The organism is Brevibacterium sanguinis (assembly GCF_039528855.1).
In the GTDB taxonomy this organism is placed as follows: domain Bacteria; phylum Actinomycetota; class Actinomycetes; order Actinomycetales; family Brevibacteriaceae; genus Brevibacterium; species Brevibacterium sanguinis.
This window is the reverse complement of record NZ_BAAAMB010000008.1, coordinates 199,937-243,098: the sequence shown is the minus strand read 5'-3', so window position 1 is coordinate 243,098 and position 43,162 is coordinate 199,937. Positions and strand designations below refer to the sequence as shown.

Here is a 43,162-nt window from a genome sequence, read left to right as displayed (position 1 = left end):
ATCCGAACGGCGGTTCTTCGCATTGGCGACCGGCGGGCCGTCAGCGGTGCGCCTCCTCGTGGAGCTCCATCGCCTCGGCGACCGCGTCGGGGTCACCGGATTCGATCGCCGTCAGCAGCGCACGATGACCCTCGACACGGGTCCGCTTCTGTGCCGGAGTCTTCGGCAGGATCGCCTCGGCGTGGCCGGCGATGTGGTCGAGCAGGCCACGGCAGATCGAGGCGAGGACCTCGTTGTCCGCGGCGGCATAGACCGCCCGGTGGAAATCCCAGATCGCGTGCGCGAGACCGAGGTCCTCATCGACCTTCGCCTCGATGACCCGCATGCGCTCGCGGAGGCGCGCAAGGTCCTCCTCGGTCCGGTTGAGTGCGGCATCGAGCACGACCTCCGGCTCGAGCGCATTCCTCACCACGGCGGACTGGGCCACCGACCGCGCATCGTCGCGGACGCGGATCATCGCCTGGCCGATGTGGACGAACGGATCGGGCTCAGCGGAGAACACTCCGCCGCCCGGGCCGGTGCGCATCGTGATGAGACCCTGCGCCTCGAGCATGCGCAGCGACTCGTTGAGGGTGCCCGGTGCCACCCCGATCTCCTTGCACAGGCTCTGCTTCGTCCCCAGATGCGTATTGGGGTCGGCCTTCTGGGACCGCTGCGCAAGGAGGTCAGCCACCTCGACGGCCCGTGACCGTCCGCTGCCCGCACTCACCTGCACATTCATCTCCCGCGCCATGCGCCCTCCATCATCGTCTCCGCACGCACCGCCATGGCACGTGCCGCCCTTGCATTGTACGGAAGCGGGGACGCGGTCGCCGCCGACAGCGACGCCGCGGCCCCGCCCCCGACCTCAGGAGTGCTCGACGATCTCGTTGCGCAGCTTCCCGATCGATTCGACCTCGACTTCGACGACGTCACCGGGTCCGAGGTACCTCGGCGGGGTGAGGCCGAGCCCCACTCCCCCGGGCGTGCCGGTCGCCACGACATCGCCGGGCAGCATCGTCACGGTATCGGTGATGTAGGCGATGAGATCCTCGATCTTGAAGATGAGGTCGCGTGTATTGCCGTTCTGCATCACCTCGCCGTTGACGGTCGTCGTCACGGTGAGATTGTCGACGTCGCCGATCTCGTCGGGCCGGTAGAGCTCGGGACCGATCGGACCCGAGCGGTCGGCATTCTTGCCGAGTGTGAACTGCGTCGTCGCGAGCTGCTTCTGTCGCGCACTGATGTCGTTGAACGCGGTGTAGCCGAGCACGTGGCTGCGGGCGGTCTCCTTGTCGGCCATCCACACCGTGTCCTTCATGACGAAGGCGAGTTCGACCTCCCAGTCGAGCCCCTCGTTCGCCGGGACCGGCACCGTCGTGCCGTCGGTGACGAGCGTCGACTCCCACCGGCCGAAGATCATCGGGAACTTCGGCAGATCCTGGCCGGCGCCGCGCTTCGATTCCTCGGCATGGCTATGATAGTTGATGCCCACGCAGAAGACCCGTGAGGTCTCCGGCACGAACGGGGCTTCGGTGAGTTCGGCACGCGCGATCGGTGCGGCATCCTCGGCGGGGGCATCGACCTCCCCCGCGTAGAACGCCTCGACGGTGCCGATGGGGTAGACGTCGTCCCCGCGGACCTCGCCGATGTGGCGGACCCCGTTGTCGAGATATCCGATGAGTGGCATTGTCAGTCTCCTTCGTGTCTTCGGTGCTGCTGCTTGTTGGTTCGTGTCTGTGCCGGCCCCACTGTGAGGACCGCCGATCTGCTGTCGTCTATGACTCGGCCCCCGCCTCGGCGTCGCGGACCGCACGTCTCGTGCGGATGACCATGGGAATCGCACCGAGGATGCCGACGACGATCGCCCCCGGCAGAACGACCGGGTAGAGGGCAGCGATCTGCGGCATGAGCACCGCGTCAAGCGAAAGGGCGCCCTGTCCTGTGATCCCGAGCATAGCGACGACCGCGGCGATGAAGAAGGGGTATTCGCCCCCGCCCAGCGCATTCCAGAATTTGCCGCTCACTGCGCTGAGCGCGGATCCGGCGACGATCATCGTCGCGACCGCCAGTCCCAGCCCGATCGGAGTGAGCAGGCCGAGCAGCAGGCTGACCGCGGCGATGAGCTCGAACACCGAGGCGACCCGGACCATGACGTGGCCCGGCCGCTGCCCGAGCTTCTCGAAGAGTCCCGCTGTCGCGACGGGTCCCGATCCCGAGAACCATCCGCACAGCTTCTGCGTCGAGTGGGCGAAGAGGATGGCGGCGAGGATCACCCGCAGTCCGGCGATGCCCCAGTCCATGCTCGTCAGTTCCATGTCGATCACGGTCCTTCCGGGTTCAGGCGGGGAAACTCGATTCGGGGGCGAGCGCGGTGTTCTGTTCGACCCACTCGATCGGCGGCCGTGATCCCCAGAGGTCGACGAGCTTCCAGTTCGAGAGGTTCTCGCCGGGGTCGACGACCCGCGGCTCCGCGTAGATGTCGTCGATGACCTCCATCTCCGCGATGCATTCGATGAGGAAGTCCGAGGAGTTCGTGAAGTACATGAAGAGGTTGTCGCCGGCCCCGTGACGACCCGGACCCCACGTCAGGCGCCGTTCGTCGGGAATGAGCGAATCGGCGATCCCGCGGAAGTCCTGGAAGCTGTTGAACTCCCAGCTCGTGTGATGGAGGCCGCCGACATCGCTGGCGACGATCGCCACCGTGTGGTGCCGTCCGTCGGCCCCGCGCAGCCACGCGATCTCATGCCCGGTGCTGCGCTCACTGAGGAGGAAGCCGCACGAGACGTTCATCTCGTGCGTCCAGCGCTCGGGGTCGGCGGCGGTGAAGTTGACGTGGTCGAGGCCCTTGGGGCGCATGCCCGGTCCCTTGTACCGCAGCGCCCGATCATGGCGCATCGGCGTGTGGACTTCGAAGACGTGGCTCTCGGAGGTCACGAAGGTCACCGACTTCTCGATCGCCTCCGATGACGGCGTCGTCGTCAGCACCTCGAGCCCGCCTTCCTCGCAGCGGCGCCTGACCTCGTCGATCGCATCGGCGCTGACGGCCTCGAGACCGCACTGCGCGTGCCGGTTCCCGTCGGCCTGCTTGATGATGTACTCGGCATGGCGCTGGTTGGAGGACATGAGGATCGTTCCGTCCTCGGCCCTCTCGACGACGCGCGCGCCGATCTTGTCGGCGGTGTCCTGCGCGAGCCCCTCGGGGTCCGCTGACTCCACCGTGACGTATCCCAGTCGCTGCACCAATGGTCTCATCGGGCCGCTCCTCTCTTCGGTCGGCGCCCGGGTTCAGCTGCGAACCACGGGGCCGATCACTTCGCTGTGATCCCTGACACGTCAATTAATAGTATTCAATATATTCAATGTCAAGGGGTGGGGGCGGCGACAGGGATGTCGGGAGCGCCTGTGCGCGGCCGCGAGGTGGCGGCGAAAGGTGGTGGCGACTGCAAAAGGTGGCGGCGCGTGCGAAAAGTGGTGGTGTCGGCAAATGCGAGGTGTTCGCGGAAAGTGCGGGCGTCGGCGAAAGGTGGTGGTGCCGGCGAGAAGTACATGAGCGCCCGACACCGCAGGCGAAAAATCGAAATGCCGGCGACTGGTCGAACGCATATCGACTTCTGGCCGACAGGGAGCCGGGCGCGTCGCGCACGCCGCCTCAGCCGCATCCCACCACTGCCCGCACCGCTCACCCCAAGAGCCGCGGCTCACCCCAGCAGGGGCACGTCACCCACGCCGCCTCAGCTTCGACTCACCCCTGGCCGGCGCGGGCGTAGGCGCCGAGGACCTGCCGCTCGGAATCGCCGAGGTAGGTGCCGAGCAGCGCAGCCGCCTGGGCCGGGCTGTCGTTGACGTAGGCATCGTAGACCTCCTCGTTGCGCTCGACGAACGGCGCGTGGAGGAAGTCGAGGAGTTCGACCTTGAGGAAGGCCAGCCGCAGCTCGGCGAGGACATTGCCGAACGAGCGCATGAGCCGCACGCTGTCCGAGAGCGCGACGACGCCGTTGTGGAACTCCATGTTCGACGTTCCCACCTGCAGCCAGTCGCCGGCCTCGGCCGCGGCCTTCGCCTCCTCGATCGCCCGGAGCATGCGCGCACCGGCCGGGTGTGCGCGGGGCGCATGGGCGAGCACGGTGCACTCGACCGCGCGGCGGACGCGGTAGATGTCGATGACATCGGCGGTGCTCGGCGACGCGACGGAGACCCCGCGGTTGGGGACGTGGTCGATGAGCCCCTGTTCGCCGAGGACCCGGAACGCCTCGCGCAGCGTGTTGCGCGAGACGTCGAACTCCTTGGCCAGCGCCGCTTCGGACAGGCGCGTCCCGGGTCGGAGCGAGCCTGCGATGAGGCGATCGGTGAGGCGATTGACCAGGGACGATTCGTGATTCACACCACCATCGTAGTCACTCACCTCACCGCACAGCCACACAGGCGCGGCCGAGTGCACGACAACCTCGGCGCCCGAATTGTGACGCACGTCTATTCTTGTTGAACAATCGGTGCTACATTGTTTACCAATATTCGGTGAACCTGTGGGGCACGACACAGCAGTCGGCTTCTGCGCGCGATCCGGAACCGCCTTCGAACTCACCGTGGAGAACGCATGTCACAGTCATCAGGGTCCCCGTCGCCGGATCCCGGTCCAGGTCCCGATCCCCGGCCAGCGCAGCAGAGCACCGAATCGGCCCACCTGCTCACGACCGCACAGACGGACTCGGCCGCGGCGGCGACGAAGTCCGCGATCAGCCGCAGCGCGATCGTCGGGGCGATCTTCCTCATGGCCACCTCGGCGATCGGACCGGGCTTCATCACCCAGACCGCGACGTTCACCGCGCAGATGGGGGCGGCGTTCGCATTCGCGATCCTCGTCTCGATCCTCATCGACATCGCCATCCAGCTCAACATCTGGCGGATGATCACCTCGTCGGGCAAGCGCGCCGCGCAGCTCGCCTCCTCCGCGGTGCCCGGCTCCGGCATCGTCCTCTCGATCCTCATCGTCGTCGGCGGACTCGCCTTCAACATCGGCAACATCGCCGGCGGCGGGCTCGGCCTCAACGCGCTGCTCGGGATCGACCCGAAGCTCGGCGGGCTGCTCACCGGCGTGCTCGCGATCGGCATCTTCCTCTTCAAACGCGCCGGCAAGGTCGTCGACGCCGTCGTCCTCGTCCTCGGCGTCGGGATGATCGTCCTCACCGTCATCGTCGCCATCGTCTCCCAGCCGCCCGTCGGCGAGGCCCTGCGCCAGAGCGTCCTGCCCGACTCGATCAACTTCGCGACCGTGACGACGATCGTCGGCGGCACCGTCGGCGGCTACATCACGTACTCCGGGGCCCACCGCTACCTCGACTCGGGCAAGACCGGACCGGAGAACGCGCCGTCGGTGATGCGCTCGGCGCTCTCGGGCATCGTCGTCACCGGCATCATGCGCTACGTCCTCTTCCTCGCGATCCTCGGCGTCGTCGCCTCCGGGGTCGTCCTCGACATCGAGAGCCAGGTCGCCAACCCCGCCGGTCAGGCCTTCGCCGCGGTCCTCGGCGATGCGGGCATCCGGATCTTCGGGGCGATCTTCTGGGCCGCGGCACTGAGCTCGGTCATCGGGGCGGCCTACACCTCGGCGACGTTCCTCTCCGCGTTCTCGAAGCGCCTCGGCGGCGGCTGGCCGCTGCAGCTGGCGACCGTGGCCTTCATCGTCGTCTCCCTCGTCGTCTACCTCATCGTCGGCACGGCACCGGCGACCCTGCTCGTCTTCGTCGGCGGCTTCAACGGCCTCATCCTCCCGATCGGTCTGACGATCTTCATGTACATCGGCTGGTTCCGCCCGCAGCTGCTGCGCACGGATTCCTACCCCAAGTGGCTGCTCGTCATCGGCACGGCGGCGACCCTGCTCACCTGGTACATGGCCGTTCAGTCGATCGGCCCCATCTTCGCCATGATCGGAATAGGAGCCTGATATGACGACCATCGACCTCAACTCCGACCTCGGGGAGAACGTCCCCGACCGGATCGTCAGCGACGACGATGCGATGCTCGGCATCGTCACCAGCGCGAACGTCTCGTGCGGGTTCCATGCGGGCAGTCCCGAAGGGATCAAGCACACCGTCGCCGAGGCGACCGACCGCGGCGTCATCATCGGCGCCCATCCCGGCTACGACGACTACGAGGGTTTCGGCAGGCGCCCCATGGACGTGCCCGCAGCGACCCTGCAGGCCCAGGTCGAGTACCAGATCGGCGCCCTCATCGGACTGGCCACGGCCGTCGGCGGCCGTGTCCGCTACGTCAAACCCCACGGCGGTCTCTACAACACGATCGTCCACGACGAAGCCCAGGCCCGTGTCGTCGCCGCCGCCGTCAGGGCCGTCGATCCGAGCCTCGTCCTCCTCGGCCTCGCCGGCAGCGTCGCCAACCGGATCGCCGCCGAGGCGGGACTGACCGTGGCCGCCGAGGCCTTCGCCGACCGCGCCTACAATCCCGACGGCTCGCTCGTCTCCCGCACCGAGTCAGGGGCCGTCCTCGACGATCCGGCGCTCGTCGCCGCCCGCGTGCTGCGCCTCGTCGAGACCGGGGAGATCGAAGCGATCGACGGGTCGACGATCACCGTCGACGCGCAGTCGATCTGCTTCCACGGGGATTCCCGCGGCTCGATCGAGATGGCCCAGGCCTCCCGCGACATCCTCACCGACGCCGGGGTGAGCATCGCCCCGTTCGTCGGAGCACAGCCGTGACACCGGCAGGGGCGGCGGCCGGGGCACCTCCCTCGACACCGGCGGAGACGTCGGCCGGGGCGGCGGCCGGGGTCGCGGCCCGCGCCCGCATCCGTGCCGGTTTCACCGGCCCCACCTCGGGGATGGCATCCGGGCTCGTCCAGGCCAACCTCATCGCCGTGCCCGCCGACTGGGCCTTCGACGTCCTCCTCTTCGCCCAGCGCAACCCGAAGCCGTGCCCGGTCATCGACGTCCTCGAGCCCGGCCGAGTCGAATCGGCGCTGGCTGCCGGCAGCGATCTGCGCACCGACCTTCCCCGCTACCGGGTGTGGGAGGACGGGCAACTGACCGCCGAGGTCGACGACGCCTCGTCCGTCTTCGCCGACCACCCGGACCTCGTGTCGTTCCTCATCGGCTGCAGCTTCACATTCGAGGCCGACCTCGCACGGACCGACATCCCCATCCGCCACCAGGAGGCCGGGCGCAACGTGCCGATGTACCGCACGTCGACCGCGTGCCGGCCCGCCGGGCGGATCTCCGGGGACATGGTCGTCTCGCTCCGGCCGATCCCCGCCGCACAGGTCGCCGAGGCGGTCCGCATTACCGACCGCTTCCCCGCCGTCCATGGGGCTCCCGTCCACATCGGCGACCCGGCGGCCCTCGGGATCCGCGATCTCGACGCCCCCGACTTCGGCGACCCGCCCGTCATCGAGGACGGCGACGTCCCCGTGTTCTGGGCGTGCGGGGTGACCCCGCAGGTCGCGATCGCCGAATCCGCCCCGCCGTTCGCCCTCACCCACTCCCCCGGGCGGATGTTCATCACCGACGCCCCCGAAAGCGACTACCGCCAGTGACCGTCTTCCGCACCGCCTCCCGCCGGCATCTCCTCGTCGAATCCGCCGACCTCGCCGCATCGATGCAGCTCAACCATGCCCTCGAGACGGCGGCGCTGCCCGGCGTCGTCGAACTCGTGCCCGCCGCGCGGACCGTGCTCATCCGCTTCGACCCGGCCCGCACCTCGGCGCCGGCCCTCGAGGAGGCCATCTCCGGACTCGACGTCACCGACTCCGCGACCGGGTCCGGGCGCACCGTGACCATCGACGTCCGCTACGACGGTGAGGACCTCGCCGAGGTGGCTGACCTCCTCGGCGTCTCCCCCGCCGAGGTGGTCGCCCGCCACCAGCGCGCCCGCTGGGAGGTCGCGTTCTCCGGGTTCGCCCCCGGGTTCGGGTACCTCGCCGGCGACGACCCGCTCTTCGACGTGCCCCGCCGGTCGTCTCCGCGCACCCGCGTGCCCGTCGGGGCGGTCGGCCTCGCCGGGGAGTTCACCGGGGTCTACCCCCGGGCCTCCCCCGGCGGATGGCAGCTCATCGGCCACACCGATGCCATCCTCTGGGACCTCGACCGGCAGCCCCCGGCGCTCTTCGTGCCCGGGACCATCGTGACGTTCGTCGACGCCGGGAGAGCGAGCGCGCGAGCGGCGGAGGCGCCTGCGTCGGCGGAGGCGCCGTCCTCGGAGGAGACGTCCGCGGCGGAGTCCTCAGCGTCCCACTTCCTCACCGTCATCGAGCCGGGCCTCCAGCTCCTCATCGAAGACCTCGGGCGCCCCGGGTTCGCATCGATGGGCGCATCGAGCGCGGGAGCCGCCGACCGTTCCGCCCTCGTCGATGCCAACCGCCTCGTCGGCAACGCCGAGTCCGCCGCGGTCCTCGAGAGCTTCGGCGGCAGGGTCAGCCTGCGCGTCACCGGTGACGGGGTCGCCGCGGTCACCGGCGCCGGCGGCCCGATCACCGTGACCGCCGCTGACACAACGGTGTTCCGCCACCGCCTCGGCGAGGCGTTCTCCCTCGTCGACGGGGACATACTCGAGCTCGGGCCGACCGAGACGGGTGCGCGTCGCTACCTGGCCGTCCGCGGCGGGATCATCGCGGACACGGCGCTCGGCAGCGCCTCGGCGGACACGCTCGCCCACCTCGGGCCCGCCGCACTCACGGCCGGGGACACGATCGACCTGGGCGATCCGGTCACGGCCCCGCATCTCGTCGATCCCGGGCCCCGCCTCGGCGCGGATCGGGTTCTGCCGGCACCGGGTGACCTCGTCGAGCTCACGGTCGCCCTCGGTCCGCGGGACGACTGGTTCACGTCTGCCGGCATCGACACCCTGCTCACGCAGGAGTGGACGGTCACGCACGAATCGGATCGGGTCGGTCTGCGGCTGGCCGGGGAGGTGCCGCTCGAGCGGGCGCGGACCGGTGAGCTGCCGAGCGAAGGCGCGGTGACCGGTGCCCTGCAGGTCCCGCCGAACGGCCAACCGGTGCTCTTCGGGCCCGACCATCCGCTCACCGGGGGCTATCCGATCATCGCCAGCGTCGACGACACCGACCTCGCCGCGCAGCTGCCCCCGGGGGTGCGCATCCGCTTCCGTACGGCCGCAGCCGCCGATTCCACCTCCTCTGACCCCTCCGACGAAAGCTGAGCCATGTCGACCATCCTCATCGCCAACCGCGGCGAGATCGCCGTCCGCATCATCCGCGCGTGTGCCGAGAACGGGCACACCTCCGTCGCCGTCTATGCCGATCAGGACGCCACGGCCCTGCACGCACAGCTCGCCGATGTCGCCATCGGACTGCCCGGCACGACCGCCGCGGAGACCTACCTCAACATCACGGCCCTCATCTCCGCGGCCCAGGCCTCCGGGGCCGAGGCCGTCCACCCCGGCTACGGGTTCCTCTCCGAGAACGCCGAGTTCGCCGCCGCTGTCGAAGACGCGGGGCTGATCTGGATCGGGCCGAGTCCGGAGGCGATCACCGCGCTCGGGGACAAGGTCACCGCTCGGCAGCTCGCGCAGAAGGTCGGGGCACCGCTGGCCCCGGGCATCGACCGGCCGCTGACCGGCGCCGCCGAGGTCGAGGACTTCGCCCGCGAGGCCGGTCTGCCGATCATCATCAAGGCCGCACACGGCGGGGGCGGGCGCGGGATGAAGATCGTCCGCGATTTCGCCGAGGTGGCCGGGGCCTTCGAATCGGCGACCCGTGAGGCCGTCGAGGCGTTCGGTCGTCCCGAGTGCTTCGTCGAGAAGTTCCTCGAGCATCCGCGCCATGTCGAGGTCCAGGTCGTCGGCGACGGGCGGGGCACCGTCGTCGCCGTCGGTGACCGCGACTGCTCGGCGCAGCGGCGCAACCAGAAGCTCGTCGAGGAGGCCCCTGCGCCGAATCTCACCGCCGAGCAGCGGGACCGCCTGCAGCGCTCGGCGGAGGCGATCTGCGCCGAGGTCGACTATCGGGGCGCGGGCACCGTCGAGTTCCTCCTCGCCGCCGACGGCACGATGACGTTCCTCGAGGTCAACACCCGTCTCCAGGTCGAACATCCCGTCACCGAGGCGGTCACCGGGGTCGATCTCGTCACCGAGCAGTTCCGCATCGCCTTCGGTCAGGGGCTGTCGCTGACTGAGACGCCGGAGGTGCGGGGGCATGCGATCGAGCTGCGTCTCAACGCCGAGGATCCCGGTCGCGGGTTCCTTCCCACACCGGGGCGCATCGAGGCGCTCACCGTGCCCGGCGGGCCGGGAGTGCGCTGGGATACGGGAGTACGCGGCGGTGACACCGTGCAGCCGGCCTTCGATTCGCTCTTCGCCAAGCTCATCGTCCACGGCCCGGACCGGGCGACGGCGATCGCCCGGACGATCACTGCCGCGCGCGAGCTCACCGTCACCGGGCCCGCGACGGTGCTGCCGGCATCGCTCGCGATCCTCCGCCATCCTGCGTTCGCCGGCGATGTCATCGGCATCGACACGCAGTGGATCGAAGCGGAGCTGCTGCCCGAGTTCGGCCCGCAGGACCGGCCGGCGCCGGTCGCAGCCGAGGGCCTGACGCGGATGGACATCGAGATCGACGGGCGGATGACGACGATCGGTCTGCCCGAGTCACTGCTTGCGGCCCTCGGGTCGGTCGGAGGATCTGCGTCGGCGGGTGCGGACGCCGGATCTTCGCCTGATTCCGCGGGGAATGCGGACTCCAATGACGGGTCGGCTCCGGTCACGGCGCCGGTGCCGGGCAGCCTCGTCGACTTCCTCGTCGCCGATGGCGCCGAGGTGGCCGAAGGCGACGAGGTCGCCGTGCTCTCGGCGATGAAGATGGAGACCCGCGTGACCGCTCCGGCAGCGGGGACGCTGTCGCATATCGCGTCGGTCGGTGACACCGTCGCCGTCGGGGAGGCGATCGCCAGGGTCCGGTGACGGGCTGTCGATAGGGCCGGAACGGTGGGCTGGGGCGGTGCACCGCCTCGGCGATGGTCGTGTCCTGCCGCGTGAGGGTCGTGTCCGGCGTCGCGGCTAGAGTGGAGGGGCAGCAACGATCGGATGCAACAGAGGAGATTCCATGCCACGTCTGTCAGTCGGCGACACCGCCCCGGACTTCACGCTCGTCGATCAGAACGGGAAGTCGGTGAGCCTGTCCGACTTCAGGGGTCAGCGGGTCGTCGTCTACTTCTACCCCGCAGCGATGACGCCCGGCTGCACGACCGAGGCGTGTGACTTCCGGGATTCGCTCTCGGCGCTCAAGTCTGCCGGTCTCGTCGTCCTCGGCGTCTCCCCCGATTCGCCGGAGAAGCTCAAGAAGTTCGAGGAGAAGGAAGGGCTCACCTATGAGCTGCTCTCCGACCCGGACAAGGCGATGATGGACGAGTGGGGTGCCTTCGGCGAGAAGAAGAACTACGGCAAGGTCGTCCAGGGCGTCATCCGCTCGACTGTCGTCGTCGATGCCGAGGGCAAGGTCGAACTCGCACAGTACAACGTCAAGGCGACCGGGCACGTCGCGCGGCTGCGCAAGGCGCTCGGCATCGACGCCGCCGCCTGATTCCCGTTCCGCCGCGTGCCCGTGCCCTGCTAGGCTTGGTGCGGCCTGCGCGCGAGTGGCGGAATTGGCAGACGCGCTGGATTTAGGTTCCAGTGTCTTCGGACGTAGGGGTTCAAGTCCCCTCTCGCGCACGTGAGGTGAACGGCTCCCGACCACGGTCGGGGGCCGTTCGGCGTCTCGACCCGCCTGGCGAGTCCGAGTTTGCGCCAGTTGGAACCGAGATGGCCAGTTCCTGCACTGTCCATCTCAGACGCGACTGGCGCAAATCCGATCGTCGCGTGCGGGATTCCCGCCCGGCGGCCGCCCGGTCAGCTCTCGCCGGCCACTGCCCGGGCCGTCGGCGGCGGAGCTCCGACCGCGGCGACGGGGATGTCGGTCGCCGCTTCTGCTGTGAGGTGCGCAGTGACGATCTGGTCGAGGACGAACCACCGGATGGCCTCACGCTCCCGACAGTGCGCGACGAGAAACCACCGCCTCGGCGCATCCCCTTCCCCCTGCTCTGCCCCGCCTTGCCGGCGGCTCTCCGCTCCACCCAATTCACTCATATCCATAAGTACAAATGAATATTTGTGTTATGGTGAGGGTGTCAGCGCATCCGATCACCGAGGACGGACATGAGTGCCGAAGCCGAACCCGAGCTCGACCGGGCGCTGCGTGCGCTCGCCGACGGGAACCGCCGGGCGATCCTGCGCGCGGTCCGCTCGGCACCGAAGCCGGTGGGAACGATCGCCGAGGAGGTCGGACTCTCCCAGCAGACGACGTCGCATCACCTCGGTGTGCTGGCGAAAGCGGGACTGACCACCGGGACCCGGGAGGGCACGCGCCACCTCTTCGCCGTCGACACCGACGGACTGGCGGCGGTGCGGTCGTATCTCGACGATTTCTGGCCGACGAAGCTCGCCGCCCTCAAGACCGCCGTCGAGAGTCGGGAGAGGGGCGGCAATGGCTGAGTTCACGGACTCCGTCGACATCGCCGCCGCGCCGGAGACGGTGTTCTCCTACCTGACGACGAACGAGGGCATGACGGCGTGGATGGGCGAGTTCGCCGACCTCGACCCTCGCCGAGGCGGTCGGTTCGCTGTCGACATCGCCGGCCATCCGGTGCGCGGCGAGTTCATTGATCTCGATCCGCCCCACCGTGTCGTCGTCTCCTGGGGTTTCCCCGGGAGTGCGGATCTGCCGGTCGGTGCCTCGACCGTCGAGTTCCGGCTCACGGCAACCGACTCGGGCACCCGCGTCGACCTCATCCATTCGGACCTGCCCGAAGCCGAGGTGCCCGGCCACGCCCACGGCTGGGCGCACTTCCTGCCGCGGCTCGTCGTCGCCGGCGCCGGTGCCGTCAACGACCCCGACGATTGGCGGCCGCTGCCGGGTTGATGATCGCACGGTTCGCTCGCCGAGTCACTCACGTTCCACCGCACAGGATCCACCACTCAGGTTCCACCACTCGAAGAGGAGAGAACAATGGCAGAGAACACCGCAGCGGACGTCGTGCAGCAGTACCACGATGCATGGACGAACAACCGGATCGACGAGGCGATGGCCCTCGTCGCCGACGACATCGTCTGTCGGGCACCAGGTCAGGACATCACCGGCATCGAGGCCTACACCGAGTTCATCGGCGGTTTCGCTCCGATGCTCACCGGCGTCGAGGAGATCGGCGAATTCTCCGACGGGGACCGCATCGTTCGTCTCTACTATCCGCAGACCGCTGAGACCGGCACGACTCCGGCGGCCGAGCTCTTCACCGTGCGCGACGGCAAGATCACGGAGACCGTGCTCATGTTCGACCGCCTCTCCTACGGCCCTCCCCCTCAGTGATGCTGCGCCGGAGATCGTCGTTGCCGTCATCGCCGGGTGTGAGCCGATGATGACCCCGGAGCAGACGCGCCTCGTCGACCGTGTGCGCACCGCGCTCGCCGAGGAATCCGTCGTGCGCGAGGTCTCGATGTTCGGCGGTCGCTCGTTCATGGTCCGCGAGAAGCTCGCCGTGTGTGCGCTGAAGTCAGGTGCCCTGCTCGTCCGCGTCGATGCCGATCGGCACGCCGAGCTGCTTGACCGCCCCGGAGCCGCGCAGGCCGAGATGGGTGCCGGACGAACAATGGGGCCGGGCTGGATCGAGGTCGCGGCGGCGGCACTCGACAGCGAGGCCGACCTCACCTGCTGGGTCGACGTGGCGCTCGAGCACAATCGGGCGGTCACCGGAACACGCGGCTGATTCCGGCGCGGAGCTGGCCCGACTCTTCCTCATCGGGCAGGTTCGGTCCTACAGTGACCTCATGAGTGCGAATGCAGAGGTGACCGTCCGCCCGGTCGAATCAGCCGATGAGGCCCGCTGGCGCGAGCTCTTCCGCGACTACCGCGAGTTCTACCACCTCCCCGAATCCGAGGACGTCGTCGCTCGGGTCTGGGGCTGGGTGAGCGATCCGTCCCACGAGAGCGAGAGTCTTGTCGCCGAGGCGGACGGTCAGATCGTCGCGATCGCCGACTACCGTCGCTTCTCCCGGCCCTCGACCGGCACGATCGGGATCTGGCTCGACGATCTCTTCACTGCACCCGAGGCCCGCGGCACGGGGGCCGGGCGCGCTCTCATCGCCCGACTCCAGGACATCGCCGCTGCCGAAGGACGGTCCGTCGTCCGCTGGATCACCGCCGATGACAACACACAGGCCCAGGCCCTCTACGACAAGGTCGCAACGAAGACGCACTGGCTCACCTACGACGCAGCTCCCACCGCATCATGACCGGCGCTGCCTCGGCAGAGATCCTGCTCTGCTGCCTGATCTGGGCACGTGAGGGCCTGGCCGATGACATGCATGCCTACGAATCCGACGTCCTGACGCTCATCCCCGAGAACGGCGGCGAGATCCTCTCCCGAGCACTCTGCGACGGTGCGGACGGCCACCCCGACGAGGTGCAGTTCTACCGATTCGCCTCGCAGGACGCCCTCGACTCCTACCTCGCCGATCCCCGCCGCGGCGGGCAGGCAGCTGAACGTGAACGCGTCGTCGCCCGAACGGAGCTCTTTCCCGTCCGGTTCGCAACCAGCGCGTGAGGCTCGCCTAGTCAGCGGCGAACACGAGCCGAAACCGTTCGCACACGACCGGCATGTCGGGCCGAAACCCGGCCGGATGGGCAGCTTGGGCACGCCAGAAATCCTCGTGCACGGCTCTCCAGTGAGCCAACGAACGATCACCCTCGCCTTCGGCCCACGCATGCTCCGCGGTCACCTCGGCGAAGGGAAGGATCTCCACCGCCGAGGTGACGATGACAGCCCGCGGTCGGTCCCGGCCATCGAGGACGATGCTCGCATCTCCAGCTCGGGGAACGGGCTCTCCGTCGACATCGTAGTCATCGAGGGCCGAGGCGGTCGCCGTCTTGACGCCGGCGAGGACGAGCGCGAGCAGGTCGTCGGCCTGCGCGGGACCCGCACCGAAGGCCCACGCCGCGGGAACGGCCGGGGGCAGGGACGGCTCGGCTGCCCGCGCCGTGGCCCAGAAATCGGCAAGCCTCGTGTCGTCCATGGAGCGACCCTACCCCGGTAATGTTGCTCCCATGCTTGAGACAGACCTCCTGCGATTCGTCGGCGCCGCCGTCAGCCTCATCGGGCTCGGCCTCGTCATGGGCATCAGCCCGACGACGATCGCCGAGTCCCTGCGCGTCCTCACCGACGTCCCGCGGGCGAAGCGTGCGATGGGCTTCATGCTCCTCGGTCTCGTCATCGGCGCCACCGTCATCCTCCTCGCCCTCCAGGTCATCGACCCGCACACGCTCGAGACCCTCGTCAGCCGCGACGTCGAGAAGGTGCTCGTGCGCCGCGGCGTCGACCTCGCCGCGGGCGTCCTCTTCCTCATCGCCGGCATCATCATGGCCCTCCGACTGCGCCGTCCGCCGAAGCCGAAGAAGCCGCACAAGAAGCCCACCGGCAAACCGTGGGCGATGATCGTCATCGGCGTCTCGAACACCGTCATCAGCTTCAGCGACTTCGCGACGATGTACATCGTCGCCCGCATCGTCCGTGCCGTCAGCGAGGACATCGCCGTCCGCGGCGTCACCTTCCTCGTCTTCATCGCCGCGATGATCGCACCGTACGTGCTCCTCACCTGGGCGTGGAACCGCTTCCCCCGGATCTCCGACCGCATCTCCGGGTTCTTCGCCCGCCTCGCCGAGGCGGACCTGCGACCGTGGGCAACCGGCTTCACGCTGCTGGCCGGTCTCGTCTTCCTCGCCATGGGCATCTGGGGCGAGCCGAAGCTCTGAGCGGCCGTTCGTGGTCGCAGAACCGAGCCCGCGTCACCGATTCGGCTGTTCCGCCTCGGTGTCGTGACCGCAAACCGTGCGTGGAGAGAGCCAGACGGCGTCCCACTCAGGCAGCTGCCGCCAACCGCGAGCGCAGGCCGTCACGTCGTGCCGCTTCCGGCGGCCGCCACCGCTCAGTCGAAGATCGTCAGGTCACCGCGCCAGCGCGGGTAGTCGGCGGGCAGACCGGAGCCGGAGAACTCGATGCTCAGGGCGGTCTCGATGTCGGTCTCGCTGAGCACGTTGATCGTCGGCAGGTCGAGGAGGAATGCGGCGTTCGCGGCCTCGAGCGCGGTCGCCGCCTCGGCGGTGTCGAAGGCCGAGCGGAAGGCCTCGTCGTCGAGGTCCTCCTCGATCGCCCGGACGACGAGGTCGAGGTGCTCGCGCGCGCCGATGAGCTTGAGTCCCTGCAGCGCGAGCTCCCTGGCGGTGCGGGGCACGCGGTCGCGGTACCAGGCCCACCCGCGTTCGGTCACCGCGGCCCGGTAGAGGTCGACGTAGCTGCTGCGGACGGAGTCACGGGAGAGATCCTCGATCGTCCCCGCACGGTCGAGCGAGCGGGCGACGAGTTCGCGATTGCAGTCGACGACCTCGGCCGGCGTTCCGTCCAGCGCCGCCTTCGTCAGCAGCACGGGATGCGAGGTGTCGGTCGTGCACTCGAGGATGTCGTCGACCTCGGTGTATTCGATGCGGTCGTAGGCCACGCTGTCGTCATTCATGCCCCGACGGTAGGCCTGCCACGTGAACAGCAGGTGACATGGACCACAATGCCGCTTGAGAGGACCGGTCAGTCGGCCGCCCGGCTGATGACGACCGTGAACTTCGCGGTGCGCGCCAGCTGCTCGCTCGGACCGATGAGCGACTCGAGCCGGTCTCGGTAGCGCAGATGCGAGTTGAAGACCGTGACCACCCGTCCTCCGGGCCGCAGGTGCGCGGCTGCGGTGCGGATGAGCTCGCCCGCCGTGTCCGTCTCGATCGTCGTGCCGTGGTGGAACGGCGGATTGAGGAGGATGAGGTCGAACTCCCCGGTGAGAGCATCGACGTCGGTGGCATCGGCGAGGATCGTCGCGACGTCGGATCCGTTGGCCGCTGCCGTCTCCTGCGCCGAGGCGACCGCCGCCCGGGAGATGTCGACGCCGACTCCCGTACCCGCCCCCGTCACGCGCAGTGCGGCGGTGAGCAGCCACCCGTTGCCGACGCCGAGGTCGAGAACGGAGGCCGGACGCGTCAGGGCGGCAGGCCCATCCGGGGCAGCGACCGCCTCGGCGAGGGCGGTGAGCAGCAGCGTCGACCCCTCATCGGCCTTCGTCCCGGAGAAGCACGCCCCGTGGGCGCTGACCTCGAGCGGGCCGGTCTCGGTCGTCTCGATCGTGCCGCGGCGCGGGAAGGCCGTCAGCGACGGCGTCGACAGCGGACGGCTGCCGATGATGAGGCGGTGCTTCCCGATGCCCGGGGAGACGTCGACCCGCCCGAACCCGCGCGCGAGCTCCTTGTTCACCGCCCGGCTCATGACGTCGCTGCGGCCGATGACGATGAGCGTCGACACGAGCGGCTGGAGCACGGCGACGACCTCGGCGAGCGCGCTCGTCGCCTTCGGCGCGTTGACGACCGCCCACACCTCAGGCTCCTCGTCGGCCTCGGACGAGTGTGCGGCGTCCACCTCGGCGAGCCGCGCGGACACGTATTCTCCCAGGTCAGCGACCGCCTCGGCGCTGGGAGCCGCAGCCGCCACGGCTCCCGCCTCATCGAGACGGTCGTTGAAGGTCGCGACGGGAGCGAACTCGGTGAGCACGCGCGCCTGCAGGCCGTGCGGATCGTCGACGACGATGATCCGGGCAGGGGCGTCGGCGGGCGAGACGTGCGTGCCGTCGGTCGTCCGACCGGAGACGTCGAGGGACCCGCCGCGGCGACCGATAACGTAGTCGGCGAGCAGCCTGGCCTGCGGCAGACCGGGGGTCTGCGCGGTCAGCGGCAGACGGGCGAGGATCTCGTCGCGGGTGCGCAGAGCCTGGGAATCGGGGGCGAGGAGGGAGCCGGGCATCCGCTCAGTCTAGTGCGGCGAGGTCACGGCCGCGCTGACGCCGCCGCTGCCAGGGTGAGATGTGCTACTAATTGAGGGAGCTCGAGTCCCCACACGCATCCAGGAGTGAACATGACCATCCTCGTCGGCTATTCCCCCTCGCCCGAAGGCAAGGCTGCGGTCGCATTCGGCATCGAACAGGCCCGCGCGTTCGACGACACCGTCATCGTGCTCAACGCCGGCATCGGTGAGACTCCCGACGAGCGGGGCGTGGCGACGAACGCCGACATGGATGAGCTCAAGACGACCCTGCGCGACTCGGAGGTCTCCCATGAGATCCTCCAGTTCCTCCGCGGCAACGACCCCGTCGAAGAGCTCCTGGCGCTGGCCGAGGCGACCGACGACACCCGCATGATCGTCATCGGCTCCCGCCGCCGCTCGCCTGTCGGCAAGCTCATCATGGGCTCGACGGCGCAGCGGATCATCCTCGAGGCCGAGGTGCCCGTCGTCTCCGTCAAGGCGCAGAGCTCCCGGTGACAGCCATGGACACGACTCCTGCAGTCGTGTATGGTCGGACTTCTGCGCCGCCTCGGTGCAGATGACACCCACCGCCGCGCCACCTCGGCGCGGCGGAGACACGAAGGATGACACTGATGGCCACTCTCGCCCTCAAGCGTGAGCAGAAGGGATCGACGCACGTCGAATCCCGCCGTCAGCCGACCCTTCGGTCGCGCGACATCTGACTCCGACGTCAGACTGCCCCGCACCGATCACCGGTCCGGGGCTTTCCTCTTCTCGCAGCTGTGTCCTCCTTGGCCTCTGCGGTGGTGATCGTCCCGGACATCACCACTGAAAATGCAAGGAAGGAACAATGGAGAAACTCGACAGACGGCTCATCTCCTGGGCCTCTCTCCTCGATGAGAGGACCCGGGAGCAGGCGCACCAGACGGCGCGCATGCCGTTCATCTACCCGCACCTCGCACTCATGCCCGATGCCCACCTGGGCAAGGGCGCGACCGTGGGGTCGGTCATCCCGACGCTCGGCGCGATCATCCCGGCCGCCGTCGGCGTCGACATCGGCTGCGGCATGATCGCGGTGCGCACCCAGTTCACCCGGTCAGAGCTCGCGGCACGCGACCTCACAGCGCTGCGGGAGGCGATCGAGCGCGCCGTGCCGACCTCTGCCGGTGCCTACAACCGGAAGATCGTCGCCACCGCGGCCCCGCGCATCACCGAACTCGAGGAGCTCGCGGAGAAAGCGGACTTCGACCCCGCCTCCTACGCCGGGCACTGGCGCCACCAGCTGGGGTCCCTGGGATCGGGCAATCACTTCATCGAGGTCTCCGTCGACGAGACCGACCGGGTGTGGATGTTCCTCCACTCCGGCTCCCGGGGCATCGGGAACAAGATCGCAACTCACCACATCAAGGTCGCCGCGAGGCTCAACCGGCAGTGGTGGATCGATCTGCCCGACCCCGATCTCGCCTACCTCGTCGAAGGCACCCCTGAGTTCACCGCCTACATCAGGCAGCTGAAGTGGGCCCAGCACTTCGCGCTGCTCAACCGCGAGGAGATGATGGATCGGGTGGCCAGGCAGCTGTCCGAGACGATGGGCGAGCCCGTCGTCGAGGCGGAGCGGATCAACTGCCACCACAACTTCACGCAGTCCGAGGAGCACTTCGGCAAACGGGTGTGGGTGTCGAGGAAGGGTGCGATCGAGGCCGACGCCGGGCGGCTCGGGCTCATCCCCGGCTCCATGGGCACGGCCTCCTACGTCGTTGTCGGCAAGGGCGACCCGGTGTCACTCAACTCCTCCCCGCACGGCGCCGGTCGGCAGTTCTCCCGGAGTGCTGCGCGGAAGACGTTCACGCAGGAGCAGCTGCGGGAGGCGATGGTCGGCATCGAGTACCGCGACACGGATGCCTTCATCGATGAGATCCCGCAGGCGTACAAGCCGATCGACCAGGTGATGGCCGATGCGGGCCCGCTCGTCGAGGTCCGGCACACCCTGCGTCAGCTCGTCAACGTCAAGGGCGACTGAGAGCGCCGAGGCGGGGCCTGCGCACTGTGACATATGTGCAGGCACCGCCACGGCGGTTGGGGTCAGCCCGCTTCCCGGGCCTCAGATCACGCGTCGCCGTCGGCGGCACCTGACTGCGCGAAGGACTGCCGATACTGGGACGGGCTCGTGCCCACCGCCCGTCGGAAGTGCTCACGCAGCTGGGTGGCCGAGGCGAACGACGACAACCGCATGATCGTCATCGGCTCGCGCCGCCGCTCCCCCGTCGGCAAGCTCATCACGGACTCGACGGCGCAGCGGATCATCCTCGAGGCCGAGGTGCCCGTCGTCTCCGTCAGGGCCGACGGGAAGAAGTAGATCTCTGCTCAGCCGTGGGGCTGGTGCCCGTCTCGTCGCCTGAGGAAACAGTCGTCGCAGGAGTGACAGCCGCCAGCAGACGATCGAGGGCAGCGTGCGAGTGCTCTCTGGCCTTGTCGGCATTGCTGTGCTGTGCGATCCAGAGTGCGGCCTCGTTCATCGCACCCGAAAGTTGAGCGGCCACTGCTTCAAGGAGGTCCTCATCGAGTCCGACCTCGCGAAGCGCTTCACGCAGGTGCCTGACTGAGTTCACATCATCCAGGCGACGCCATTCCTCCCACCCGAGAACCGAAGGCGCATCCACAAGGAGAATGCGCACCGCCGGCCCGGCGGTGATCGCATCGATGAACGCGTGCGATCCTGCGACCAGCTGCGCTCCGGGATCGGACCCCGCGGAGTCAGCCGCCTCGACCACAGCAATTGCGATTCTCGCTTGAAGCTTGGCAGCGACCGCCTGGAACACGCCAACCTTGTTCCGAAAATGGTGATAGACGGCCCCACGGGTGACGCCGGCGGTCTGGGCGACATCGCTCAACGAAACATCGGAGAAGCCACGCAGGGAGAACAGTTCTTCCGCGATATCAAGGATCTGCTGCGCGGTTCTCGCAGCGTCGGCTGCGGAAGCTCGAGGCATGGGGTTCCTTTACGTACATTGAGTATGTATTCTCGTGATATTACATACTCATTGTACGTAAAGGAGAGTCCAATGTCTGCGACCAGTTTCTACCCCGTGCTCATGTCCGATGATGTCGCCGCTGCCGTGGCCTTCTATCGCGACGAGCTCAGTTTCGAGATCACATACGAGTCGGATTGGTACACCAGTCTGCGTCTGGGCACGTTCGAACTGGCGATCCTTGCCCACGACCACGAGACCATTCCCGAGGGATATCGGACAACGCCACGAGGCGTGATCGTGAATCTCGAGGTCGACAATGTCGACGAGGTCTATGACCGCATGATTCGGGACGCCGAGAACGATCCGATTCTCACCCTGCGCGACGAGGCTTTCGGACAACGCCACTTCATCGTCGCAGCTCCTGATGGCGTTCTCCTCGACGTCATCCAGCCGATCCCGCCAAGCGCTGAGTTCGCGGCAGCATACTCGACGAACTGAGATGGGCCGCCGGAGAAGGATCGCGGCCTTTCAGAAGGCCGATCACCCGCCATGCTCGTCTGTAGCGTCAAGGCAGATCGCTCCCAGTGACATCGCTCCCCGCACGGCGCCGGTCGGCAGTTCTCCCGGAGCGCTGCGCGCAAGACGTTCAACCAGGAGCAGCTGCGGGAGGCGATGGTCGGCATCGAGTACCGCGACACGGATGCCTTCATCGATGAGATCCCGCAGGCGTACAAGCCGATCGACCAGGTGATGGCCGATGCGGGCCCGCTCGTCGAGGTTCGGCACACCCTGCGTCAGCTCGTCAACGTCAAGGGCGACCGAGAGCGCCGAGGCGGTTCGCCGTCGTCCGGACGAGGACCAGCTCACTCCCCGACGATCGCTGAGACGAGGGCGTCGACGTCCTCGGGCGTCGTGTCGAAGGCGCACATGAGGCGGACGACGTTCGGCTGCAGCGGCCAGTCGGCGAAGGCGAAGCGCTGCCGGGTGCGGGCGGCCACCTCGGCGGGCATGCGAACGAACACGACGTTCGCCTCCACCGCTTGGACGACGGAGAGCCCGGGCACACGGTTGTCGGCGGCCGCCTCGGCGAGTCGATCAGCAAGGTGCACGGCCATGTCGTTGGCACGGTTCGCCGAGGTGCGCCACAGCTCGCCGTCGTAGAGGGCGCCCAGCTGGGCGGACAGGAAGCGCATCTTCGACGACAGCTGCAGGTTCATCTTCCGCAGGAACCGCATCCCCTGCCCGATCTCCGGGTTGAGGACGACGACCGCCTCGGCGCCGAGGAGGCCGTTCTTCGTCCCGCCCAGGCTGAGGATGTCGACGCCGACGTCGGTGGTGAGCTCGCCGAGGCCGGTGCCGAGGAACGCTGCCGCATTGCCGAGGCGGGAGCCGTCGATGTGGAGGATCATGCCCTGGTCGTGGGCCGCCTCGGCGATCGCGCGGATCTCGTCTTGCGTGTACGTCGTGCCCCACTCCGTCGACTGCGCAATGCTCACGGCCAACGGTTGGGCGTTGTGCTCGCTGCCGCGGCCGATGACGGCGTCGGCGATGATGTCCGGAGTGAGCTTGCCGTCGACGGTCGGGGCGCCGATGATCTTCAGCCCGCCGACCTTCTCGGGGGCGCCCGTCTCGTCGTAGTTGATGTGGGCGCTGACCGCGGTGATGACGGCCGCCCACCGCGGCAGCGCGGACTGCAGTGCGAGCACGTTGGCGCCGGTGCCGTTGAACACGGGGAACGCCTGCGCGCCGGGACCGAAGTGCCCGCGCATGACCTCGTGGAAGTGCGCCGTCCACGGATCACCGCCGTAGGCCGGGGTGTGACCGACGTTCGCCTCGACCAGCGCCGCCATCACCTCGGGATGGGCGCCGGCCCAGTTGTCGGATCCGAAGTTGCGCGGGTGATCGGCGGGATCGGAGCTGACCACGGGCGCGGTGATGGAGGTGGGGTTCTTCTGTGCATTAGCGGATGCAGATGAGGTCGTGGCGTCATTGTTCACCCGCTCAGCGTATCGCTGACTGCACGCAGACAGCGAAGAGGGAGCGACCGCGGTCGCTCCCTCTTCATTCCCCCTCAGATGGTGCTCGGCTGGATCAGCTGTCTGCGCTGATCTTCCGACGCCGGACGAGTGCCATCGTCACGAGACCGGCCACGAGCAGGGCTGCGCCTGCGGCCAGCGTGCCGATGCTGTCGACACCGGTCCGGGGCAGGTCGCCACCGGGGCCGGGAGCCGTCGGCTTGTCGGACGGGGTGTCGCCCGGTCCGGGAGCCGTCGGGGTCTCGGTCGGAGTTTCCGTCGGGGTATCCGTCGGAGTCTCGGTGGGAGTTTCCGTCGGAGTCTCAGTCGGGGTCTCGGTCGGGGTCTCGGTCGGAGTTTCCGTCGGGGTCTCCGTGGGAGTTTCCGTCGGAGTTTCCGTCGGGGTCTCCGTGGGAGTTTCCGTCGGAGTTTCCGTCGGGGTCTCCGTGGGAGTTTCCGTCGGAGTTTCCGTCGGGGTCTCCGTGGGAGTTTCCGTCGGAGTGGGCTGCTCTTCGTCACCGTCGCCGGTGCCGCCGCCGCCCTGACGCACGACCTCGCCCTTCTTGATCACGGTCTCTTCGCCCTCGATCTCGAACCGCGCCGAGTTCGTGTACGAGTCGGACTTGCCGCCGTCGGTGACGGTCGTGCGGTAGATGACGGCGTAGACCCAGCCCTCTTCCGAGGTGAAGTTCACGGTCGCGCCATCGTCAGAGACGGTGTAGAAGTCCTGGGGCTTCGGTCCCCAGCCCACGGGCTGGCCGTTCTCGTTGAACGTGTTCGTGCCCGACAGACGGGTCTCGCCCGGGATCAGCTCGATGTTCTCGCCGCCGAGGTCGGTGACGGTGACCTTCTGGCCGCCCTTCATGCCGCCGGCAGGCGACTTGATGTTGACGTGCCACTGGATGTAGTTCTCGTCGTAGTTGTAGTTGCCCCACTTGTACGAGTCCTGTCCCTTCCACTCGCAGTCGCCGACGCACGGGCCATCGGGCGGAGTGACGGTCACGGTGTCCGAGACGTCGCCGAAGTCGTAGGTGACTTCCTTGGTCTCGGTGGTCTCGGTCTGCACCGAAACCCAGAAGTAGAAGGTGCCCTGGATGTTGAGCGGGTTCGCGTTGAGATAGTCCGAGTCGAGATCGCAGTAGAGCTGCGTCTCGGTCACGGTGCACTGTCCCATGGTCACGCCATCGGGATCCTTGAGTTCGAAGGAATCAGTGCGTCCCTGGAGCTCGTCGGGAAGATCGACGACGAAGCCGGCGGGCGTCTGAGGATTGTCGGGAAGGCTCCACGTGCCGTCGATGCGAGCAGTCGACCCGCTCTTGATCGACTCCTCGTGGAACTTCAGCGAATCGATGTTCGCGTTCGTCTGATATGGCGGTGCTGCCACAGCGGGGATCGCAATCAGCGCGGTTGCCACGAGGGCAAGCATCGCGAGGATTGCGGCAGCTGCGCGAGATGTCGCAGTTGTCATGTGATTCCTTTGTGTTGGTCGACGCAGACCGGCACCGATGGTGCAATCCGGGAGGGGGACCGGGGTCAGCGTCGAACGGGGACTGAGCTTCCAAGGTAACAACTTGGATACGATCTCCACAAATCATGCGAGTTTCCCGGGTGTGGCGGATCGCGATGCTCACGCGCGCCCGAAGTCGACCCCAACGTGGAGCTGCACAGACAACCCGTGCACACGGTGGATTCGGAGCTCCGGGTGCCTCTCGGCGAGCTACGGGTTGTGCATGACGCTGCGGGTGCGGAATGACGCTGAGGGTTGTGCGGGGCGCCGGGCGCGCACGGGACCGTCGACCGCCTCGGCGACGGATGCGCACAAGACTCGGCGACCGCCTCGGCGCAGCGTGCGCACGGAACCGGCGATTACGTCGGTGCAGAGTGCGCACGGGACCGGCGACCGCCTCGGCGAGGGTCGGCCCGGACAGCACGAAGCCCGCCTCCGGGTCAGCGGAGGCGGGCTTCGGACTGATCACCGCGGTGCGCACTGAGCGCACGCAGTGCGCACGTGGTGCACCGCGGCAGCGCCTGATGCCGCGGACGAACGGTCAGCGCATCAGGCGCGCAGGCTCACTTGGCGTTGAGGAGTTCGCGCATGAGCTCGGCGGTCTCGGTCGGGGTCTTGCCGACCTTGACGCCTGCGGCTTCGAGCGCTTCCTTCTTCGCCTGGGCGGTGCCCGAGGAGCCGGAGACGATGGCGCCGGCGTGGCCCATGGTCTTGCCCTCGGGAGCGGTGAAGCCGGCGACGTAGCCGACGACCGGCTTCGTCACGTTCTCCTTGATGTAGGCTGCGGCCCGCTCCTCGGCGTCGCCGCCGATCTCGCCGATCATGACGATCGCCTCGGTCTCCGGATCGGCCTCGAACGCCTCGAGGGCGTCGATGTGCGTGGTGCCGATGACGGGGTCACCGCCGATGCCGATCGCGGTCGAGAAGCCGAGGTCGCGCAGTTCGTACATCATCTGGTAGGTCAGCGTGCCGGACTTCGAGACGAGTCCGAGCTTGCCCTTCTTCGTGATGTTCGCCGGGATGATGCCGGCCAGGGTCTGCTCGGGCGAGATGATGCCCGGGCAGTTGGGGCCGATGATCCGGGTCGCGTTGCCGGCCTTCTGGGCGCGGGCCCAGACCTCGGCGGAATCCTGGACCGGGATGCCCTCGGTGATGATGACGAGCAGGCCGATGCCGGCGTCGATCGCCTCGATCGCCGCGTCCTTCGAGAAGGCGGGCGGGACGAAGGCCACGGACACGTCGGCGCCGGTCTTCTCCATCGCCTCGGCGACGGAGGCGAAGACGGGAAGCTCGATGTCGTCGCCGTTCTTGTCGACGTGCTTGACGGTGGTGCCGGCCTTGCGGGCGTTGACGCCGCCGACGACGTTCGACCCGGCTGCGAGCATGCGGGCGGTGTGCTTCGTGCCCTCGCCGCCGGTGATGCCCTGGACGATGATCTTCGAATCGGAATTCAGGAAGATAGACATGGGTGTGAGAGACCTTTCCTTACTTGGCGGCTGCCAGTTCGGCGGCCTTGTCGGCTCCACCGTCCATGGTGTCGACCTGGGTGACGAGCGGGTGAGCGGCCTCGGCGAGGATCGCCCGGCCCTCTTCGACGTTGTTGCCGTCGAGGCGGACGACGAGCGGCTTGGTCGCCTGATCGCCGAGGATCTCCAGGGCCTTGACGATGCCGCGGGCCACCTCGTCACAGGCGGTGATGCCGCCGAAGACGTTGACGAACACGGCCTTGACCTGGTCGTCGCCGAGGATGACGTCGAGTCCGTTGGCCATGACCTCGGCCGAGGCGCCGCCGCCGATGTCGAGGAAGTTCGCGGGCTTGACCTTGTCGTGCTTCTCACCGGCGTAGGCGACGACGTCGAGCGTCGACATCACGAGGCCTGCGCCGTTGCCGATGATTCCGACCTCACCGTCGAGCTTGACGTAGTTGAGGTCGAGTTCCTTGGCCTTGAGCTCGAGCGGGTCCTCGGCGTCGATGTCGCGCAGCTCTTCGTGGTCGGGGTGACGGACGTCCGCGTTCTCGTCGAGCGAGACCTTGCCGTCGAGGGCGAGGATGTCGCCGGCACCGGTCTTGACGAGCGGGTTGACCTCGACGAGCGTGGCGTCCTCCTTCTCGAAGACGGTCCACAGGGAGGTGAGCACGGGGGCGACCTTCGCCGCGGTCTCGGCGTCGAAGCCGGCCGCCTCGGCGATCTCCTTGGCCTTGGCATCGTCGATGCCGTCGATGGCGTTGACGGGGATCTTCGCAAGCGCTTCGGGGCGTTCGACCGCGAGCTGCTCGATCTCCATGCCGCCTTCCTTCGAGCACATGGCGAGGTAGGTGCGGTTGGAGCGATCGAGGAGAACGGAGAAGTAGTACTCTTCGGCGATGTCCGCACCTTCGGCGATCATCACCTTCTTCGTGATGTGGCCCTTGATGTCGAGACCGAGGATCTCTTTCGCACGTGCTTCGGCCTCGTCCGGATTCTTCGCGACCTTGACGCCGCCGGCCTTGCCGCGGCCGCCGATCTTCACCTGCGACTTGACGACGACCACGCCGCCGCCGAGCTCTTCAGCTGCCTTCTTCGCTTCTTCTGGTGTCGTGGCGACCTGAGCCTTGAGCACGGGCACTCCGTGCTTCTCGAACAGGTCACGCGCTTGATACTCGAAAAGATCCACGTGTCTTCCTTCGTTTCGTCTGCAGGGATTTTCCACCCAGCATTCGTACGGGGTCGTTTGGCCCCGCAAGAGCGTTGACGGATGCAACAACCACGCACCACTTTATTCCCAACAGCACCCGAGCATCCAAACACGCAGGCCGCGAACGTAACGAATATCTCGTCAAAAAGTATCTTGGTCGTCAAGATTCTTGATCTGGACGTAAAATCGGATCATGGATGAGGTGGATCGGATCGTCGCCGCGTGGCGACACGAACGTCCTGACCTCGATGTCTCCCCCATGGAGATCCTCTCCCGCGTGAGCCGGCTGTCGCGCCAGCTCGACCGCGCACGGAAGTCGAGCTTCTCCGACTACGGCATCGAGAGCTGGGCCTTCGACGTGCTCTCGGCCCTGCGCCGCTCCGGCGAGCCCTACCAGCTCTCCCCCTCGACGCTCCTGCAGGAGACGCTCGTGACGAGCGGGACCATGACCAACCGCATCGACCGCCTCGTCACCGCCGGCTGGGTCGAGCGCCTGCCCGATCCCGACGATCGCCGCGGGGTGCTCGTGCGCCTCACCGAGGCGGGGCGGGCGACCGTCGACTCCGCCCTCGCCGATCTCCTCGTCAAGGAGCGCGACATCCTCGCCGGGCTCACCCCGGCCGGCCGGCGCAAACTCGCCTCCCTGCTCCGGGAGCTCTCGACCGGCTTCGACGGCGACGAGGACTGAGAACGATGACCGATCCCTCTTCTGACGCCGAGGCGACCGCCGCCTCCCTGCAGAACTGGACTCCAGTCGCGCCGCCTCGGCGGGAGACGATCGTCGGGACGTCCGTCGATCTCGTGCCGCTCGATCCCGCCCGGCACGGCGACGCCCTCTTCGCGGCGGCGATCGCCCCCGGCGCCGAGGAGCGCTTCGCCTACCTGCCCGAGCATCCGCCGCGCGATCGGGCGGAATTCGGCGCCTGGCTCGACACGGCTGCCGCCTCGGCCGATCCCCTATTCTTCGCCGTCGTCGACCGCGCGACCGGCCGTGCCGAGGGTCGTCAGGCCCTCATGCGCGTCGACACCGCCAACGGCGTCATCGAGATCGGCAACATCCTCTGGGGTCCGGCGATCGCCCGCACCCGTGCGGCCACCGAGGCGTTCTTCCTCACCGCCGATGCCGTGTTCGCGGCCGGGTACCGCCGGTTCGAATGGAAGTGCAACAACGCCAACGCACCGTCGAAGCGGGCGGCCGCCCGGTTCGGCTTCACCTTCGAGGGCGTCTTCCGCCAGCACCTCATCGTCAAGGGACGCAACCGCGACACCGCATGGTTCTCGATCCTCGACTCCGAGTGGCCCCAATTGCGCGAGGCGTTCGTCGCCTGGCTGGCTCCCGACAATTTCGATGAGACGGGCACTCAGCGTCGCCGGCTCGAGGATGTCAGGTCCGGCCGGCAGCGCTGATCGTCGATGACGGCCCTCCCAGCGCGTCCTGCCCCGGTGTGAGCCGACCGCCGATTACGCTGGAGGGCGGGGTCGGTCCTCGGCGCGGAACCGCAACGGATGCCGCGCCGTCCCCCGATGCCTCCCACCGGTCCCATCCGACCGCGTCCGCTTCCCACGACCCGCACGAGGAACCATGCGCTTTCGCTCTCTCGCCGTCCTGACCACCGCCGCCGTTCTCGCCACCTCCGCGTGCGTGCCCACGTCGAACGAGACCCGGCCGCAGCCGCGACCGTCGGTGAGCGAGGAGGAGGTCACCCCGATCGCCACGCCCGACGACGCCCCGGCCGTCACCGTCGTCGATTCCTCCCCCGGCGGCGCGAAGGACGCCGACCCGCTGTGGCAGGGACTCTCGACCGCCGCGGCGGACCAGACGCCTGCCTACCTCAAGGTCTGGGTGCGCACCGCGAACCCCGATCTCCCCGAGTCCGGCGAGGTCACCGTCACCTCGGACACGCCCAACAGCGTGAGCGTCACCGTCGACGGCGCGAACGTCAACCGCGACCGGTCGCCGTTCCTCCAGATCCACGGCCTCTTCGACGTCGAGGAGATCGGCGAGTCCGCGTACACGCTGACGACCGTCAACTCCGACGACATCCCCGAGCTCGACCCGCAAGGACCGAACGACGAGGCGCGCTGCACGGCCGATGACGCGCAGGATCGGATCTCCCTGGCCGCCGAGGACCTGTCGGCTGACCCGAGCAGGCGCGAGGAGTTCCGCCAGCAGTGGGGCGCCTCCCCGATGGTGTGGTGGGGCATCCAGAAGACCGCCCAGAGCCTCGGCGAAGAGGGCGGCGTCGCCGGCGACTTCCTCACCGAGGCGTGCGGGGAGTACCTCGGTCAGTGACGTCCGCTCAGTCGGCGAGCGCGCGGTTGTAGGCGTCGACGACCGGCGGGGTGAAGTAGCCGAGGATGACGGCGATGGCCGTGATGAGGCACGCGAGGCCGAACCACAGGGAACCGCCGATCGTGCTGAAGCCGAAGACGATGACGAGGAGCTCGAACGCGATCGCCGCGGGCCGGGCCCAGCGGTGCAGACGCCACGACCCGCGGGCGGCGGCGAGCAGGCCGGCGGTGAAGATGAGGAACATGACGGCGAGCCCGATGAGGGAGGTCGCCAGCGATCCCGCGGAGAACGCCGTGACGATGAACGACACCGCGGTGCCCGCGAGGACGAGGGCCTGAAGAAGCAGGACGATGACCGGGATGAGCATCGCCCGCGGCGTGGGAACGCCGTGTCCGGCGGGTTCGACTCCCCCGCCGGATCCGGCGTCGGTGCTCCCCGGTCTCACACCGTCACCCGGGCGAATCCGGGGATGAGGATCTCGTCGAGCATGCGCTCGCGCACGTCGAGGGGAAGGAACGCCGCGGTCACGGCATTGACGGTGGCCCACTCGAGGTCGGTCTGCGTCCAGCCGGCCTCGTCGACGAGCAGCCGCATCTCACGGGTCATCGAGGTCCCGGACATCAGGCGGTTGTCGGGGTTGATCGTCACGGCGAAGCCGAGGTCCTTGAGCCCGGTGATCGGGTGGCTGGCGATCGTCCCGCCGATGTCGGTCTGGAGGTTCGAACTCGGGCACAGCTCGAGCGGGATCTGCTGGTCGAGGACCCAGGCGGCGAGGCTGCCGAGCTGACCCTCCCCGTCGACGATGTCCATGTCCTCGACGATCCTCGCCCCGTGCCCGATGCGCTGCGTATGGCAGACGGTGACCGCCTCGTGGATCGACTCCTTGCCGGCGGCCTCGCCGGCGTGGATGGTGAGCGGAACGTAGGCCTGGTGAAGGGCGTTGAACGCCGAGAGGTGCGCCGACGGCGGGAAGCCGTTCTCCGGTCCGGCGATGTCGAAGCCGACGACGCCGGTGTCCGCGCCCTTCTCCCGGTGGCGGATCGCGAGTTCGGCGATGGCCATCGAGTTGTCGGCCTGGCGCATCGCGGTGAGGATCTGGCCGACGGTGATGAGCTTGCCCTCAGCGGCCGCCTCGGCGACACCGGCCTCGAGACCCTCCTGCACCGCTTCGACGACCTCGTCGAGGTCGAGTCCCCCGGCGAGGTGCTGTTCGGGGGCCCACCGGGCCTCGGCGTAGAAGACGCCGTCGGCAACCTGGTCGAGCACCCATTCCCTCGCGACGCGGATGAGGCCCTCCCGCGTCTGCATCACCGCGGTCGTGTGGGCGAACGTCTCGAGATAGCGGACGAGGTCACCGGAGTTCGCTGAATCGGTGAACCACTGCGCCAGGGCGTCGGGCTCCGTGGCGGGCAGCTCGTGGCCGATCTGCGCGGCGAGTTCGATGATCGTCGCCGGCCGCAGACCGCCGTCGAGGTGATCGTGGAGGGAGACTTTGGGCAGCTGCAGGATCGGATCGTCGTGGGCGACGCCGGCGGGAGTATTCAACACGAGGCAAGTCTATCCGTCATCATCGCAGCAACGGGTCGTTCTCACTCCTGCGTCGGGTCGATGTCGCCGCTCTTGATCCGCTCGCGCAGGTCGGTGATGCTGCGCCCGGCATCGGAGACCCGGCTGAGGAAGCCGTCCTCGGCCGAGATCCCGATCCCGCCGTTGTCGATCGTGCCCTCGTACCGGCGTTCGGCGACGAGGATCCCGTTCATCTCCTCCGGGTCGACGTCGCCGGGTTCGACGATCTCGTCGGGGTTCTTGCTCTGCGGCCACTCGGGGAACATCGTGCGCAGGCCGCGGCGGATGTTCGGTTCGATCGTCGCGACGACGGCATCGCTGAAGCCCCCGGAGGCCCCGTACCAGATGAGCTTCGGCAGCACCGGCGGTTCGCCGTCGCCGGAGGGGTCCGGGGTGGCGGTGGCCGCAGCCGTTCGCGTCTCGTCGGCGGCTCCGAGGACGCCCATCGCCGCCGCCGATCCGAAGGGCACGATGACGTCGGCGTCGGCCCGGGACGCGGAGTCGAAGAACTCCCGTCCGCCCTCCTCGGTGTCGTCGACCGTGCGCGCGGCGATCCGCGAGTCACGGAACGAGGTGACGTCCGCGGTCTCCTCGTCGGCCTCCTCGTTGTAGAGGGCGACTCCCGCGTCGAAGGCGGAGAGGATCTCCTCGGCCTGGGGGAAGCCACGGGAGACGAACGCCGCGACCTCACCGGACTCGCTCGCCGTCGCCGCGATGTAGCCGGCGATGAAGGCCGGGGGCACGAGGTCGAAGTCGATGCTGAGCACATTGTCGGGCAGGTTCTCGCGCCCGCTCGCGACCCCGAGGAAGAGCGCCTCAGGGTTCTCCCGCGCGTAGGAGTCGAGTTCCTTCGCCCCGCCCGGTCCGACGACGGTTGTGAGCGTGCACTCCTCCCCCGGTGTGCGGGCGAGTGCCGCCGAGGTGGCCGAGACATCCGAGACCCGCTGGCTCGAGGTGGCGGTGAAGACCCCGGCCGAGCGGGCGAGCTCGGTCTCGGCGAGGGTGAGCGCCCCGGCGGAATGGTCCTCGAATCCGGCGGGTGCGGAGATCATGCAGGCCGTCGTCGGATCCGGGGCCGCGGCGGGGGTCGTCACCGAGCACGCACTGGCGCCGAGGAGGCTGAGCACGCCGAGGCAGGCGCCCACCCTGGTCACGAGCTTGGTTCTCATGACAGACAGGGTATCCGGCTGGGCTGAGTGCCGTCCGTCAGGCCGGTCGCGGGCGGGGAGGCTGGTGGTGGGCGGGGAGACTGGTCGCGGGCGGGCAGGCTGGTCCTGGGTAGGCCGGCGCTGCCCAGCGGACTGGAGGTGCCCAGCGCTATCCGGTTGGCTGGAGCGCCTCGCGCCGGCCGTCGAGAACCTTGAGCGCGGTGGCGGTGAAGATCCGTGCGGCGATCGGCACGCTTCCCTCGTCGATGAGGAGGTCGCCCTGGTGGATGTCGTACGTGATGCCGCCGGGGGTGCGGGTGCCCATGCGCACGAGCGCGCCGGGGCAGTGCGTGAGGTACCACGCGAAGTCCTCGCCGCCCATCGACTGCGGGGTCAGCTGCACGGAGTTCTCGCCGAGTTCGGTCCGCACGGCCGACTCGATGAGGGCGACCTGGTCCTCGGTGTTGACCACCGGGGGGACGCCGCGGCGGTGCTCGAGGTCGACCTTGACCCCGTACGGGCCGGCGATGCGCTCGACGAGCTCGGGGAGCACCTCGGCGACCTGATTCCATCCGTCGACGTCGAGGCACCGCAGCGTCCCGCGGAGGATCCCCTCCGAGGGCACGACGTTCGCGGCGTGACCGGCGCTGATCTCGCCCCACACGAGCGAGATCGCGTGGCGGGGGTCGATGAGGCGTCCGAGCGTCGAGGGCAGGTCGGTCGCGAGCTTGCCGAGGGCGTAGACGAGGTCCTCGGTGAGGTGGGGCCTCGAGGTGTGGCCGCCGTGGCCGGTGAGCCGGATGGTGACGGTGTCGCCGGCCGCGGTGATCGCGCCGATGCGCGATCCGATCCGGCCGACGTCGACGTTGGGGTCGCAGTGGACGGCGTAGATCTCCGGCACGTCGTCGAGGGCGCCCTGCGAGATGACGCGCAGCGCCCCACCCGGGGTGACCTCCTCGCCGGGTTGGAAGATCAGGCGCACCCGTCCGCCGAGGCCGCCCGGTGTCGTCTCGTGCGCCCTCTGCAGGGCGATGCCCGCGCCGAGGAGGCCGGTGAGGTGGACGTCATGACCGCACGCATGGGCGACCCCGGGCACGGTGGAGGCGAAGTCCTCGGTGATGAGGTCGTCGATGGGCAGGGCGTCGATGTCGGCGCGCAGGGCGAGCGCGATCGGTCCCTCGCCTACGTCGCAGACGAGCCCCGAGCCGTCGAGGCGTCGTGGGGTGAGTCCGGCGGCCTCGAGCCGGGCGGCGAGCTTGTCCGTCGTCGCGAACTCCTGGAACGACAGCTCCGGGTGCGCGTGGATGTCGCGGCGGAACTCGAGGAGCTCGGGCGTGAGCTCGGCGATCGCGGCTGCGGTGGTGGCGTCGGGGGCGGGGTGCGCGGCGTCGGTGCGGGCGACGTCGCTGCCAGCCGCGCTGGTGCGAGCGGCATCGCTGCCAGCCGCTTCGATCCCATCCGCATTCGGGCGCGCGGCATCGGTGTCGGCCGCATTCGGACGGGGGGCGTTCGGTCGGGCGGCGCCGGAATTCGCCGCCTCGGTGTGCGGTGCGCCGTCCGCGGTGCGGGGATCGGGGTTGAGTGACATTGAGGCCATGCTAGACACTCGGACGCGGGTGTGGGCCCCGGGTGACCAAATTCGACACGATCGGTGACGTCGAGTGACCGCCGGGATCGGCGGTGATCGACGGTTTGCGCCAGTTGAGTCTGAGATGGCCAAGGCGGCCTTGGCCACTTCGGATTCAACTGGCGCAAACTCAACCGGGACAGATTCACTCAGCCCATCGGGGTCGTTCAGCACAGCGTGATTGCGCAGCCAGGGCACCTGACGCTCAGGCCGGTTGGGTCTGATGGCCGGTCGTCTGCAGGCGGAGTTCGCAGGTGGTCGCGGTGAGGAACGGCTGGACCTCGGCGACCCGCAGCGGCCCCGGCACCTGCGCGAGGACGTCGTGGAGCAGGCGCGCATGCACGGCACACGCCATCGTCCGCTCGTCCCCGACGAGCTCGAGGTGCGGACAGGCGGCCAGCGCGATGCCCAGACCGGTGTCGTCGGCGACGGGCTCGAGCCCCGAGTCGTCGAGATGATCGACGAGCGCGTCGAACTGCTCCCCCGCCCCGTCGCCGAGCCTCCGCACGGACTCGGGCACACACGAGTAGCCGACCCGCGCGAGCACCGGTCCGAGCGCCTTCGCCCGCTCGATCCGACTCTTCGCCGCCGGGTTCATCTCCGCATCGTCGACCGCGCGGTAGACCGTCGGCGGCCTCCCCCGCATTCCCGACGGTTGCGGCCGTGCGCTGACGAGCCCTTCGTCGATGAGGACGCCGAGGTGGTCCCTGGCCGTGTTGATATGGAGGCCGACCGCCTCGGCGAGGTCCTTGAGCGTGCGGTCGGGCCCCTGCTGGACGGCTCCGAGCAGGCGGACGCGACTGAGTTCGGTGAGACCGCGGTAATCGGTCGTTCTGCGCGGCATGGGGACATCCTCGGAGTCGGAGAGTCGTGCACTGCACCTGTGATTCTACGTCGTGTAGAAAAGTGTGGCCAGCCTCGCAGGTGACGCTGCCCGCGCACTCCGCACCGTCACGTGCGGACGAATGAACACCGGCACGCGTGGACGAATAAACACGGTCGAAACCTGCGCGGGCCGCCTCGGCGCACCGGCACTCTGGAACCATCGGAGCGACCGACACCGGCGGAACCGTCCGCCGCGGCCGCTCCCGGGAGCCCCGGAACCCCACGCCTCCGCTCCCGTCAACCAGCATCTCCCCACGTCACCCGGGCGCCCACCCAACGCCCCCGCACTGACCGAGAAGGATGACCATGGAACTCAGCCCCCGCTCCCACGAGGTCGTCGTTGCGACCGCCGGCGTCGTCGCCGAGCACGCCGACGAGATCACCTCGGTGTTCTATCCGACGATGTTCGAGGCGCACCCGGAGCTGCTCGGCATCTTCAACTTCGCCAACCAGGCGATCGGCGAGCAGCCGAAGGCGCTGGCCTCCTCGGTGGTCGCGTTCGCCGTCCAGCTCATCGATCCCGACGCCACGGACTTCACGCCCGTCCTGCGGCGGATCGCGCACAAGCACGTGTCCCTCGGCGTCCGCGCCTCCGAGTACCTCATCGTCGGCCACTACCTCCTCGGCGCGGTGAGAACCGTCCTCGGCGATGCCGTCACCGAGGAGGTCGCCGCCGCCTGGGACGAGGTCTACTGGCTGTTCGCGACCGCGCTCATCGCCGAGGAGGCCCGGCTCTACGCCCTCGGCGGCACCGAGCCCGAGCACCCGTGGCGGAACTTCCGGGTCGTCGAGCGCTTCGACGAGTCCGACGAGGTCTTCTCCCTCCTCCTCGCCCCCGTGTCCGGCGCGGTCCCGGCCCACCTCACCGGGCAGTATGTGGCGATCCTCGTCGAACTGCCCGACGGATCGACGCAGCCGCGCCAGTACACGATCTCCTCCGGCCCGCGCGGCGACACGCTGCGGGTGACGATCAAGCGGGTGCGCGGCGTCGGCGGTGCCCCGGACGGCGTCGTCTCGGGGTGGCTGTTCGACAACGCGCAGCCGGGCAGCGTGCTCAAGGTCTCCCAGCCCGCCGGCGACGTCGTCCTCGAGGAGTCGGACGCCCCGCTCGTCCTCGTCTCCGCCGGCATCGGGATCACCCCAATCGCCGCGATCATGGAGGACCTCTCCCGGCGGCAGCCGCACCGGACCGTCCGCCTCTACCACGCCGATCGGTCGCATGCCCATCATGCGCTCTACGCCGGCCTGCGCCGGCAGGTGCTCGCGATGGCCGACGCGCAGGCGATCAACTGGTACGAGGAGGGCGCGACCGAGGCTCCGACCCTCCATCCGGCCCGCAGCGGTTTCATGGATCTCAGCGGACTCGCCGTGCCCGCCGAGGCGGAGGTGTTCATGTGCGGTCCGCTGCCGTTCATGCAGGCCGCCCGCGCCGAGTTCATCGCCAAGGGCGTGCCCGCCGAGCGGATCCACTACGAGGTCTTCGGCCCCGACCTCTGGACCCAGAGCCCGGCGTAGGGGCCACGCGGCGCCGCGTATGGGGAGGTTGCCCCTCCTGAGAGTCCTGCGAGTGCCTTCCGGCTCACCTTGTTTTCGAGGGCTCTGTTTCTGACCAGAGCTCTCGATAACAGGGTGAGCCGGACCGCGCATGCCTGGCTGCGAGGCGCCCTTTCGGCGCAAATGAGGCTCCTCAGACCGCCCGAGACTCCTCAGACCGGCCGCGACTGCGCTGACCACCAGAGACCCGGCTGACTGCCCGAGACCCCTCCGACCGACACCCCCTCCTCAGAGCAGGTCGTCGAGTCCCCGCTCGCCGGCCAGGGAGACGGCCTTCTTGACGTCCTGCGCGTGGGAGCGGGAGGTGATGAGGAGGACGTCCTCGGTGTCGACGACGACGAGGTCCTCGAGGCCGACGATCGCGACCGTGCGGGGCTGCTCGGAGAAGACGACCCCCGAGGCGTCGACCTCGAGGAGGTCGCACGAGCCGCCGATCGAGATGACCCCGCGCGGCTCCCCGGGCACGGGCTGGCGGAGCCGGGCTACGGAGTCGAAGTCCCCGACGTCGTCCCACCCGAAGTCGCCGGGGATGACGATGACCCGACCGGCCTCGGCGGCGGGTTCGGCGACGACGTAGTCGATCGCGCGCTTCTCGAGCCCCGGCCACACCTCGGCGAGGACGGACTCCTGGGCATCGGTCCCCCACGCCTCGGCGATCCGGGACAGGCCGGCGAAGAGCGTGGGATCCTCCTCGGCGAGGATCTCGAGGAGTGCTGAGGCCTTGGCGATGAACATCCCGGCGTTCCACCGGTAGCGGCCCGAGTCGACGTAGCGGCGGGCCGTGCTCGCCGCCGGCTTCTCCGCGAACGCAAGGGCGCGGCGGGCGGTCGGGGCACCGGCGATGCCGAGGAGGCTGCCGGTCTTGATGTAGCCGTATGCGGTCGCGGGGTTGCGCGGCATGATGCCGACGGTGACGATGTCGCCGGATTCCGCGGCGACGCACGCCTGTTCGATGACGGAACGGAATTCGTCGACGTTCGTGATCGAGTGGTCGGCGGAGAAGGACCCGACGATCGCCTCGGGGTCGGTTCTGTGGATGAGGAGGGTCGCGAGACCGATCGCGGCGGCCGAGTCCTTCGGGGAGGGCTCTGCGACGATGCGGCTCGGGCACAGCTGGGGAAGCTGCTCGGCGACCTGCTCGGCGTGGCTCTCACCGGTGACCACCCAGACCTTGTCGTCGCCGACGAGCGGGGCCACTCGGTCCCAGGTCGACTGGAGGAGGCTGCGACCGGTGCCGAGGACATCATGGAGGAATTTCGGGGACGCCTTGCGGGAGAGCGGCCAGAGTCGGGTGCCCGATCCGCCCGCGGGGATGATGGCGTGGAAGTGCGTGTTCACCCCCTCAGTGTCTCAAAGTTCGGGCATGACATCACCGATGTTGTCCGCCGTGTCGGGGTGAGGAGAACCAGAACACATCGTCAACGGAACACCCGCGTCAGACCGGGTCACCGCCTCGGCGACAACGGATTTCGCACCCCCGGTCCGCGCCCGCGATTTACCGCACACGTTTGTGCGGTAATTGTTCGCCGTGAGACGCGGTGTGACCGATTGTGAGAGAACTGCCAGGGTGACAATGTGATCCAGCCCGCTCAATGGGGAGCCGACTGGCAACTGGGCGGTCTTCGGCGTACTTTCATGATGTACATCGTCGATTCATCCAAGATGGAGGATGCTCCGTGGCCCAAGCGTCTACGAGCACTCTGTACCGAGGTGGAGAAGGAATGTGGTCCTGGGTCGCGCATCGCGTGACAGGGGTCGGGATCTTCTTCTTCCTGTTGGTTCACGTGCTTGACACTGCACTCGTTCGCGTTTCCCCCGAGGCGTACAACGCCGTCATCGGAACCTACAAGACTCCGGTCATGGCCTTCGGGGAGATCGCACTCGTCGCCGCGATCGCCTTCCATGCGTTCAATGGCCTGCGGGTCATCCTGATCGACTTCTCCAAGGGCGGCCCGAAGAACCAGCGGAAGCTGTTCTGGGGTGTCATGATCCTCTGGCTGATCATCATGATCGCGTTCGTCCCTCGCCAGCTGATGCACACGTTCGGAGGCTGACATGAGCACAACATCGATTCCGGCTCCGCGCACCGGGTACTCGCGCAACAAGTCCACGAGCTCGAAGTTCGAGATGTTCGCGTGGCTGTTCATGCGCATCTCGGGCGTCATCCTCGTCGTCCTCATCTTCGGTCACCTCTTCGTCAACCTGTGGGCCGGCGAAGGCGTCCAGCAGATCGACTTCGGCTTCGTCGCCGGCAAGTGGGCCAGCCCGTTCTGGCAGATCTGGGACCTCCTCATGCTGTGGCTGGCGATGCTGCACGGCACCAACGGCCTGCGCACGATCATCATGGACTACGCCGAGAAGCCGCGCACGAGCATGGCGCTCCAGCTCATCCTCTACATCGCCTCGGCCGTCGTCCTCGTGCTCGGCACGCTCGTCATCTTCACCTTCGATCCCTGCCCGGCCGGAGCCGACCCCGCTCTGCTCGCGTCGTTCTGCCAGGCCTAAAGGAGAAACATGCAGGTTCATCACTACGACGTCGTCATCGTCGGCGCCGGTGGCGCTGGCATGCGCGCCGCCATCGAGTCGGGCCAGCGGGCACGCACCGCGGTCCTGACCAAGCTCTACCCCACGCGTTCCCACACCGGCGCCGCCCAGGGCGGCATGTGCGCGGCACTGGCCAATGTGGAAGAGGACAACTGGGAATGGCACACCTTCGACACCGTCAAGGGCGGTGACTACCTCGTCGACCAGGATGCCGCCGAGGTGATGGCGAAGGAAGCCATCGACGCCGTCCTCGATCTCGAGAAGATGGGGCTGCCGTTCAACCGCACGCCCGAGGGCAAGATCGACCAGCGCCGCTTCGGCGGTCACACCCGCGACCACGGCAAGGCGCCGGTGCGCCGCTCGTGCTACGCGGCCGACCGCACCGGCCACATGATCCTCCAGACCCTCTACCAGAACTGCGTCAAGCACGGCGTCGAGTTCTACAACGAGTTCTACGTCCTCGACCTCGTCATGACCGAGGTCGACGGTGAGCGCCGCCCCGCCGGCGTCGTCGCCTACGAACTCGCCACCGGCGAGATCCACGTCTTCCAGGCGAAGTCGGTCGTCTTCGCGACCGGCGGCGTCGGCAAGGTCTTCAAGACCACGTCGAACGCCCACACCCTGACCGGCGACGGTATGGCCGTGACGTACAACCGCGGCATCCCGCTCGAGGACATGGAGTTCTTCCAGTTCCATCCCACGGGCCTCGCCGGACTCGGCATCCTCCTCTCCGAGGCGGCCCGCGGCGAGGGCGCGATCCTGCGCAACTCCGAGGGTGAGCGCTTCATGGAGCGCTACGCCCCGACGATCAAGGACCTCGCCCCGCGTGACATCGTCGCCCGGTCGATGGCCAACGAGGTCCGCGAAGGCCGCGGTGCGGGACCGAACAAGGACTACGTCCTCCTCGATCTCACCCACCTCGAGCCCAAGCACATCGACGAGAAGCTGCCCGACATCACCGAGTTCGCCCGCACCTACCTCGGTGTCGAGCCCTACACGGAGCCGGTGCCGGTGTTCCCGACCGCGCACTACGCGATGGGCGGCATCCCGACGAACATCGAGTCCGAGGTGCTCGCCGACAACGACACCGTCATCCCCGGCCTCTTCGCGGCCGGTGAGTGCGCGTGCGTGTCCGTCCACGGCTCGAACCGCCTCGGCACGAACTCGCTGCTCGACATCAACGTCTTCGGCAAGCGCGCGGGCATCGCCGCCGCCGAATACGCCAACCGCGCCGAGGTCATCGAGCTGCCCGAGGACTCGCAGGCCGACACGGTCGCCGTCCTCGAGCGCCTGCGCAACTCCGACGGGCCCGAGCGCATCGGCGCGATCCGCAAGGACCTGCAGGAGATCATGGACGCCAACGTTCAGGTGTTCCGCACCGACGAGACGCTGCGTGCGGCTCTCGCGGAGATCGAGAAGCTGCGTGAGCGCTACGACAACGTCGGCATCCAGGACCGCGGCAAGCGCTACAACCTCGACCTCCTCGAGGCCGTCGAGCTCGGCTTCCTGCTCGAACTCGCCGAGGTCATCACCGTCGCGGCCATCCACCGCAAGGAGTCCCGCGGCGGACACTTCCGCGAGGACTTCCCGAACCGCGACGACGAGGGCTTCATGCACCACACGATGACCTACCTCGACCCGGATTCGGAGGCCGAGGGAGTCCCGGGCATGCGCCTGGAGACCAAGCCCGTCGTCGTCACCCGTTACCAGCCGATGGAGCGTAAGTACTGATGAGCACCGATACCGAAACCCCGGAGCCGGCATCGAAGGTCGACCTGCCCTCGCACCTGAGCGGTGAGGGCGGGGAGATCCCGTCCTTCGACTGCACCTTCCGCATCGCGCGCTTCGACCCGGAGACGGACGAGGCACCGCACTGGGAGGAGTACAACGTCACGATGTACGGCACGGACCGCGTGCTCGATGCCCTCCACAAGATCAAGTGGGACATCGACGGTTCGCTGACCTTCCGTCGCTCGTGCGCCCACGGCGTCTGCGGCTCCGATGCGATGCGCATCAACGGCCGCAACCGCCTGGCCTGCAAGACCCTGCTCAAGGACCTCGACACGTCCAAGCCGATCACCGTCGAGGCGATCAAGGGCCTGCCGCTGGAGAAGGACCTCATCGTCGACATGGAGCCCTTCTTCCAGTCGTACCGGGAGATCATGCCGTTCCTCATCACGAGCGGACACGAGCCCACCCGTGAGCGCCTGCAGTCCTCCGAACAGCGCGAGGCCTTCGACGACACGACGAAGTGCATCCTCTGCGCCTCGTGCACCTCGTCGTGCCCCGTGTTCTGGACCGACGGGCAGTACTTCGGTCCCGCGGCCATCGTCAACGCGCACCGCTTCATCTTCGACTCGCGTGACGAGGGCGGGGACATGCGGCTTGAGATCCTCAACGACAAGGAAGGCGTGTGGCGCTGCCGCACGACGTTCAACTGCACCGATGCCTGCCCCCGCGGCATCGAGATCACCAAGGCGATCGCCGAGGTCAAGCAGGCGATCCTCCAGCGCGCATTCTGAGTCCGCGCTGAGGTCGACCTGACCCCAGCAGCGCCGAGGCGGCCGTGCACTTCACCGTGTGCGGCCGCCTTCGTCGTCCCGGAGTTCTCCTCCCGGTCACGGAGTCTGAGGATCCGCGACGCCCGGGATCCGTACACTGGTGCGCATGCGTTCTCCGTCCTCGTCTCCTTCCTCGGCGCTGGCTCACCTGCGCACCGCGGCCGCGGCCGCACTCGCGCTCCTCCTCGTCGTCGCCTCGCTCGTCCTCTTCCCCGGCACTGCCCAGGCCGCACCCGAGCCGACCGAGAAGATCTACGTGAGCCCGGACAACCTCGGCGATGGCGCGCAGCCGCCCCAGCCGATCGGCACATCATGGCTCGTCGGCGACCTCGACACCGGTGAGCTCCAGGTCGCGGAGAACATCGACGTCAAGCACGCGCCGGCCTCGACGATCAAGCTGCTCACCGCGCTCGCGCTCATCGACGTCCTCGATGACCCCGAGCAGAAGGTCGAAGCGGAGTTCGAGGACATGGAGATCGACGGGACGAAGGTCGGTCTCATGCAGAAGAACGACTACACCGTCGACACGCTCTTCCACGCGATGCTCATGTCGAGCGCCAACGATGCCGCGAACGCCCTCGGCCGTGCCGCTGGGGGCCAGGAGAAGGCCGTCGCCCTGATGAACGCGAAGGCGAAGTCGCTCGGCATGACGAACACGAATGCGATGAACACCTCCGGCCTCGACGACCCGAACCAGTACACGACCGTCGCCGACATGGCGAAGCTCGCGTACGCGGTGACGGAGAATCCGACGCTCATGGAGATCATCGGGACGACGACGTACTCGTTCCCGGGAGGCACGAACCCGGAGACGAAGGAGAAGTTCAAGGGCTACGAGATCCAGAACCACACGCAGATCGTCGGCAACGTCGAGGGCGGGCTCGGGCTGAAGAACGGGTACACGACGACGGCGAAGGGCTCCTACATCGCCGTCGCCGAACGCGACGGCAAGCGCGTCGTCTCAGCACTCCTCGGAGCGGAGAACAATTCGCGTCAGGCCGCCGTCGACCTCCTCGAATGGGACTTCGCGCAGACGTCTCCGGAGACCGTGGCGACGGTTCCCGTCGGCGCCGCTGCCGCCCCGACGCCGACGGCCACCGCCTCGGGCAGCGGCAGCGATGCGGGAGACAGCTCCGACAGCCAGGCGGACGACGCCGGCGCGGCGAGCGATTCCTCGGCCTCGGCGACCGGGGGCGTCGACCTGCTGCCGCTCGGCCTCCTCGGCGGGGGCGTCATCATCCTCGGGCTCGCGGGCCTGCTCTGGTTCCGGCTGCGCAAGCGCCACCGCACGCAGTGATGGGAGCGGTCGTGCGGGCTCCACGGGCGCCCGTTCTGCCGCCGCTTCGGCCCGGCGCCGCCGCCGTTTTGACTTCGCCGCCCGCGCCGCGTTATGGTTATCTCTTGCGCTGACGTCATCGGCCCAGTTCATCGGAGTGCATCGACCGATCGGGCAGCGACGGCAGGCCGCTCAAGACGGCCGCCGGATCCGCTCCAGCCGACTGACATCGTGTCTTGTCTCAGCGCATCTCCCCCACCGTGAGGGACTGACCCAGATCACGGCGACCTCCCACAGGCCACTTCGTCGTCGACGTCCTGTGAGGTCAGGCGACTCCCCCGTCGCCACCGCAGACCACCTGGCGAAACGGCATGCGTCGACGCATGTCCGTTCGCCGACGAGAGAAAGGAATGGAACCCATGACTGAGTTCCCACAGTGGGTGCAGCGTGCCGTCGAGCACGCCGGCCTCATCGACCCGGAGATCAGCACCGCGGACGGAGAGGTCACGATCAGTGACTCGACCGGTCGCACCGTGCTCTTCACGGGGTCGTCGCTGCGTGAGACCACGCCGCTGGCCGCCTGAGAGATGTCCCCGGTGAGCCCGCGACAGGGTCTGTGCTGCCGGGTTTGACGCAGCACTGACCCGACGGGCTTCACCTGAGCGCCCGGC

Annotated in this window: 46 protein-coding genes, 1 tRNA gene and 2 pseudogenes; 29 read left to right on the top strand and 20 right to left on the bottom strand. The window is 68.4% G+C overall.

The window, feature by feature from the left end; translation table 11 throughout:
* Positions 1-40: 40 nt before the first annotated feature.
* The 5 genes from ABD154_RS10225 to ABD154_RS10205 form a co-directional block, all read right to left on the bottom strand.
* Positions 41-733: a FadR/GntR family transcriptional regulator gene (locus tag ABD154_RS10225; RefSeq protein WP_211978955.1), complete on the bottom strand. Its 693-nt coding sequence runs from the start codon at positions 731-733 to the stop codon at positions 41-43.
* Between the two features lie 114 nt (positions 734-847).
* Positions 848-1,669 carry a fumarylacetoacetate hydrolase family protein gene (locus ABD154_RS10220; RefSeq protein WP_211978954.1) on the bottom strand — a complete coding sequence of 274 codons (822 nt, stop codon included), beginning with the start codon at positions 1,667-1,669 and terminating at the stop codon, positions 848-850.
* An 88-nt stretch (positions 1,670-1,757) separates the two neighbouring features.
* Positions 1,758-2,297 (bottom strand): DoxX family protein, encoded by a 540-nt coding sequence (locus ABD154_RS10215; protein ID WP_211978953.1) that lies wholly within the window; start codon positions 2,295-2,297, stop codon positions 1,758-1,760.
* Positions 2,298-2,319: 22 nt separating this feature from the next.
* Positions 2,320-3,234, bottom strand: a complete 915-nt coding sequence (locus tag ABD154_RS10210) for a VOC family protein (RefSeq protein ID WP_211978952.1) — start codon at positions 3,232-3,234, stop codon at positions 2,320-2,322.
* 490 nt (positions 3,235-3,724) lie between these two features.
* Positions 3,725-4,363 carry a GntR family transcriptional regulator gene (locus tag ABD154_RS10205; RefSeq protein WP_198499267.1) on the bottom strand — a complete coding sequence of 213 codons (639 nt, stop codon included), beginning with the start codon at positions 4,361-4,363 and terminating at the stop codon, positions 3,725-3,727.
* Positions 4,364-4,576: 213 nt separating this feature from the next.
* Here ABD154_RS10205 and ABD154_RS10200 point away from each other — a divergent pair, with 213 nt between their 5' ends.
* From ABD154_RS10200 to ABD154_RS10170, 7 genes are all read left to right on the top strand, one after another.
* On the top strand, positions 4,577-5,923 hold the full coding sequence (locus ABD154_RS10200; protein ID WP_249121037.1) for an NRAMP family divalent metal transporter: 1,347 nt from the start codon (positions 4,577-4,579) through the stop codon (positions 5,921-5,923).
* A gap of 1 nt (position 5,924) precedes the next feature.
* A complete protein-coding gene (locus ABD154_RS10195) occupies positions 5,925-6,695 on the top strand; it encodes a LamB/YcsF family protein (protein ID WP_211978951.1) in 771 nt (256 codons plus the stop codon).
* Positions 6,692-7,528, top strand: coding sequence for a putative hydro-lyase (locus ABD154_RS10190; protein ID WP_211978950.1), 837 nt, complete (start codon positions 6,692-6,694; stop codon positions 7,526-7,528). Before ABD154_RS10195 ends, ABD154_RS10190 begins: the two co-directional genes overlap by 4 nt.
* Positions 7,525-9,150 carry a 5-oxoprolinase subunit B/C family protein gene (locus ABD154_RS10185; protein ID WP_211978949.1) on the top strand — a complete coding sequence of 542 codons (1,626 nt, stop codon included), beginning with the start codon at positions 7,525-7,527 and terminating at the stop codon, positions 9,148-9,150. Before ABD154_RS10190 ends, ABD154_RS10185 begins: the two co-directional genes overlap by 4 nt.
* 3 nt (positions 9,151-9,153) lie before the next feature.
* The gene (locus tag ABD154_RS10180; protein WP_211978948.1) at positions 9,154-10,908 is read left to right on the top strand and encodes an acetyl/propionyl/methylcrotonyl-CoA carboxylase subunit alpha; all 1,755 of its coding nucleotides are present in this window, start codon (positions 9,154-9,156) and stop codon (positions 10,906-10,908) included.
* A 142-nt stretch (positions 10,909-11,050) separates the two neighbouring features.
* A complete protein-coding gene (bcp, locus tag ABD154_RS10175) occupies positions 11,051-11,527 on the top strand; it encodes a thioredoxin-dependent thiol peroxidase (protein WP_198499273.1) in 477 nt (158 codons plus the stop codon).
* 49 nt (positions 11,528-11,576) lie between these two features.
* Positions 11,577-11,658: transfer RNA gene (locus ABD154_RS10170), tRNA-Leu, on the top strand.
* A gap of 177 nt (positions 11,659-11,835) precedes the next feature.
* Here ABD154_RS10170 and ABD154_RS10165 read toward each other — a convergent pair.
* Complete coding sequence (locus tag ABD154_RS10165) at positions 11,836-12,072, bottom strand: WYL domain-containing protein (protein WP_211978947.1); 237 nt, start codon at positions 12,070-12,072, stop codon at positions 11,836-11,838.
* 69 nt (positions 12,073-12,141) lie between these two features.
* On the opposite strand from ABD154_RS10165, the gene ABD154_RS10160 reads away from it, so the two are divergent.
* The 6 genes from ABD154_RS10160 (at position 12,142) to ABD154_RS10135 (ending at position 14,582) form a co-directional block, all read left to right on the top strand.
* Entirely contained in the window at positions 12,142-12,477 is a 336-nt protein-coding gene (locus tag ABD154_RS10160; protein WP_211978946.1) for an ArsR/SmtB family transcription factor, read from the top strand.
* On the top strand, positions 12,470-12,904 hold the full coding sequence (locus ABD154_RS10155; RefSeq protein WP_211978945.1) for an SRPBCC family protein: 435 nt from the start codon (positions 12,470-12,472) through the stop codon (positions 12,902-12,904). Before ABD154_RS10160 ends, ABD154_RS10155 begins: the two co-directional genes overlap by 8 nt.
* Positions 12,905-12,991: 87 nt before the next feature.
* On the top strand, positions 12,992-13,348 hold the full coding sequence (locus ABD154_RS10150) for a nuclear transport factor 2 family protein (protein WP_111437581.1): 357 nt from the start codon (positions 12,992-12,994) through the stop codon (positions 13,346-13,348).
* A 49-nt stretch (positions 13,349-13,397) separates the two neighbouring features.
* Entirely contained in the window at positions 13,398-13,745 is a 348-nt protein-coding gene (locus ABD154_RS10145) for a TfoX/Sxy family protein (RefSeq protein WP_211978944.1), read from the top strand.
* A 61-nt stretch (positions 13,746-13,806) separates the two neighbouring features.
* Entirely contained in the window at positions 13,807-14,271 is a 465-nt protein-coding gene (locus ABD154_RS10140) for a GNAT family N-acetyltransferase (protein ID WP_211978943.1), read from the top strand.
* The gene (locus tag ABD154_RS10135; RefSeq protein ID WP_211978942.1) at positions 14,268-14,582 is read left to right on the top strand and encodes a hypothetical protein; all 315 of its coding nucleotides are present in this window, start codon (positions 14,268-14,270) and stop codon (positions 14,580-14,582) included. Before ABD154_RS10140 ends, ABD154_RS10135 begins: the two co-directional genes overlap by 4 nt.
* Before the next feature lie 7 nt (positions 14,583-14,589).
* Here the strand turns inward: ABD154_RS10135 and ABD154_RS10130 are convergent, their stop codons facing one another.
* A complete protein-coding gene (locus ABD154_RS10130) occupies positions 14,590-15,051 on the bottom strand; it encodes an ASCH domain-containing protein (RefSeq protein ID WP_211978941.1) in 462 nt (153 codons plus the stop codon).
* A gap of 31 nt (positions 15,052-15,082) precedes the next feature.
* On the opposite strand from ABD154_RS10130, the gene ABD154_RS10125 reads away from it, so the two are divergent.
* The gene (locus ABD154_RS10125; protein ID WP_119296932.1) at positions 15,083-15,787 is read left to right on the top strand and encodes a hypothetical protein; all 705 of its coding nucleotides are present in this window, start codon (positions 15,083-15,085) and stop codon (positions 15,785-15,787) included.
* 173 nt (positions 15,788-15,960) lie between these two features.
* Here the strand turns inward: ABD154_RS10125 and ABD154_RS10120 are convergent, their stop codons facing one another.
* Together ABD154_RS10120 and ABD154_RS10115 are read right to left on the bottom strand one after the other, a co-directional pair.
* Positions 15,961-16,545: a DMP19 family protein gene (locus tag ABD154_RS10120; protein ID WP_211978940.1), complete on the bottom strand. Its 585-nt coding sequence runs from the start codon at positions 16,543-16,545 to the stop codon at positions 15,961-15,963.
* Positions 16,546-16,613: 68 nt separating this feature from the next.
* Entirely contained in the window at positions 16,614-17,867 is a 1,254-nt protein-coding gene (locus tag ABD154_RS10115) for a class I SAM-dependent methyltransferase (protein WP_211978939.1), read from the bottom strand.
* Between the two features lie 111 nt (positions 17,868-17,978).
* Here ABD154_RS10115 and ABD154_RS10110 point away from each other — a divergent pair, with 111 nt between their 5' ends.
* The 3 genes and pseudogenes from ABD154_RS10110 to ABD154_RS10100 all read left to right on the top strand — a co-directional run.
* Positions 17,979-18,383 (top strand): universal stress protein, encoded by a 405-nt coding sequence (locus ABD154_RS10110; protein ID WP_211978938.1) that lies wholly within the window; start codon positions 17,979-17,981, stop codon positions 18,381-18,383.
* A gap of 334 nt (positions 18,384-18,717) precedes the next feature.
* Entirely contained in the window at positions 18,718-19,887 is a 1,170-nt protein-coding gene (locus ABD154_RS10105) for an RtcB family protein (protein ID WP_211978937.1), read from the top strand.
* Between the two features lie 210 nt (positions 19,888-20,097).
* Positions 20,098-20,223 (top strand): annotated as a pseudogene (locus ABD154_RS10100) (universal stress protein); the annotation flags it as partial.
* Here ABD154_RS10100 and ABD154_RS10095 read toward each other — a convergent pair.
* Positions 20,201-20,857: a TetR family transcriptional regulator gene (locus ABD154_RS10095; protein WP_211978936.1), complete on the bottom strand. Its 657-nt coding sequence runs from the start codon at positions 20,855-20,857 to the stop codon at positions 20,201-20,203. The pseudogene ABD154_RS10100 and the gene ABD154_RS10095 sit on opposite strands and share 23 nt — an antisense overlap.
* A gap of 72 nt (positions 20,858-20,929) precedes the next feature.
* Here ABD154_RS10095 and ABD154_RS10090 point away from each other — a divergent pair, with 72 nt between their 5' ends.
* Both ABD154_RS10090 and ABD154_RS10085 read left to right on the top strand, forming a co-directional pair.
* Positions 20,930-21,337 (top strand): VOC family protein, encoded by a 408-nt coding sequence (locus ABD154_RS10090; protein ID WP_211978935.1) that lies wholly within the window; start codon positions 20,930-20,932, stop codon positions 21,335-21,337.
* Between the two features lie 96 nt (positions 21,338-21,433).
* Positions 21,434-21,658, top strand: a pseudogene (locus tag ABD154_RS10085) (RtcB family protein); the annotation flags it as partial.
* Positions 21,659-21,702: 44 nt separating this feature from the next.
* On the opposite strand, the gene ABD154_RS10080 reads toward ABD154_RS10085, so the two are convergent.
* The 4 genes from ABD154_RS10080 to sucC all read right to left on the bottom strand — a co-directional run bounded on the left by ABD154_RS10080 (position 21,703) and on the right by sucC (position 27,016).
* Complete coding sequence (locus tag ABD154_RS10080) at positions 21,703-22,776, bottom strand: threonine aldolase family protein (RefSeq protein ID WP_344251188.1); 1,074 nt, start codon at positions 22,774-22,776, stop codon at positions 21,703-21,705.
* Between the two features lie 154 nt (positions 22,777-22,930).
* Entirely contained in the window at positions 22,931-24,322 is a 1,392-nt protein-coding gene (locus ABD154_RS10075) for a collagen binding domain-containing protein (protein ID WP_344251182.1), read from the bottom strand.
* A 602-nt stretch (positions 24,323-24,924) separates the two neighbouring features.
* Positions 24,925-25,827, bottom strand: coding sequence for a succinate--CoA ligase subunit alpha (gene sucD, locus ABD154_RS10070; RefSeq protein ID WP_344251181.1), 903 nt, complete (start codon positions 25,825-25,827; stop codon positions 24,925-24,927).
* A gap of 19 nt (positions 25,828-25,846) precedes the next feature.
* Positions 25,847-27,016, bottom strand: a complete 1,170-nt coding sequence (gene sucC, locus ABD154_RS10065) for an ADP-forming succinate--CoA ligase subunit beta (RefSeq protein ID WP_344251180.1) — start codon at positions 27,014-27,016, stop codon at positions 25,847-25,849.
* Between the two features lie 214 nt (positions 27,017-27,230).
* Here sucC and ABD154_RS10060 point away from each other — a divergent pair, with 214 nt between their 5' ends.
* From ABD154_RS10060 to ABD154_RS10050, 3 genes are all read left to right on the top strand, one after another.
* Positions 27,231-27,725, top strand: coding sequence for a MarR family winged helix-turn-helix transcriptional regulator (locus ABD154_RS10060; RefSeq protein ID WP_137827097.1), 495 nt, complete (start codon positions 27,231-27,233; stop codon positions 27,723-27,725).
* A 5-nt stretch (positions 27,726-27,730) separates the two neighbouring features.
* Positions 27,731-28,444, top strand: a complete 714-nt coding sequence (locus ABD154_RS10055; RefSeq protein ID WP_198499294.1) for a GNAT family N-acetyltransferase — start codon at positions 27,731-27,733, stop codon at positions 28,442-28,444.
* Between the two features lie 175 nt (positions 28,445-28,619).
* A complete protein-coding gene (locus ABD154_RS10050; protein ID WP_198499295.1) occupies positions 28,620-29,330 on the top strand; it encodes a hypothetical protein in 711 nt (236 codons plus the stop codon).
* Between the two features lie 7 nt (positions 29,331-29,337).
* On the opposite strand, the gene ABD154_RS10045 is transcribed toward ABD154_RS10050, so the two are convergent.
* The 5 genes from ABD154_RS10045 to ABD154_RS10025 form a co-directional block, all read right to left on the bottom strand.
* A complete protein-coding gene (locus ABD154_RS10045; RefSeq protein ID WP_232623648.1) occupies positions 29,338-29,775 on the bottom strand; it encodes a hypothetical protein in 438 nt (145 codons plus the stop codon).
* On the bottom strand, positions 29,772-30,878 hold the full coding sequence (locus ABD154_RS10040; RefSeq protein WP_198499296.1) for an adenosine deaminase: 1,107 nt from the start codon (positions 30,876-30,878) through the stop codon (positions 29,772-29,774). The genes ABD154_RS10045 and ABD154_RS10040 overlap by 4 nt, the downstream gene beginning before the upstream one ends.
* 41 nt (positions 30,879-30,919) lie before the next feature.
* Positions 30,920-32,065 carry a BMP family ABC transporter substrate-binding protein gene (locus ABD154_RS10035; protein WP_211978932.1) on the bottom strand — a complete coding sequence of 382 codons (1,146 nt, stop codon included), beginning with the start codon at positions 32,063-32,065 and terminating at the stop codon, positions 30,920-30,922.
* 148 nt (positions 32,066-32,213) lie between these two features.
* Positions 32,214-33,632 carry an amidohydrolase gene (locus ABD154_RS10030; protein WP_249121034.1) on the bottom strand — a complete coding sequence of 473 codons (1,419 nt, stop codon included), beginning with the start codon at positions 33,630-33,632 and terminating at the stop codon, positions 32,214-32,216.
* A 244-nt stretch (positions 33,633-33,876) separates the two neighbouring features.
* Entirely contained in the window at positions 33,877-34,515 is a 639-nt protein-coding gene (locus ABD154_RS10025) for a helix-turn-helix domain-containing protein (protein WP_211978931.1), read from the bottom strand.
* Between the two features lie 347 nt (positions 34,516-34,862).
* Here ABD154_RS10025 and ABD154_RS10020 point away from each other — a divergent pair, with 347 nt between their 5' ends.
* Complete coding sequence (locus tag ABD154_RS10020) at positions 34,863-36,071, top strand: globin domain-containing protein (protein WP_211978930.1); 1,209 nt, start codon at positions 34,863-34,865, stop codon at positions 36,069-36,071.
* A gap of 267 nt (positions 36,072-36,338) precedes the next feature.
* On the opposite strand, the gene ABD154_RS10015 is transcribed toward ABD154_RS10020, so the two are convergent.
* Positions 36,339-37,448, bottom strand: a complete 1,110-nt coding sequence (locus ABD154_RS10015; RefSeq protein WP_198499300.1) for a mannose-1-phosphate guanylyltransferase — start codon at positions 37,446-37,448, stop codon at positions 36,339-36,341.
* Positions 37,449-37,786: 338 nt separating this feature from the next.
* Between ABD154_RS10015 and sdhC the strand changes: the two genes are divergently transcribed.
* The 6 genes from sdhC to ABD154_RS09985 all read left to right on the top strand — a co-directional run bounded on the left by sdhC (position 37,787) and on the right by ABD154_RS09985 (position 43,075).
* Positions 37,787-38,164, top strand: coding sequence for a succinate dehydrogenase, cytochrome b556 subunit (gene sdhC, locus ABD154_RS10010; protein ID WP_137826173.1), 378 nt, complete (start codon positions 37,787-37,789; stop codon positions 38,162-38,164).
* A 1-nt stretch (position 38,165) separates the two neighbouring features.
* Positions 38,166-38,615 carry a succinate dehydrogenase hydrophobic membrane anchor subunit gene (locus tag ABD154_RS10005; protein WP_198499301.1) on the top strand — a complete coding sequence of 150 codons (450 nt, stop codon included), beginning with the start codon at positions 38,166-38,168 and terminating at the stop codon, positions 38,613-38,615.
* 9 nt (positions 38,616-38,624) lie between these two features.
* Positions 38,625-40,385 (top strand): succinate dehydrogenase flavoprotein subunit, encoded by a 1,761-nt coding sequence (gene sdhA / locus ABD154_RS10000; protein ID WP_198499302.1) that lies wholly within the window; start codon positions 38,625-38,627, stop codon positions 40,383-40,385.
* Positions 40,385-41,176, top strand: coding sequence for a succinate dehydrogenase iron-sulfur subunit (locus tag ABD154_RS09995; protein WP_137826170.1), 792 nt, complete (start codon positions 40,385-40,387; stop codon positions 41,174-41,176). Before sdhA ends, ABD154_RS09995 begins: the two co-directional genes overlap by 1 nt.
* Before the next feature lie 145 nt (positions 41,177-41,321).
* Positions 41,322-42,512, top strand: a complete 1,191-nt coding sequence (locus tag ABD154_RS09990; RefSeq protein ID WP_198499303.1) for a D-alanyl-D-alanine carboxypeptidase family protein — start codon at positions 41,322-41,324, stop codon at positions 42,510-42,512.
* A 398-nt stretch (positions 42,513-42,910) separates the two neighbouring features.
* The gene (locus ABD154_RS09985; protein WP_198499304.1) at positions 42,911-43,075 is read left to right on the top strand and encodes a hypothetical protein; all 165 of its coding nucleotides are present in this window, start codon (positions 42,911-42,913) and stop codon (positions 43,073-43,075) included.
* Positions 43,076-43,162 lie beyond the last annotated feature (87 nt).

Excerpts from the sequence above, each read along its gene's own strand:
- ABD154_RS10005 (WP_198499301.1), top strand. The coding sequence starts at position 38,166 with ATGAGCACAACATCGATTCCGGCTCCGCGCACCGGGTACTCGCGCAAC.
- ABD154_RS09995 (WP_137826170.1), top strand. The coding sequence starts at position 40,385 with ATGAGCACCGATACCGAAACCCCGGAGCCGGCATCGAAGGTCGACCTG.
- ABD154_RS10095 (WP_211978936.1), bottom strand. The coding sequence starts at position 20,857 with ATGCCTCGAGCTTCCGCAGCCGACGCTGCGAGAACCGCGCAGCAGATC.
- bcp (WP_198499273.1), top strand. The coding sequence starts at position 11,051 with ATGCCACGTCTGTCAGTCGGCGACACCGCCCCGGACTTCACGCTCGTC.
- ABD154_RS10105 (WP_211978937.1), top strand. The coding sequence starts at position 18,718 with ATGGAGAAACTCGACAGACGGCTCATCTCCTGGGCCTCTCTCCTCGAT.
- ABD154_RS10115 (WP_211978939.1), bottom strand. The coding sequence starts at position 17,867 with ATGCCCGGCTCCCTCCTCGCCCCCGATTCCCAGGCTCTGCGCACCCGC.
- ABD154_RS10025 (WP_211978931.1), bottom strand. The coding sequence starts at position 34,515 with ATGCCGCGCAGAACGACCGATTACCGCGGTCTCACCGAACTCAGTCGC.
- ABD154_RS10050 (WP_198499295.1), top strand. The coding sequence starts at position 28,620 with ATGCGCTTTCGCTCTCTCGCCGTCCTGACCACCGCCGCCGTTCTCGCC.
- ABD154_RS10210 (WP_211978952.1), bottom strand. The coding sequence starts at position 3,234 with ATGAGACCATTGGTGCAGCGACTGGGATACGTCACGGTGGAGTCAGCG.
- ABD154_RS09985 (WP_198499304.1), top strand. The coding sequence starts at position 42,911 with ATGACTGAGTTCCCACAGTGGGTGCAGCGTGCCGTCGAGCACGCCGGC.
- ABD154_RS10055 (WP_198499294.1), top strand. The coding sequence starts at position 27,731 with ATGACCGATCCCTCTTCTGACGCCGAGGCGACCGCCGCCTCCCTGCAG.
- ABD154_RS10075 (WP_344251182.1), bottom strand. The coding sequence starts at position 24,322 with ATGACAACTGCGACATCTCGCGCAGCTGCCGCAATCCTCGCGATGCTT.
- ABD154_RS10060 (WP_137827097.1), top strand. The coding sequence starts at position 27,231 with ATGGATGAGGTGGATCGGATCGTCGCCGCGTGGCGACACGAACGTCCT.
- ABD154_RS10225 (WP_211978955.1), bottom strand. The coding sequence starts at position 733 with ATGGCGCGGGAGATGAATGTGCAGGTGAGTGCGGGCAGCGGACGGTCA.
- sdhA (WP_198499302.1), top strand. The coding sequence starts at position 38,625 with ATGCAGGTTCATCACTACGACGTCGTCATCGTCGGCGCCGGTGGCGCT.
- ABD154_RS10120 (WP_211978940.1), bottom strand. The coding sequence starts at position 16,545 with ATGAATGACGACAGCGTGGCCTACGACCGCATCGAATACACCGAGGTC.
- ABD154_RS10165 (WP_211978947.1), bottom strand. The coding sequence starts at position 12,072 with ATGAGTGAATTGGGTGGAGCGGAGAGCCGCCGGCAAGGCGGGGCAGAG.
- sucD (WP_344251181.1), bottom strand. The coding sequence starts at position 25,827 with ATGTCTATCTTCCTGAATTCCGATTCGAAGATCATCGTCCAGGGCATC.
- ABD154_RS10155 (WP_211978945.1), top strand. The coding sequence starts at position 12,470 with ATGGCTGAGTTCACGGACTCCGTCGACATCGCCGCCGCGCCGGAGACG.
- ABD154_RS10110 (WP_211978938.1), top strand. The coding sequence starts at position 17,979 with ATGACCATCCTCGTCGGCTATTCCCCCTCGCCCGAAGGCAAGGCTGCG.
- ABD154_RS10215 (WP_211978953.1), bottom strand. The coding sequence starts at position 2,297 with ATGGAACTGACGAGCATGGACTGGGGCATCGCCGGACTGCGGGTGATC.
- ABD154_RS10220 (WP_211978954.1), bottom strand. The coding sequence starts at position 1,669 with ATGCCACTCATCGGATATCTCGACAACGGGGTCCGCCACATCGGCGAG.
- ABD154_RS10140 (WP_211978943.1), top strand. The coding sequence starts at position 13,807 with ATGAGTGCGAATGCAGAGGTGACCGTCCGCCCGGTCGAATCAGCCGAT.
- ABD154_RS10160 (WP_211978946.1), top strand. The coding sequence starts at position 12,142 with ATGAGTGCCGAAGCCGAACCCGAGCTCGACCGGGCGCTGCGTGCGCTC.
- ABD154_RS10035 (WP_211978932.1), bottom strand. The coding sequence starts at position 32,065 with ATGAGAACCAAGCTCGTGACCAGGGTGGGCGCCTGCCTCGGCGTGCTC.
- ABD154_RS10090 (WP_211978935.1), top strand. The coding sequence starts at position 20,930 with ATGTCTGCGACCAGTTTCTACCCCGTGCTCATGTCCGATGATGTCGCC.
- ABD154_RS10195 (WP_211978951.1), top strand. The coding sequence starts at position 5,925 with ATGACGACCATCGACCTCAACTCCGACCTCGGGGAGAACGTCCCCGAC.
- ABD154_RS10135 (WP_211978942.1), top strand. The coding sequence starts at position 14,268 with ATGACCGGCGCTGCCTCGGCAGAGATCCTGCTCTGCTGCCTGATCTGG.
- ABD154_RS10150 (WP_111437581.1), top strand. The coding sequence starts at position 12,992 with ATGGCAGAGAACACCGCAGCGGACGTCGTGCAGCAGTACCACGATGCA.
- ABD154_RS10130 (WP_211978941.1), bottom strand. The coding sequence starts at position 15,051 with ATGGACGACACGAGGCTTGCCGATTTCTGGGCCACGGCGCGGGCAGCC.
- ABD154_RS10125 (WP_119296932.1), top strand. The coding sequence starts at position 15,083 with ATGCTTGAGACAGACCTCCTGCGATTCGTCGGCGCCGCCGTCAGCCTC.
- ABD154_RS09990 (WP_198499303.1), top strand. The coding sequence starts at position 41,322 with ATGCGTTCTCCGTCCTCGTCTCCTTCCTCGGCGCTGGCTCACCTGCGC.
- ABD154_RS10200 (WP_249121037.1), top strand. The coding sequence starts at position 4,577 with ATGTCACAGTCATCAGGGTCCCCGTCGCCGGATCCCGGTCCAGGTCCC.
- ABD154_RS10180 (WP_211978948.1), top strand. The coding sequence starts at position 9,154 with ATGTCGACCATCCTCATCGCCAACCGCGGCGAGATCGCCGTCCGCATC.
- ABD154_RS10145 (WP_211978944.1), top strand. The coding sequence starts at position 13,398 with ATGACCCCGGAGCAGACGCGCCTCGTCGACCGTGTGCGCACCGCGCTC.
- ABD154_RS10030 (WP_249121034.1), bottom strand. The coding sequence starts at position 33,632 with ATGTCACTCAACCCCGATCCCCGCACCGCGGACGGCGCACCGCACACC.
- ABD154_RS10020 (WP_211978930.1), top strand. The coding sequence starts at position 34,863 with ATGGAACTCAGCCCCCGCTCCCACGAGGTCGTCGTTGCGACCGCCGGC.